Annotated in this window: 64 protein-coding genes (2 of these 64 running past the window's edge); 49 read left to right on the forward strand and 15 right to left on the reverse strand. The window is 54.2% G+C overall.

Annotation, left to right across the window (positions count from 1 at the left end):
* A protein-coding gene (locus tag GCU45_RS22315) for a phosphotransferase (RefSeq protein ID WP_167527192.1) crosses the window boundary here: on the forward strand, positions 1-240 show its 3' end. The gene continues 729 nt to the left of window position 1, outside the view; 240 of the gene's 969 nt are visible here — the last part of the coding sequence; its start codon lies beyond the left edge, outside the window; the stop codon is at positions 238-240.
* A gap of 60 nt (positions 241-300) precedes the next feature.
* Here the strand turns inward: GCU45_RS22315 and GCU45_RS22320 are convergent, their stop codons facing one another.
* Entirely contained in the window at positions 301-882 is a 582-nt protein-coding gene (locus GCU45_RS22320; protein ID WP_145160449.1) for a TetR/AcrR family transcriptional regulator, read from the reverse strand.
* 357 nt (positions 883-1,239) lie between these two features.
* On the opposite strand from GCU45_RS22320, the gene GCU45_RS22325 reads away from it, so the two are divergent.
* Entirely contained in the window at positions 1,240-2,421 is a 1,182-nt protein-coding gene (locus GCU45_RS22325) for an MFS transporter (protein ID WP_244364653.1), read from the forward strand.
* Positions 2,422-2,432: 11 nt separating this feature from the next.
* Here GCU45_RS22325 and GCU45_RS22330 read toward each other — a convergent pair whose 3' ends face one another.
* From GCU45_RS22330 to GCU45_RS22340, 3 genes are all read right to left on the reverse strand, one after another.
* Positions 2,433-3,239, reverse strand: a complete 807-nt coding sequence (locus GCU45_RS22330) for a hypothetical protein (protein ID WP_152400632.1) — start codon at positions 3,237-3,239, stop codon at positions 2,433-2,435.
* 76 nt (positions 3,240-3,315) lie between these two features.
* On the reverse strand, positions 3,316-4,062 hold the full coding sequence (locus GCU45_RS22335) for a DUF2730 family protein (RefSeq protein WP_167527193.1): 747 nt from the start codon (positions 4,060-4,062) through the stop codon (positions 3,316-3,318).
* Positions 4,063-4,093: 31 nt separating this feature from the next.
* Entirely contained in the window at positions 4,094-5,401 is a 1,308-nt protein-coding gene (locus tag GCU45_RS22340) for an SPFH domain-containing protein (RefSeq protein WP_152400636.1), read from the reverse strand.
* Positions 5,402-5,601: 200 nt separating this feature from the next.
* Here GCU45_RS22340 and GCU45_RS22345 point away from each other — a divergent pair, with 200 nt between their 5' ends.
* Positions 5,602-6,096, forward strand: a complete 495-nt coding sequence (locus tag GCU45_RS22345) for a cysteine hydrolase family protein (protein WP_152400638.1) — start codon at positions 5,602-5,604, stop codon at positions 6,094-6,096.
* An 81-nt stretch (positions 6,097-6,177) separates the two neighbouring features.
* Here GCU45_RS22345 and GCU45_RS22350 read toward each other — a convergent pair whose 3' ends face one another.
* The gene (locus GCU45_RS22350) at positions 6,178-7,425 is read right to left on the reverse strand and encodes an MFS transporter (protein WP_167527194.1); all 1,248 of its coding nucleotides are present in this window, start codon (positions 7,423-7,425) and stop codon (positions 6,178-6,180) included.
* Positions 7,426-7,522: 97 nt separating this feature from the next.
* Here GCU45_RS22350 and GCU45_RS22355 point away from each other — a divergent pair, with 97 nt between their 5' ends.
* Entirely contained in the window at positions 7,523-8,950 is a 1,428-nt protein-coding gene (locus tag GCU45_RS22355; RefSeq protein ID WP_152400642.1) for a MocR-like pyridoxine biosynthesis transcription factor PdxR, read from the forward strand.
* Positions 8,951-9,033: 83 nt separating this feature from the next.
* Here GCU45_RS22355 and GCU45_RS22360 read toward each other — a convergent pair whose 3' ends face one another.
* Together GCU45_RS22360 and GCU45_RS22365 are read right to left on the reverse strand one after the other, a co-directional pair.
* A complete protein-coding gene (locus GCU45_RS22360) occupies positions 9,034-9,693 on the reverse strand; it encodes a peroxiredoxin-like family protein (RefSeq protein ID WP_152400644.1) in 660 nt (219 codons plus the stop codon).
* Between the two features lie 109 nt (positions 9,694-9,802).
* Positions 9,803-10,771 (reverse strand): helix-turn-helix transcriptional regulator, encoded by a 969-nt coding sequence (locus GCU45_RS22365; RefSeq protein WP_152400647.1) that lies wholly within the window; start codon positions 10,769-10,771, stop codon positions 9,803-9,805.
* A 128-nt stretch (positions 10,772-10,899) separates the two neighbouring features.
* Between GCU45_RS22365 and GCU45_RS22370 the strand changes: the two genes are divergently transcribed.
* On the forward strand, positions 10,900-11,820 hold the full coding sequence (locus GCU45_RS22370) for an aminoglycoside phosphotransferase family protein (protein ID WP_152400649.1): 921 nt from the start codon (positions 10,900-10,902) through the stop codon (positions 11,818-11,820).
* 76 nt (positions 11,821-11,896) lie between these two features.
* Positions 11,897-12,661, forward strand: coding sequence for an AAA family ATPase (locus tag GCU45_RS22375; protein ID WP_152400651.1), 765 nt, complete (start codon positions 11,897-11,899; stop codon positions 12,659-12,661).
* 53 nt (positions 12,662-12,714) lie between these two features.
* Here the strand turns inward: GCU45_RS22375 and GCU45_RS22380 are convergent, their stop codons facing one another.
* Positions 12,715-13,947: a cytochrome P450 gene (locus GCU45_RS22380; RefSeq protein WP_152400653.1), complete on the reverse strand. Its 1,233-nt coding sequence runs from the start codon at positions 13,945-13,947 to the stop codon at positions 12,715-12,717.
* A 226-nt stretch (positions 13,948-14,173) separates the two neighbouring features.
* Between GCU45_RS22380 and GCU45_RS22385 the strand changes: the two genes are divergently transcribed.
* Positions 14,174-14,695: a PadR family transcriptional regulator gene (locus tag GCU45_RS22385; RefSeq protein WP_152400655.1), complete on the forward strand. Its 522-nt coding sequence runs from the start codon at positions 14,174-14,176 to the stop codon at positions 14,693-14,695.
* A 102-nt stretch (positions 14,696-14,797) separates the two neighbouring features.
* A complete protein-coding gene (locus tag GCU45_RS22390) occupies positions 14,798-15,652 on the forward strand; it encodes a GNAT family N-acetyltransferase (protein WP_152400657.1) in 855 nt (284 codons plus the stop codon).
* Between the two features lie 39 nt (positions 15,653-15,691).
* Here GCU45_RS22390 and fabV read toward each other — a convergent pair whose 3' ends face one another.
* On the reverse strand, positions 15,692-16,885 hold the full coding sequence (gene fabV / locus GCU45_RS22395) for an enoyl-ACP reductase FabV (protein ID WP_152400658.1): 1,194 nt from the start codon (positions 16,883-16,885) through the stop codon (positions 15,692-15,694).
* 404 nt (positions 16,886-17,289) lie between these two features.
* Here fabV and GCU45_RS22400 point away from each other — a divergent pair, with 404 nt between their 5' ends.
* The 13 genes from GCU45_RS22400 to GCU45_RS22460 all read left to right on the forward strand — a co-directional run bounded on the left by GCU45_RS22400 (position 17,290) and on the right by GCU45_RS22460 (position 25,650).
* Positions 17,290-18,366: a M42 family metallopeptidase gene (locus tag GCU45_RS22400; RefSeq protein WP_425281213.1), complete on the forward strand. Its 1,077-nt coding sequence runs from the start codon at positions 17,290-17,292 to the stop codon at positions 18,364-18,366.
* 58 nt (positions 18,367-18,424) lie between these two features.
* Positions 18,425-19,030: a hypothetical protein gene (locus GCU45_RS22405; RefSeq protein WP_152400660.1), complete on the forward strand. Its 606-nt coding sequence runs from the start codon at positions 18,425-18,427 to the stop codon at positions 19,028-19,030.
* A gap of 197 nt (positions 19,031-19,227) precedes the next feature.
* Positions 19,228-19,782: a hypothetical protein gene (locus GCU45_RS22410; RefSeq protein WP_152400662.1), complete on the forward strand. Its 555-nt coding sequence runs from the start codon at positions 19,228-19,230 to the stop codon at positions 19,780-19,782.
* Between the two features lie 3 nt (positions 19,783-19,785).
* The gene (locus tag GCU45_RS22415; protein WP_145160423.1) at positions 19,786-19,998 is read left to right on the forward strand and encodes a helix-hairpin-helix domain-containing protein; all 213 of its coding nucleotides are present in this window, start codon (positions 19,786-19,788) and stop codon (positions 19,996-19,998) included.
* Positions 19,999-20,041: 43 nt separating this feature from the next.
* Entirely contained in the window at positions 20,042-20,560 is a 519-nt protein-coding gene (locus GCU45_RS22420) for a GrpB family protein (RefSeq protein ID WP_167527195.1), read from the forward strand.
* 127 nt (positions 20,561-20,687) lie between these two features.
* On the forward strand, positions 20,688-21,131 hold the full coding sequence (locus tag GCU45_RS22425; RefSeq protein WP_152400666.1) for a GNAT family N-acetyltransferase: 444 nt from the start codon (positions 20,688-20,690) through the stop codon (positions 21,129-21,131).
* A complete protein-coding gene (locus GCU45_RS22430; RefSeq protein WP_152400668.1) occupies positions 21,118-21,645 on the forward strand; it encodes a YfiT family bacillithiol transferase in 528 nt (175 codons plus the stop codon). Before GCU45_RS22425 ends, GCU45_RS22430 begins: the two co-directional genes overlap by 14 nt.
* A gap of 41 nt (positions 21,646-21,686) precedes the next feature.
* Positions 21,687-22,484, forward strand: coding sequence for a GNAT family N-acetyltransferase (locus GCU45_RS22435; RefSeq protein ID WP_152400670.1), 798 nt, complete (start codon positions 21,687-21,689; stop codon positions 22,482-22,484).
* Positions 22,485-22,567: 83 nt separating this feature from the next.
* A complete protein-coding gene (locus tag GCU45_RS22440) occupies positions 22,568-23,020 on the forward strand; it encodes a hypothetical protein (RefSeq protein ID WP_152400673.1) in 453 nt (150 codons plus the stop codon).
* Entirely contained in the window at positions 23,017-23,556 is a 540-nt protein-coding gene (locus GCU45_RS22445; RefSeq protein ID WP_152400675.1) for a ribonuclease FAU-1 family protein, read from the forward strand. The genes GCU45_RS22440 and GCU45_RS22445 overlap by 4 nt, the downstream gene beginning before the upstream one ends.
* Positions 23,557-23,591: 35 nt before the next feature.
* Complete coding sequence (locus tag GCU45_RS22450) at positions 23,592-23,897, forward strand: hypothetical protein (RefSeq protein ID WP_152400677.1); 306 nt, start codon at positions 23,592-23,594, stop codon at positions 23,895-23,897.
* 40 nt (positions 23,898-23,937) lie between these two features.
* Positions 23,938-25,167, forward strand: coding sequence for an aminopeptidase (locus tag GCU45_RS22455; protein WP_152400679.1), 1,230 nt, complete (start codon positions 23,938-23,940; stop codon positions 25,165-25,167).
* Between the two features lie 3 nt (positions 25,168-25,170).
* Entirely contained in the window at positions 25,171-25,650 is a 480-nt protein-coding gene (locus GCU45_RS22460; RefSeq protein ID WP_152400681.1) for an NUDIX hydrolase, read from the forward strand.
* A 55-nt stretch (positions 25,651-25,705) separates the two neighbouring features.
* On the opposite strand, the gene GCU45_RS22465 is transcribed toward GCU45_RS22460, so the two are convergent.
* Positions 25,706-26,578, reverse strand: coding sequence for an alpha/beta fold hydrolase (locus GCU45_RS22465; protein ID WP_152400682.1), 873 nt, complete (start codon positions 26,576-26,578; stop codon positions 25,706-25,708).
* Positions 26,579-26,609: 31 nt separating this feature from the next.
* Positions 26,610-27,470, reverse strand: coding sequence for a 23S ribosomal RNA methyltransferase Erm (gene erm, locus GCU45_RS22470; protein WP_152400684.1), 861 nt, complete (start codon positions 27,468-27,470; stop codon positions 26,610-26,612).
* A 941-nt stretch (positions 27,471-28,411) separates the two neighbouring features.
* Here erm and GCU45_RS22475 point away from each other — a divergent pair.
* The 7 genes from GCU45_RS22475 (at position 28,412) to GCU45_RS22505 (ending at position 32,510) form a co-directional block, all read left to right on the forward strand.
* Positions 28,412-29,128, forward strand: a complete 717-nt coding sequence (locus tag GCU45_RS22475; RefSeq protein WP_145947306.1) for a Type 1 glutamine amidotransferase-like domain-containing protein — start codon at positions 28,412-28,414, stop codon at positions 29,126-29,128.
* 41 nt (positions 29,129-29,169) lie between these two features.
* Positions 29,170-29,844 carry an HAD family hydrolase gene (locus GCU45_RS22480; RefSeq protein WP_152400686.1) on the forward strand — a complete coding sequence of 225 codons (675 nt, stop codon included), beginning with the start codon at positions 29,170-29,172 and terminating at the stop codon, positions 29,842-29,844.
* A gap of 46 nt (positions 29,845-29,890) precedes the next feature.
* Complete coding sequence (locus GCU45_RS22485; protein WP_181909099.1) at positions 29,891-30,238, forward strand: glyoxalase superfamily protein; 348 nt, start codon at positions 29,891-29,893, stop codon at positions 30,236-30,238.
* Positions 30,235-30,813, forward strand: coding sequence for a CDP-diacylglycerol--glycerol-3-phosphate 3-phosphatidyltransferase (pgsA, locus tag GCU45_RS22490; protein ID WP_152400688.1), 579 nt, complete (start codon positions 30,235-30,237; stop codon positions 30,811-30,813). Before GCU45_RS22485 ends, pgsA begins: the two co-directional genes overlap by 4 nt.
* Positions 30,814-30,861: 48 nt before the next feature.
* Positions 30,862-31,428, forward strand: a complete 567-nt coding sequence (locus tag GCU45_RS22495; protein WP_152400690.1) for a GNAT family N-acetyltransferase — start codon at positions 30,862-30,864, stop codon at positions 31,426-31,428.
* Positions 31,418-31,900 (forward strand): DinB family protein, encoded by a 483-nt coding sequence (locus GCU45_RS22500; RefSeq protein ID WP_152400692.1) that lies wholly within the window; start codon positions 31,418-31,420, stop codon positions 31,898-31,900. The genes GCU45_RS22495 and GCU45_RS22500 overlap by 11 nt, the downstream gene beginning before the upstream one ends.
* 193 nt (positions 31,901-32,093) lie before the next feature.
* Entirely contained in the window at positions 32,094-32,510 is a 417-nt protein-coding gene (locus GCU45_RS22505) for a GNAT family N-acetyltransferase (RefSeq protein WP_152400694.1), read from the forward strand.
* Between the two features lie 83 nt (positions 32,511-32,593).
* Here the strand turns inward: GCU45_RS22505 and GCU45_RS22510 are convergent, their stop codons facing one another.
* Positions 32,594-34,057, reverse strand: coding sequence for a PAS domain-containing sensor histidine kinase (locus tag GCU45_RS22510; RefSeq protein WP_152400697.1), 1,464 nt, complete (start codon positions 34,055-34,057; stop codon positions 32,594-32,596).
* A 157-nt stretch (positions 34,058-34,214) separates the two neighbouring features.
* Between GCU45_RS22510 and GCU45_RS22515 the strand changes: the two genes are divergently transcribed.
* The 17 genes from GCU45_RS22515 to GCU45_RS22595 all read left to right on the forward strand — a co-directional run bounded on the left by GCU45_RS22515 (position 34,215) and on the right by GCU45_RS22595 (position 46,504).
* Positions 34,215-34,724, forward strand: a complete 510-nt coding sequence (locus GCU45_RS22515) for a GNAT family N-acetyltransferase (protein WP_105445886.1) — start codon at positions 34,215-34,217, stop codon at positions 34,722-34,724.
* 23 nt (positions 34,725-34,747) lie between these two features.
* Entirely contained in the window at positions 34,748-36,229 is a 1,482-nt protein-coding gene (locus GCU45_RS22520; RefSeq protein WP_152400699.1) for a serine hydrolase domain-containing protein, read from the forward strand.
* Positions 36,226-36,879, forward strand: coding sequence for an HAD family hydrolase (locus tag GCU45_RS22525; RefSeq protein ID WP_152400701.1), 654 nt, complete (start codon positions 36,226-36,228; stop codon positions 36,877-36,879). The genes GCU45_RS22520 and GCU45_RS22525 overlap by 4 nt, the downstream gene beginning before the upstream one ends.
* Positions 36,880-37,169: 290 nt before the next feature.
* Positions 37,170-38,024 carry an ABC transporter ATP-binding protein gene (locus tag GCU45_RS22530; RefSeq protein WP_152400703.1) on the forward strand — a complete coding sequence of 285 codons (855 nt, stop codon included), beginning with the start codon at positions 37,170-37,172 and terminating at the stop codon, positions 38,022-38,024.
* Between the two features lie 128 nt (positions 38,025-38,152).
* Positions 38,153-38,743: a histidine phosphatase family protein gene (locus GCU45_RS22535; protein ID WP_152400705.1), complete on the forward strand. Its 591-nt coding sequence runs from the start codon at positions 38,153-38,155 to the stop codon at positions 38,741-38,743.
* A gap of 161 nt (positions 38,744-38,904) precedes the next feature.
* Positions 38,905-39,300, forward strand: coding sequence for a VOC family protein (locus GCU45_RS22540; protein WP_152400708.1), 396 nt, complete (start codon positions 38,905-38,907; stop codon positions 39,298-39,300).
* A gap of 61 nt (positions 39,301-39,361) precedes the next feature.
* A complete protein-coding gene (locus tag GCU45_RS22545) occupies positions 39,362-40,138 on the forward strand; it encodes an aminoglycoside adenylyltransferase domain-containing protein (RefSeq protein ID WP_152400711.1) in 777 nt (258 codons plus the stop codon).
* Positions 40,139-40,316: 178 nt separating this feature from the next.
* Entirely contained in the window at positions 40,317-41,222 is a 906-nt protein-coding gene (locus tag GCU45_RS22550; protein ID WP_152400713.1) for a sugar phosphate isomerase/epimerase, read from the forward strand.
* A 33-nt stretch (positions 41,223-41,255) separates the two neighbouring features.
* Entirely contained in the window at positions 41,256-41,852 is a 597-nt protein-coding gene (locus GCU45_RS22555) for an HAD family hydrolase (RefSeq protein WP_152400715.1), read from the forward strand.
* A 16-nt stretch (positions 41,853-41,868) separates the two neighbouring features.
* Positions 41,869-42,201 carry an HIT family protein gene (locus GCU45_RS22560; protein ID WP_152400717.1) on the forward strand — a complete coding sequence of 111 codons (333 nt, stop codon included), beginning with the start codon at positions 41,869-41,871 and terminating at the stop codon, positions 42,199-42,201.
* Between the two features lie 16 nt (positions 42,202-42,217).
* A complete protein-coding gene (locus tag GCU45_RS22565; protein WP_152403267.1) occupies positions 42,218-42,412 on the forward strand; it encodes a DUF4177 domain-containing protein in 195 nt (64 codons plus the stop codon).
* A 101-nt stretch (positions 42,413-42,513) separates the two neighbouring features.
* Positions 42,514-43,320 carry an inositol monophosphatase family protein gene (locus GCU45_RS22570; RefSeq protein WP_152400719.1) on the forward strand — a complete coding sequence of 269 codons (807 nt, stop codon included), beginning with the start codon at positions 42,514-42,516 and terminating at the stop codon, positions 43,318-43,320.
* Positions 43,321-43,353: 33 nt separating this feature from the next.
* Complete coding sequence (locus GCU45_RS22575) at positions 43,354-43,704, forward strand: hypothetical protein (RefSeq protein WP_152400721.1); 351 nt, start codon at positions 43,354-43,356, stop codon at positions 43,702-43,704.
* Positions 43,705-43,709: 5 nt separating this feature from the next.
* The gene (locus tag GCU45_RS22580; protein WP_152400723.1) at positions 43,710-43,997 is read left to right on the forward strand and encodes a hypothetical protein; all 288 of its coding nucleotides are present in this window, start codon (positions 43,710-43,712) and stop codon (positions 43,995-43,997) included.
* Between the two features lie 15 nt (positions 43,998-44,012).
* Entirely contained in the window at positions 44,013-44,894 is an 882-nt protein-coding gene (locus GCU45_RS22585) for a serine/threonine-protein kinase (RefSeq protein ID WP_152400725.1), read from the forward strand.
* A gap of 173 nt (positions 44,895-45,067) precedes the next feature.
* Complete coding sequence (locus GCU45_RS22590) at positions 45,068-45,766, forward strand: YjjG family noncanonical pyrimidine nucleotidase (RefSeq protein ID WP_152400727.1); 699 nt, start codon at positions 45,068-45,070, stop codon at positions 45,764-45,766.
* Positions 45,767-45,976: 210 nt separating this feature from the next.
* Positions 45,977-46,504, forward strand: coding sequence for a hypothetical protein (locus GCU45_RS22595; protein WP_089545691.1), 528 nt, complete (start codon positions 45,977-45,979; stop codon positions 46,502-46,504).
* Between the two features lie 102 nt (positions 46,505-46,606).
* Here the strand turns inward: GCU45_RS22595 and GCU45_RS22600 are convergent, their stop codons facing one another.
* The 3 genes from GCU45_RS22600 to GCU45_RS22610 all read right to left on the reverse strand — a co-directional run bounded on the left by GCU45_RS22600 (position 46,607) and on the right by GCU45_RS22610 (position 49,361).
* Positions 46,607-47,371: an SDR family oxidoreductase gene (locus GCU45_RS22600; RefSeq protein ID WP_152400729.1), complete on the reverse strand. Its 765-nt coding sequence runs from the start codon at positions 47,369-47,371 to the stop codon at positions 46,607-46,609.
* 184 nt (positions 47,372-47,555) lie between these two features.
* Positions 47,556-48,479, reverse strand: coding sequence for a cysteine synthase A (gene cysK / locus GCU45_RS22605; protein WP_152400731.1), 924 nt, complete (start codon positions 48,477-48,479; stop codon positions 47,556-47,558).
* Positions 48,480-48,623: 144 nt separating this feature from the next.
* A complete protein-coding gene (locus GCU45_RS22610) occupies positions 48,624-49,361 on the reverse strand; it encodes a YwaF family protein (protein ID WP_152400733.1) in 738 nt (245 codons plus the stop codon).
* Between the two features lie 178 nt (positions 49,362-49,539).
* Between GCU45_RS22610 and GCU45_RS22615 the strand changes: the two genes are divergently transcribed.
* The 4 genes from GCU45_RS22615 to GCU45_RS22630 form a co-directional block, all read left to right on the forward strand.
* Positions 49,540-50,427 carry a DUF72 domain-containing protein gene (locus GCU45_RS22615; protein ID WP_145136366.1) on the forward strand — a complete coding sequence of 296 codons (888 nt, stop codon included), beginning with the start codon at positions 49,540-49,542 and terminating at the stop codon, positions 50,425-50,427.
* 249 nt (positions 50,428-50,676) lie between these two features.
* A complete protein-coding gene (locus GCU45_RS22620; RefSeq protein ID WP_152400735.1) occupies positions 50,677-53,547 on the forward strand; it encodes a 2-oxoglutarate dehydrogenase E1 component in 2,871 nt (956 codons plus the stop codon).
* A gap of 5 nt (positions 53,548-53,552) precedes the next feature.
* Complete coding sequence (gene odhB / locus GCU45_RS22625; RefSeq protein ID WP_152400737.1) at positions 53,553-54,815, forward strand: 2-oxoglutarate dehydrogenase complex dihydrolipoyllysine-residue succinyltransferase; 1,263 nt, start codon at positions 53,553-53,555, stop codon at positions 54,813-54,815.
* 120 nt (positions 54,816-54,935) lie between these two features.
* Positions 54,936-56,024, forward strand: the 5' portion of a protein-coding gene (locus GCU45_RS22630; RefSeq protein ID WP_167527196.1) for a S8 family serine peptidase. It continues 558 nt past the right edge of the window; 1,089 of the gene's 1,647 nt are visible here — the first part of the coding sequence; the start codon lies at positions 54,936-54,938; the stop codon falls past the right edge of the window.

Consider the following 56,024-nt stretch of genomic DNA (forward strand, 5'->3'; position numbering starts at 1 on the left):
ACCTATTATGTAGCTCAGTCGGCGCTGTATGGCGTGGAGTGGGACCTTGGCGATTTTATCCGCGATTACTGCCGCTTTGCGACCGTGTTTTCCATTTGGATGCTGCTCCTGATTTCAGGTGACTTGAAACGGGGAGACAGCGTCTGGCCGCAGGAACGGCTGCTGGGACAAAAGGAAGAAGCGGTAGCTGGCTTAAAAGGGTGCCTGACGAGCCTGTCGCTCGAGCGGGACTCGGCTTAATGTGCTGCTCCAAGGCTTTCCCCCTGAGCACAACACAACTGCCGGTTCCGTTCATGTATCTTATTGAATCAACGTGAGAATCACCTCAACCGAATGATCGACAAAGGAACGCTCCGGGCGGGCTTTCATCATCACTGTCAGACCGATCAAGGAGACGACCAGGGTCTGTGCCAGGGACTTGGCGTCCACACCGGTGTGCAGCTCGCCTGAACGGAGCCCGCGTTCGATCGCCTCCTGAAAAATCGCCGCCAAATACATCTCATGCTCCCGTGTCAAAATCTCAAATTTTTCATCATGTGGAGCCATCTCCACCATCGTATTAATGCAGAAGCATCCGCGGTTCTGCGGATCGGCATACGACTCCTCGACAATCCCCTCAAAATAACGTTTGAACGCTTCCTTAACGGATTCGCCGTGCAGAAGCACGGATCTGGCCTGCGCCGCATGCGCGGCGGTATATTTCCGCAGAGCCGCTTCAAACAGCTCCTTCTTATCCCCGAACGCGGAGTAAATGCTTGGGCGCTGAATGCCCATTCCCGCCGTCAGATCGCTTAAGGACGTTGCCTCATAGCCTTTACTCCAAAATATATGCATGGCGTCTTCCAGCGCCTGGTCCACATCGAATTCACGCTGCCTAACCATTTTCGGCACCTCATTTCATATCGATCGGTATGCTTAGATTGTAGAAGATTCATCCCCTCCTGTCAATTCGGTCAGCCAAGATCAGTGATCGGACTAGCCTATAAATATTTTTCGTAATCCGTTAAATTCAGGCTCGATAACAAATTTGATCCAAGTACCTCTTGACAGCACTTTGCTCGGGAAGGTAAGGTAAGCACAAATCATTGTGTACCGATTGGTATGTTATGATAATTGAAGGATCGGGAGGGGTTCGTTGTGAACAATCTGCAGGAAACCGAATCGATGGTAACCGGAGAAAGGACGGGGGAGGAAGAGGGAAAAAAGGCCGCCGTTCCAACCACCGCAACGGCTGCATCCATGCAGCCGATAACCCGCTGGACGGCGCTGCTGTTTGCCGCGGCGTGCGGTTTGGCGGTCGCCAACGTCTATTACGCCCAGCCGCTGCTGGATTCTTTGGCGGCGCAGTTCGGGATTTCGCATTCGTCGGTCGGGGTGGTCATTACCGTTACGCAGATTTGCTATGCCATAGGTTTGATTCTGCTCGTTCCGCTGGGAGATTTGTTGAACCGCCGCAGGCTGATTCCGGGCATGATGCTGATATCCGTGGCTGCACTGGTCGTCGTAGGAACGGCGGCTAACCGGGGCATCCTGCTTGGAGGGATGGCGGTCGTCGGGCTTTTGGCCGTGGTCACGCAGGTTCTCGTTGCTTATGCCGCGACGCTGGCGGCCCCCGAATCACGGGGGAGGATCGTCGGCGTAGTAACGAGTGGGGTGGTGATCGGGATTCTACTGGCCCGAACATTCGCCGGTCTGCTAACGGATGCAGCCGGCTGGCGCTCCGTCTACCTGGCGTCTGCAGGTCTGATGCTGATCTTGGCCTGCATTCTGCTTAAGGTACTGCCGGGGAAGGATCCGGAGAAGACTTCGCTGAAGTATCCTCAGCTGCTTCGGTCGGTGCTGGGCCTGTTCGTGCAGGAGCGGATCCTGCGTGTTCGCGCCATGCTGGCGCTGCTGATTTTTATGGCGTTCAGCATATTGTGGACCTCGCTGGTGCTTCCGCTCAGCAGCCCGCCGCTCTCCCTGTCGCACAGCGCCATCGGGGCGTTCGGACTCGCCGGGGCCGCCGGAGCGGTCGCAGCGGCAAGAGCCGGCCGGCTGGCCGACCGGGGGATGGGACAGCGTACCACAGGTGTCGCCTTGGCGCTGCTGCTCGTTTCATGGCTTCCGATCCGATATACGGAGCACTCGCTGCTGTCCTTGATCCTGGGCATCCTTCTGCTCGATATGGCGGTACAGGCCGTCCATGTGACGAACCAGAGCATGATTCTGAGCGTACGCCCGGAAGCACGCAGCCGATTGACTGCGGCTTACATGACGTTTTACTCGATCGGCAGCGCCACGGGTTCCATCGCCTCGACGAGCATTTATGCCCGATTCGGCTGGGACGGGGTGTGCATGCTCGGGGCAGGCGTCAGTGCGTTTGCGCTTTTATTCTGGGCATGGACCCGGCGAAGCGGGGAAAGCGTGAGGTCCTACTAAGCTCCAAGCGGTTAGGCACAAACGACATTGCCGCAGTACTCGCATTCTTTTTCCCGCTCCGTACCCAAAAACACCCTTGCACCGCAGCCGGGGCATTCGACGGTTTTCGGAGAAGAGGATTGACCCGAAACAGGGGACTGAAACCCCGAAGGCCGTCCATGACCGTTTTCATCAGAGGCAGAGTCCTCTTCATCATACTCGTCATCGTACTCATCGTCGTACTCTTCATCATTTTCTTCATCGTACTCGTCATCGTATTCTTCTTCATACTCTCCGTTGAGGTAATCCTCAAACGCCTGTTGTTGGATGTAGACGGTTCCGTTGATAACTTTGCCTTCCGGGAGGAGCCCTTCCTCAAACATAAACGTCAAATCCCGGGTGACATCGGCGGGGGACGTCTGTGAAAGGCTGCGAATCTGCTCAACGGAGGTCAGGCGCATGCTCACAACGGCTTCCTGATAGACCTGAAGCAGGGAGCCGAATTTTTTATCGAGCCTATGGCCGACCAGGAAAAAGATCAGGGTAGGAAGAAACCAATATATCGCCAGAACGATCCCTGAGGTCAAATAATCAATCTGTTCCTCTTCTCCAAACGTATCGTAGGTCAAATAGAGAATGATCATGATGGAGATATAGGAAAAGACCATAGCCCATCCCAATAGCCGTAAGTTTCTGCCTTTGGCTTTGTTATGATGGTGGGTCGATGCCAAGCGGATGAAGGCGAGCAGTCCGCCGACGGGAAATACGAGCAGGGTGAGGATTATAATCCACGTGTCAAATGTCGAAAATCTAACTTTATATGGAACCGGGATCTCCATATGATGGTCTCCTTTATGCATGATGTTATTTATGTATATAGAATGAACTAAAGAAATGGTTAAACTTTAGTTCATTTTATGTAGAACCAGCTTTTGCTTGAAGTAACTGTGAATTTCTTTCTAATGCTGTACGCTCGATATCTTGGATCAGGAGTAAAGCTTCATTGGCTAATTGTTCACGCTGGTCCGGCACAGCGGTAGCGATCAGGCTCACCTGATCCTCCAGCAGCGATATTTTCTGGAGAAGCAGCTGCTCCACTTCGTATAAGGCCGGAACCGAATTGGGGTCGCTGTACCGGAGCGTATCCTCCAGGCCGCGGATTTGCTCTTGAACATGACCGAGCCGGCTCTGCTCCGGCAGCGATTGAAGCTTCTGACGGATGGTTTCCAGCCGATTTGCCGTATCCCGCCCCTTGCTCCAGCTGCGGTGATCCCGCCGCTCCTGCCTGGCAGCATAGGTTCCGGACAGTTCCACCGTCCCCGTGAGGATGATGAATCCGATCAAGGTGAGAATCTGGCTCCATACATAGGAGGTAACGGAGAGTGTGGTCCAAAGACTGAACAACAACATCTCCAGCAGCACAGCCCCGGCGTACAGTCCAGCTGCGATACCGGAGCCAATGTAAAAGGGAGCAGACATGCCTGGACCCTGACGGCGGTTCAGCAGGCGATATACAAACCGAAGAACGGCTGCTGCCGCGCAGCCCGCGCCGGCACCGGAAATCCAGGACCGGCTCTCGGCCCAGCCGCCGCTCCACCCAAACCCAAAGACAACAATCAAGGGAATAAGGATGACAGCGGTAAAAAACCAGCTTTTATGCATCAGTGTGGTTCCCCTTCCTTTGGCCTCGTTATCAGGTTTGGGCATGGCCGCATTCCATGCAGAATTTCTGTCCTTGCTGTACCTCCGCCTGACAGTTCGAGCATTTTAGAATACTGCTGGTTCCGCAGCCCGGGCAGAAGCGGGCCTTCGGGTCCATCCATTCCCCGCACTCCCGGCACAGCTTCGGCAGCAGGGTTCCGCAGCTGCTGCAGTTCACCGATCCGATCTTGAAGTCATAGCCGCACGCAGGGCAGGCGTTGTACGGATCGCCGCAGTTCAGGCAAAACTTGGCGTTCGGCGGAAGCGGTTGTCCGCAATCGCTGCACACGATTTTTTTCGCGGGGATGCCGGCTGCGCCTAACGTCAAACTCTGGCCGCAGGCAGAGCAAAATTTCGAATCGGCGGCGTTCAGCTGCCCGCATGTCACACAGGCTTTTTGCTTAACGTCCATATCGCTAGTAGTTTGAACCTTCACATTTCCGGCCATTTGCTGGACGGCGTCGTACATCGAGCCTGCCATGCCCAACCCCATGCCGAGTCCGCTGCCGACGATGCCGGCGGTGCTGCCCGGATTTTTGGCGGCGCTTTCGAGCGTATCGTAGGAACGTTCTTGCTGATAGGTGAAGCCGATAATGTCCATTTCCGCTTTTTTGGCCAGTGCTTCCTTAATGCGCTGCGTAGACGGATCATTTTCCGGAAAATTAATCGAATCGATAAAGAAATTCACAAGGGATATGCCCATTTCCTCAAAAGACGGTGCGATCGTGTCCCGGACATGCTTGGAAATTTCGGCGGCGTAGGCGTTAATTTCAACCACGCTGATTTTTTTATGGATAATGTAAGAGGAAATCATTTCGTTAATGTTCGAGGTCAGAACCCCGCGGTAATATTTCACGAGTGTTTCTTGATCGAACGATGGAAGCGTGCCGACCAATTTCAGCAGAAACTTGCGTGCATCTTCAATCTCCACCCCGAATTGGCCGAAGGCTCTGAGCGATACAATAATGTTAAACTTCGGATCCTGCAGTTGGATGGGAGATGCGGTTCCCCACTTCACATCCAGCGACCGGAGCTTATTCACAAACCATACCTCTGCGGTAAACGGCGATTTGCCGCCGAATGGCAAATTAATGAGGTTGGAGAGGATCGGAATATTCGCCGTGCTCAAGGTGTGGCGTCCTGCCACGAAGGAATCGAGAGCCCTGCCGCCTTTAAATAATATGGCTTCCTGCGTTTCATGAACGATCAACTGGGTCCAGGTCCCGAGCTCCTGGTTCGGGTAGCGCCAGGCGAACACCCCTGGTGGTCCTTCGTATTCCACTACTTCAATGATAGCCATTTGCTGCACTCCTTTACTGACACGGTTCGCCTTCATCCCATAACATTCCATGGAAAAAGGTACTAATTGACTACTATTGTATACGATATTAGCCCTATTTGGGGGTCAAAATTTGGAAAAAACATGTTCGAACAAGGAAATTTTGCATAGAAATTCGAATTGTATTTTATATGAGGTAAACAAGTTGAGGAGGAATCCATTTGAAACTGGGTCTGCTGGTCATCGATATGCAGAAGCATCTGCTGAACGGGTACGTGGAGCAACAAACGATTGACGGGGCCTGCGAGTATATCAATTATACCGCCGGTCTGCTGCGCTCGAAGGGTCATCCGGTCATCCATATAAAAGATGTGGAGGGCACGGAGGACGTGAATGACGACGGAATCGGATTTATCCCGGGTATTCAGATTGAGCCTGGCGATACGGTGGTTCATAAAACCTTCTCCAATGCGTTCTGGAAAACGGAACTGGAATCTATCCTTGCGGAAAAGGGCGTCGATCTGCTGGTGGTGTCCGGTTTTGCCGCGGAATACTGCGTCCTGTTCACCTATAACGGTGCGCTGGAAAGAGGGTTCAAGGCAGCCATTCTGCAAAGGGGGATTGTGAGCACGAAGCAGGGCGCGGTGCAGGACATTTACCGTGACCGGCATCTCATTTCGTATCCTGTCATCGAGGCATTGGTGGAACTGGGCTAGGTCGGGAAAAATAAAACGAAGACCCGCATGGAGGGAGGCGATCCCCGCTGCGGGTCTTTTGGTTTCCATTCAGGTGGTTTCCTATTCGGATAGATCCACCTTCTTTGCAGGAGGGGCTGCCTTGGAAGCGGCCATTTTCTGTGCTTGAAAAGGAGCCACGAACCATTGAACGACGATGAGCGCCACCGTTACTACCATCAAGCCGTAAATGGCAAACGAAAACGGACCTGCGGCATCATGGATGAGGCCGATGAGAAAAGGTCCGGCGGCCCCGATCAAATAACCGGCGGATTGCGTCATGGCGGCCCATGATGCGGCTTCGTGGCTGGTTGCGGCTGCGTCCATCGGGAGGAGCAGGCCCAGCGCAAATAAAGTTCCGCTGGCCAGGCCGATCACGGCCGCGGCCAGCCAGGGCAGAGGCGAGAACAGCAGGATCAGACCGGCCAGCTGCGTAATCGATGATACCCATAGCCACAGCAGGCGGGAAGGGTAGCGCCGCAGCAGCCGCTGCAGGATCGTACCGGCCGGAATCTGCGCGATAGCAAAGATGGTGAGCATGACGGCTGCTTCCGACGTAGTGTACCCCAGGCTTTGCATCACGGGCGGCAGCCAGGCGAGGAGGGAATAGAAGCAGGCGGCCATAAGGCCGAAGTGCAGGGTGAGCAGCCATGCTTTGGGATTCCGCCAAGGCAGGCTGGCGGTTGGGCCTTCGCTAACCTTTCGCGGACCGGAACGGCTCCCCCGGTGCAGAGTCCACCAGACGGCAGCTCCGGCCGCCCCGAGTGCCGACCATACGGCTAAGGCGGCTTGCCACGAATTGGAGTCCGTCTGCAAGGGGAGGGACAAGCTCGAAGCGAGCGCAGCCCCAAGAGACAAGCCGGCCGAGTAGACGGCGATCATCGCAGGGACGCTGTTGGGAAAATGCTGCTTAATAAATCCGGACAGCAGGGGACCCATGGCTGCAATGCCAAGCCCGGCAATCAGGGCGGTCAGCAGCAATACGCCGGCCGAGTGCACGAACAGCCGCAGAATCGTTCCGAATCCGATAAGGACGAGTGACCAGCGAATCACGGGTTCAGTCCCCACCCGCCCGGCCAGCTTGGCCGATACGGGGGATAACAATCCCATGCACAGCACAGGGATGGACGTCAGCAGGCTTGCCGCTGCGGACGTCATGCCCAGGTCGTCCCGGATGAGCGCGAGCAGCGGGGATACCGAGCTGATGGCAGGGCGCAAGTTCAAAGCGGCCAGAAAGAGAGCGGCGGTCATGAGGCCGCCATGGGTTGGTTTTGGAGACCGATACATAGGCGTCACCTTCCTTCCATTCATTGCAAAATCCATCCTACCATGCTAGATTGGCTGTAATAAGCACCACTCTGAGGCGATTTTGATCATACCAATTTGAAAAGGAAGGGAGTGAGGTGTATTGGCACAGGACCCTACAGGGGTGCAGGCAGCAGACACCAAAACGAGGCAAATCTACTCCTTGCTCAGAGAGCGGATCTTCCAGGGACAATATTTCGCGGGTATGCGCCTGCCGTCGAGCCGGGAGCTGGCACAGGAACTCGGCGTGTCACGCACGCTGGTCGTCAGCGTATATGAGCAGCTGGTAGCGGAGGGGTATTTGGAAGGGCGTCTCGGATCGGGGACGTATGTGGTCGATTTGGAGAACAGGAAGCCTGCAAGATTCGAGAAGGCGGATCAGAGCTTTCATTTCTCCCGGGAACAGCCTGATGACGGTTATGGTTTCGACGGAGTCGATTTCCGGCCGAGCTTTCCGTCGATGGAGCATGTTCCGCGCAAAAAGTGGCGCGAGGTCGCCTATAAGGTATACGACCAGCTGGACGACCGGGAATACGGATATGCCGGTCCCGCGGGGCACTGGGGGCTGCGCCTGCAAATATGCGACATGCTGCTGAATACGAAGGGCATCCTATGCGGTCCCGAGCAGGTGGTCGTTACGGCCGGTGCGACGCAGGCGATCACGCTGGTGTGCAAGCTGCTGCTGCAGCCGGGAGAGACGGTCATCTCGGAGGACCCGACGTCTACGTTCATCCATGGGATTTTTCAGACGGCCGGCGCGGACATCGTGCCGGTTCCGGTGGATGCCCAAGGGCTGCGGGTTCAGGATATTCCCGGCCAGGCCAGGCCCCGCCTTGTTTTTGTCACGCCGTCGCATCAGTTTCCGTTCGGCAGCATCTTATCCATCGGGCGGCGAATGGAGCTGCTGGAGTATGCGCGTAATACCGGCTGCTACATTATTGAGGATGATTATGACAGCGAGTTTCGGTATGCGGGTATGCCAGTCCATGCGTTAAGGGAGCTGGATGCGGAGCGGGTGATTTACATCGGCACCTTCAGCAAAAATCTGTTCCCGGCGCTACGCATCGGCTATATGGTTCTGCCCCGGGATTTGGTAGCGCCTATGGAAGGGATCAAACGTCTTATGGATATGCATACGCCTACGCTGGATCAGGCCATCCTGGCGCGGTTTATCGCGGATCAGCATTTGCAGCGTCATGTCACCCGCATGAAGCGGGTATACAGCCGGAGAAGGAAGCTGCTGATCCGCAGTCTGAGCGAAACGTTCGGGAACCGGGTTCAGGTGAGCGGCGATGCCGCGGGCCTTCATTTGATCGCAGAATTTTCAGGGCATATTTTTGACGAGGAACGGGTCCGAGCATTAGCGGAAAAGGGCGTCCGGATTTATCCGGCCGAAAAGTATGCCATCGTGAAGGGGAGGTTCGGATTCGAGGACAAGCTGATTATGGGATTCGGCGATGTAGCCGAGCCGCAGATTCCAGAGGGGGTCCGGCGAATTGCAGGGGTGCTGAGGGAACTGGGAGAACAATGAAAAAGCCCGGGAATGACCATAAGGTCGTTCCGGGCTATTTTTGTAAGGCGTGAGCGTTTCTAATCTCGCTGGAAAAGCTCCCGTTAGATGCTCTCCGCGAATTGCACCACTTCCTCCGGCTCAGCCCGCGTCCGATAATCCGGATCTACGCTGGCATAACGGATCACGCCCTGCGGATCGATGACGTAAGTGGCGGGAACGGGAAGCTCCCACGAATCGTCACCGTTGAATTGGTCCAGGGGAAAACCGAGTGACCGGTACACCTGCTGCACGTCTTCTGCCAGAGGGAAGGTCAACCGGTACTTCTCCGCCACCTTGTTGTGCAGGTCGCTCAGGACATGATAACCGAGCCCGTTCTTCTCCTGCATGGACAAGGAGTGATCCGGTGTTTGGGGACTAATGGCCAGCAGCCGGGCTCCTGCGTCATGAATGCGGTCCAGGAGCCGCTGGTAGGCCCTTAATTCCAAATTGCAGAACGGGCACCATTCTCCGCGGTAAAAGGTCAGAATGACCGGACCGTGCGCGAATTCTTCAGATAACGTAACGGGGTCGCCTGTCTGATTGCTTAACGTAAAATCGGGTGCGTCATCTCCAACCATCAGGCCGCGTGCGGCACCGGATGTGCGTAAGTCCTCGACGGAGCGCTCGAACGCTTCGGTCACGGCTGCGGGCAGCACTTCCAGGCCATGCCGGGTTGTGGCCGCCAGTTCGTCATTCAGCTTCAATTGGGATGAATCGGACATATCTTCACTCTCCCTTGTCGGATATGCGCTCATCATATCGTGGCAGGGGAATGAAGCACTACCAGTAGAAGGAGCCGGATGCTGGTTGGCGGGATTTTTTTGTGAGGCGTTACGATTTCCTGATCAGCGTACCCGGGTTCATGCCGTACTTCCCGCGGAACGCCTCGGCAAAATAACTGGGATTGGAATAACCGACCGACACGGATACGTTGATGACGCTGGCATCAGGCTCTTGAAGCAGGCGGTATGCTGTTTCCAGCCGAGCCTCCCTCAAATATCCGAACACGGTGCTGCCGTACCGGTCCTTAAAGCCGGTCTTCAGCTTGAATTCGTTCAGGCCGATGAGGCGGGAGAGCTCCGATAAGGATGGCGGGAGGCTCATTCGATCCAGTAGGATTTCCCTCGCCCGTTCCAGCTTGGACAGATCCGTTCTGGACAGGCCGGAGGGCCTCTTTTCCCTGCCCAAAAGCATCGAACGGAATGCATGGGACAGCAGCTCCAAAATTCGGCACTCCATTTCTAAGCTCAGCGAATCCGGCCGCGCAGAAGCTTCCATCATCTGCTGCAGGAGGTAGGCCGAAGCAGGATCATAGGCTTCCTGGAACACCCGATATGGCAGCGTTCCGATAATCTGATGAAAATCCAAGGCCCGGGCGCCCTCGCCATTTTCCATGAAATGATGGAAGGCGGTGACGGGAATGGCGATGCTCATCATTTGAAACGGCTGACTTTTGGAAAAAGGCATGCGGGCTTCCGCCGGGTTGGCAAACTGGAGGCTCCAGCTGCCCGGCTTCATCTCGAACTCCCTGCCGGACACCTCAACTCTCCGGTAGCCTTGAACACAGCAGCTCAGCTCGACCATCGGCACCCTTGTGTGCAGGGATACAGTATAGTCATCGTTCAAACGAAAATCGACTGCCGCCATCCCTAAATCCTGCCGGGGAGCCAGGCGCTGCACCGTTCCTTCTCCCATCCATGAATGAAGGTTCATGCGTTCGTACCGGCGCCCTGATGAACCATGCATCTGCAATCCGTCAAAGAACTGCCTAAAATTGTGGTGAACGTCAGGCAATGCCATTTCCTTTGCACCCATTTCCTGTATATTTGTGATACCATTATACGGCTATAGCGTTGGGATCTCTATATGGTGGATGGTGCGGAGAAGAGGAGAACAACGTGAGAACGGATGGACGGAGGGGGAGAGGAATGGAACCGATCGAGGAGCGGATTCGGAAGTTACTCGCCGAAATCAGGGAGCAAGTTGGGTATGACCGGGCTGAGCCACTTGAGAAGGGATTTTCGGACGCGCGGAAATTTGTGTTGTATCAGGCGGATACCCCGGTGTACCTGCTGCGGATACATGAAGGAAGCACGTATGCCAGACAGCGGATGGAGTTCGAGCTGCTCCGAAAGCACGAAGCGAATCAGGTCCGCTGCTCCAAGCCGCTGGTGTCGGAGCTGGCCGGGCATCTTGACCTCTGCTATTTGCTGCTGTCCTACATCCCTGGCGTTAGCGGGGATGAAGTTTTGCCCGGATTAGCGCCGGAAGCTCAACTTCAGCAGGGGACGGCGGCCGGAAGAGAATTAAGAAAGATCCATCAGGTCACCCCTGAGGTCCCTATAAACTGGGCGGCGCGGCGTGCAGAAAAATACAAGCAGAAAAGGGAGAAGGTGCGGGAAATAGGCCTTCGTTTTCATCGGCAGAACGAATTGGAGAGCTACATAGGCAACCAACTGGAGCTGCTTGAAAAGAGTCCGATAACCTTCCAGCATGACGATTTTCACCCTTCCAACCTGATCTTTCAACATGGGTGCCTTGCCGGTGTGATCGACTTTGGCCGGTTTGACTGGGGAGACCCGTGGGAGGAATTTTTCAAACTGCCGAAGTATACCTGCCAGGTCAGCCCGTATTTTGCCAAGGGCCAGGTCCACGGATATTTCCAAGATGGCATTCCGGATGACTTTTGGCCGAAATACAACCTGTTTGTGGCGCTGAACCAGCACGCGACCTTGATCGGGGGCATCCAACATGATAGAGTTCAGGAAACGCTGAAAAAGATCGAGCGGACGATCAACACGCATGACTTTCAAAACGGGGGGCCGCCGGCGTGGTACCGCCTGCAATAAGGAGGACGGGGCGGGCCTCTACGTCGAGGAAGGATTTAAACATATGATTTTCTGATGGAAAGGAGCAGATCGATTCATGCTGGATGCACGTTCATTATATTTGCGGAGCGTGATGCTGAGGAGAGAGGAAGTGCCGTCCTTTCGCGCGTATCCCTTCAGCCTGCCGGCTGTCCATGACTTTCACAGCTTGTCGTTTCAGCAGCCGGTGACGTTTATCGTCGGCGAAAACGGATCGGGCAAATCCACCCTGCTGGAAGGGATGGCGGTCGCCTGGGGATTTAATCCCGAAGGAGGCACGATTAATTTTTCCTTTGAGACGATGTCCTCCCACTCGGATCTGCACCGGTACATGCGGCTCGTGCGCGGCGTCGTCCGACCGAAGGACGGTTTTTTCTTCCGGGCGGAAAGCTATTATAACGTGGCGACGAATATCGACCAGTTGGATGCGGAGATGAGCTATGGTCCTCCGATCCGGGATTCCTATGGAGGCAAGTCGCTGCATGAGCAGTCCCATGGGGAGAGCTTCTTTGCGACGTTTATGAATCGGTTTGGAGGAAGGGGCCTGTACCTGATGGACGAGCCGGAGGCCGCACTTTCTCCCTTGAAGCAGCTGTCCATGCTGTCGCGGATTCATCAGTTGGTGAAAAAGCGGTCGCAATTCATTATCGCCACGCATTCGCCGATCCTGATGTCATACCCCCATGCGGAAATTTGGCTGCTCGACGATCAAGGCATGCGTCCGGTGAAGCTGGAGGATACGGACCATTACATGATCACCCGAAAAATGATGGAGAGCCCAGGGCAGATGCTGGACATTTTGCTGGAGGAGGATCCGGAATAGAAGATAACAAAAGCCGCCCCCGATTACCGGAAGCGGCTTTTCATATACCAATCTTAAGCCCGCTTGACCCGTACAGGAAGGCTTACCAGCCCTTGGCCGGCGGCGGAAGGTGTCAAATTCTCTTCCAGCTGGAAGCCGGGAACCGGCTCGATCATCTCAAAGTAATCCATAAACAGCTCCAGCCCGATATTCGCCTCGAGGCGTGCCAGCGGCGCGCCCATGCAGAAATGCGGACCATTCCCGAAGGTCAGATGCCTTTTGGCGTTCGGACGGTGGATGTTCACGGTGAAGGGGTCTTCAAACACCTGTTCATCCATGTTGGCGGCGCTCATCCAGGCGACGACGACATCGCCCTTTTTCAAATCGACGCCGAGCACGTTGTTATCCTGCTTGACGGTACGGTCCATTTTGGAAATATTGAAGCGGTAACGCAGCATTTCCTCCACGGTGTTTGGAACCAGCTCCCGGTTCGCCCGGACTTCCCCGTAGATCTGATCGTTATCGTACAGGAACGAATAGAACGAGTTGGCGAGCAGATGGCTTGTGGTTTCTACGCCAGCGCCCAGCAGGAACATCGTGGTGCGGACGATCTCGTCATCCGTGAACCGTTCTCCTTCCACATCGGCCTGGATCAGATCGGAAATAATGTCATCGCCGAGCTGGGATCTTTTCTGAACAATATAAGGAAAAAGGTAAGTATAGTACTCTGTGGCTGCCTTGCGCTTCAATTCGCCGATTTCGGCTGCCTTGTCTTTGTTATACGGAAGAAACAAGGTGTCTACCCACTCTTTGAACAGCAGGCGGTCTTTGGAGGGCACCCCGAGCAGATCCGCCATCACAATGACGGGCAATGCGCCGGTAAAATCCTTGACCACGTCGATGACCGGAGCATCTCCCATCTCATCTAGCAGCTGGCGGACGACTTCGTGAATCCGCGGCTCCCACAGCTTCAGGCTTCGCGGCGTAAAAGCGGCGGACAGCAGGGAACGGCGTTTCCGGTGCTCCGGCGGATCGGCATTGATCGTGTTGATTTTGTCGTTTCCCTGGCCTTCGTCATTGTCGGCGCCGACGCTGATCGTCGTCCGCGTTCTCACACTGGAGAAATACTCATAGTCGCTGAGCACCCGTTTGACATCATCGTAGCGGAATACGTTCCAGGTATTCGTGGCTTCATTGTAACTGATCGGCTCGTTCTGCAGCTTGTCCCGGTACCAATCGTACGGGTTGAATTCTTCGGATCGTGATCGGAACTGGGTGATATCGGCCAAAGCAATGATTTCTTGCATTCCATTCCCTCCCGTGTTGAAGAATAGTAGGTGACTTCATGCTTAAAATATCATATGTTAATTTAACATATCGGTCGAAGGGGAGCCACTGCCCAACGCCCCATGACTTTGGGTGCATAGGAAATGCGGAGTTTGTCGGAATTCGTTGAAGTACCATAACCGAATTGGTATGCTATTAAATACATAAACCCGGACAGCGGTCAAATCAGACGAGAGGGCAGGATCTATGTATATCGACTTACTCATTTTAATCCAGATTGAAAAATCCCCCAAACACGGGTACGAAATCAAAAAAGAGATCCAAAAAGACCTCGGCTATTTGATGGATGTGAATCATAACCTGCTATACCCGGCGCTGCGCCGATTTACGTCGGAAGGGGCCATTATCCGAAAGCGTAATGAGCAGGAAGGCCGGCCCAGCCAGTACGTGTACGAAATTACCGATGTGGGCAGAGCGAAAATCTCCGAGCTGATCAACGCTTTTACCGAAAAGGACGCCAAGCATGAAATTGAGTTCATGATCCGGGTATCCCTGTTTGACCGGATTTCCCGTGAGAATCGGCTTAGAATTCTGGATATGCGCAAACATGATCTCGAATCCCTCTTGGCCGGCATTCAGCAGCGCCAGGAAGGCAGCGTGGCTAATGACATGTTCCTGAATGAGGTTCTTCAGCAAACGATATCGCGGGTTGTAGGGGAGATCCGCTGGATCGACGAGCTGATTCGTAAGACGATGAGTGATGAATGAAAAAATTATAGGACATACCTTCGGGAAGATCAGAGGCCACAATTGGGGCAGGGCAGATATCCTGATAACTTTAGATTATTTGGTAAAAAAGGGTGGGGGCGTGTGAATACCGAAACCATAGCGGACATTCTCGGGTTGATTGCCTATATCTCGCCACAAGCAAGGGATTATGTGGAGCTGGCTGTCCGGAATGAAAAGCTTGATGTTATCTATCATAAAGCAACAGAGCAGGAACATGGTGTTTTTTGTATCGTCGAGGATGATCAATGTGTTATTGCATATTTTTCATTCATACAGGAAACGGATTCTGATGCCCTCCTTGATCTCATTGCGAATACCATTACTCCTTACCTTCAGCAGACCGGCACCAAGGAGCTGTGTTTCAATTTATTCGGAGAGAACGTCCGGGCGATCCATTTCGTCCGTCAATTGGGTTTTCAAACGGATATGGAGGGCTATCATTTGTATTATGACGGGCCTCATGAACCTGATCTATCCAATACGGATCTCATTGTAAATACATATGAAGCGAGTATGCTGACTCCTATGGCCGACTTATTTGACAGGGCATACGCCGCATTGAATGCAGAAAACGGCTGGCCACTGGACGAACACCGCAAGAATATAGGTTTGTTTCATGAGAGGTTGGAGGATAAGGTCCGAAATGATGAGTTCCGTTCGTTTTGGAAAGAGGGAACTCTGATTGGGGCTTATATTATTTCTGGTGGATATATCCAGGACATCGTTGTAGCACCGGATCAGCAAAACCGCGGATATGGCAGTGCCATCCTTACTCACTGCATACGGCATATGCTGGGTAAGCAGATCCCCAAAATTTATTTGCGCATCGCGAAATCCAATCAGGGTGCCAAAAGGCTGTATGAGAGGCATCAATTTAAAGTAGTGTCTAGCTTTGCGGAACATACCTGGAGAGTAACAAAAAAGGATAGCGTATAAAAACCAAAGGCAGCCGGATTCACCGGCTGCCTTTTTTTCTTATCTTACGTTTAATAGGGATACGTCCGGATTCGTGTCCTTGCCGTAGTCGATGTCGTCCGTCTCAAATCCGAACAGCTGGAAAAACTCGCGGCGGTACTCTTTCAGATCCGTCAGCTCATATACATTATTCGTTGTGACCTGATCCCAGATCCGGGCCACTTCTTGCTGGACATCCGGACGCAGTTCCCAATCGTCGATGCGGATTCGGCCCGCCTCGTCTACAGGCGTTCCACCCTCGTGGTACAGCTTGTCGGCAAACAGGCGGTACGACTGCTGGATCGTATTTTCGTGAATGCCCTTTTCCTTCATTACTTTGTAGAGTGCGGCAATGTACAGAGGGAAGACCGGAACGGCAGCAGCGGACTGGGTGACCAGGGCTTTGCTGACGACGACGAAAGCTTTTCCGTCTAAAGCGGACAGCTCACGGGTCAGCCGCTGCGCGGTTGCCTCCAGATCCTCCTTGGCTTTGCCGATGGTGCCTTCCCGGTAGATGGCCCGGGTAAGCTCCGAGCCGATATAGGAGTAGGCAATGGTCATCGCTCCGTCGGCCAAGAGGTTCGCCTGCCGAAGTCGGTCGATCCAGCGCTGCCAATCGGCTCCACCCATCACGGCAATCGTCTGGGCGATGTCGTCACCTTCCGCCGGTTCAGTCGTGACTTCGTCGGTCACTTCGCCGGTATGAAAGTTCACGGCTTTGCCGGTGAAGGGAGCTCCGATCGGCTTCAGGACCGAGTTGTACGTCTTGTCGCTGTCCGGGTCGGTACGCCGGGACGAAGCTACGCTGTACACGACGAGGTCCACTTGGCCGAACTCCTTGGCAATCGTGTCCATGACGCGGTCTTTCGTCTCATCCGCAAAGGCATCGCCTGTAATGCTGACGGATGTCAAGCCGGCTTCGGCGGCCCGCCGCTCAAACGCAGCCGAATTGTACCAGCCCGCCGATGCGGTCCGCTTGTCCCGTGCGGAGCTGGGCCGGAAGACGCCGATGGTGGCGGCTCCCGCCCCAAAAGCGGCGGTGATCCGGGCCGACAGGCCGTACCCTGTGGAGGCTCCGATAACCAAGACCCGTTTCGGGCCATTCAATTTAGGCTGCTGCTGTATGTAATCGATCTGCTCCTGCACCTGCTTGGCGCAGCCTTCCGGATGCGCCGTCGTGCAGATGAAACCGCGTGTTCTGGGTGTAATGATCATAGGGAGTGCGTCCTTTCTTTGCGAAGATAAGGCTTATATAAGTTGAACTATTGAAATGGATGATAGCGGCAAGTACGTAAAAAGTTCCTACGATCGCTCTTGTTTTCGTATTTCTTGATTTTATGCATCCTACACAAGGCAGAAATCCGAAAGCCAAATGCGAACGCTTCGCTTCTTCGGAATCGTTTTACTCCCTTGCTCTGCATCCTATTCTTTTATTCAACAATATTGTACCTCTCTTGTTTTGAAAAGAAAAACGGGTGTCATCCAGTATGTCCAAAAGGCAATTTCCCACGCCAAGGGAGGTAATTGGCTGGTGAGGGCGAAGCAATATACGAAGAAACATGGATAAGTTCGTCCGATGTCTATACTTTTTAAAACGCAGATTTGGAGGTTGAATAACCATGATGGATGAAATGACGCAGCGAATGAAGGTATTGACCGAGTGCCATGGGGTGCCCGGACACGAAGGCGCCGTCCGCGCCCAAATGAAAAGCTATCTTGAACCGCTCAGCGAAGAGCTCGTTATGGACCGGCTCGGGAGCGTGTTTGGGGTGAAAACCGGCCTTGCCGGGGGACCTAAAGTCATGCTTGCCGGCCATCTGGACGAGATCGGGTTTATGGTCACCCAGATTACGCCGAAGGGATTTCTGCGTTTTAACCAACTGGGCGGCTGGTGGGCGCATAACGTTCTGTCCCACCGGGTGAAAGTAAAGACGCGCAAAGGCGAATACATCGGCATCATCGGCTCCAAGCCGCCCCATGTGCTGGAGGCCGAGGAGCGGACCAAGGTCATGAAGCTGAAGGATTTGTATATCGATATCGGGGCCAGAGATGAAGCGGACGCCAAAGAAATGGGGGTTCGCCCCGGCGACTGGGTCGTACCGGTGAGCGAATTCTTTACGATGCGCGATGGCGAGCTGTGGGCAGGCAAAGCGCTCGACAACCGCTCCGGCTGCTCGCTGGCGGTCGAAATCCTTTCACGTCTGCAGAATGAACAGCATCCGAACGTCATTTATGCGGGAGCGACGGTGCAGGAGGAAGTAGGTCTCCGCGGTGCGGGAACGGCCGCCAATCTCATCCAGCCGGACGTGGCCTTTGCGCTGGACGTCGGTATCGCGCATGACACACCGGGCAGCGAGTCGAACCCGATGAAATGCAATATGGGCGACGGACCGCTGGTGCTCATTTTTGACGCTTCGATGATTCCGAATACCGCCCTGCGGGACCTTGTAATCGACACGGCGGAGGAACTGGGCATTTCCGTGCAGTTTGAGGCCCTCACCGGCGGCACGACCGACGGCGGCCGGATTCATACGAGCGGCATCGGCTGCCCGACGCTGACCGTGGGATTCGCCACGCGTTACATCCACAGCCATAACTCCGTGATGTCCAAATCCGATTTCAGCCAGGCAGCCGACCTGCTGACGGCGGTGATCAAGAAGCTGGACCGCGAAACGGTGGATAAGCTGATCGGGTAGGGCGGTGGAACGCGTTATATACTATTATTTTCAAGGGTGGCTGAAAAGAGCCCTTTTAATGAGCACAGAAAGAAAACGGACAGTAGTGATCATTGCGGTGATCATCGTCATTGTGGGCGGATACCGGATCTATGCATTGAACTATTCGGATGAAGGCATTATGGATCATGTCATCGGCCATAAGGGATACGCCGTAAATCTCGTAAAGGAGCAGGTACCCGTCAAAATTTTTGTCAAATCGGAATGGATCGCATTCGGGCAGGACGAACGGAAAGAATTAAAAGTCGAAGTCCTTGAGATGAATCATACGCGTATCCTGCTTAACGATGTGTTGAACCGGGGCAATGACATTTATTTCAGTTTTGAGGCGTTCCCCGGGTGGGAACATCGATCGGGTGAATTTATGTATAACGGGGAGGTTAATCCGGACGGTTCCGTCTCTCTACAAGGCCCACACCTGAGGTTAACCGGCATGAACGGACATGAAATCCCCGTTGGGCAATGTGGAGAAGGCCCCGGGATTTCGTTTTCCTTTGGAATAAACCAGGAAGACTACCATTTGATCCGTGAAGGATTTTATGTGGAGTACAGCGATTTTAATGTGTATCGTTATGCGAAGAAAATCAACGAAGAGTGGCTGGGCTATAATTCAATCTTCCAATGAGGGATTATCGTGTTTCAAAGCGCCTTTCCGGCGGAGGAATCCTTTTAAACTAAAAACAACAGTTTTCGTTGAGAAGGATGTTCCTTTTGACTAAAATGGAATAAAACGTAAAGCGTCAGACATCATCGGTATGTTCTGATGCTTTATTTTTTGAGTGGGGCTAAAGTGCAACAAAGCTGCCGGAAGGGGCGATGGCCATGACGCTGGTGTTGTATCACTACTATGAAGCAGCACGGGGTCCTTTTCGAAACCTGTCGTGTCTGCCGCTGGAAGAAGCCTGTGAGATTTTAGGGCAGATCGCCCAGGAAGGAAAAACGTTTGCCAGTAAAAGGGCAGGCGATTATATGGATATCAGGCTCAAACTGGAGGGCCGGGCCAGAGAGGCGTTTATAGCCAAAGGCGGCCAGCCCGCAAATCTGTATCCGCATTATATGACCCTCGGACCTTGCGATTGGCTGTGTTCTTGGTATATGGAACCAAACGTGGTTCAAATCGATTGGGATGAATTCGATGATCGTTCGGTCAGTTTTACGTACGGCGATCTGTTTCCGACAATGCGGTATGAAGATGGCAAGCCCTATCGTAAGCAGGTGTATACGAAGGATGAAATCCGGGAAGTCATTGCCAGGTATGGGCTCCCGCAGGAATGGAACAAGCACGGGGACCGGGGGCCAGAGCGATACATTGAAGCACAGATTTGGGATGAAAACGTGATTGAAAGGTATTATCCATCTATTTATGGAGGTTTATAAGCCATGCCTAAGGATAAGCAGGATCTGACGGAAAGCGGTTTGCCCAAGCTGGCCCAGCCGGCGGTACGCGCGCTCCGGAATGCGGGTATTACCCGGCTAGAAGAGGTCGCGAAACTCACCGAACCGGAGCTGAAGCAGCTTCACGGTATCGGCCCCACAGCGGTAGAACAGCTTCGGCGGGCAATGGCCGACAAGGGACTGGATTTTTCCAAATAAGGAACTGTCCAAAAAAGGAGCAATGATCGGATCGGAGGAACTGATGGGTATTGATGAAATCATTGAGCTGTCATCTTATCAGGATGAATGGAAGGACATCTACGAGCAAGAGAAGAAGAAGCTGGAGCCAGTGTTTGCGGAACAAGCGGTGGAGTTTGCCCATATCGGTAGCACGTCTATCGAGGGAATGACGGCCAAACCGATTGTCGATATCCTGATCGGCCTCAAGGAGCTTCATATTGACGAGTGTACAGACCGGCAGCTGGTTGCTTTACAGTATGAGAGCATGGGTGAGGCGGGAGTGCCGGGGCGGATACATTATCGCAAACGCATCGGGCAGAAGATCAATCTGCAAATTACCGAGTGGGACTCCGCCATTTGGCGGGATAACCTGCTGTTCAGGGATTATTTGCGTACCCATCCGGAGCAGGCGAATGCCTATGCACAGGCCAAACGGAACACGTTGGCCAGCGGCATCAACACGCTGCTGAAATACTCGGATGAAAAGTCCGGAACGATTGCTGAGCTATTAGAAAAAGCGCGGGCGTGGGCAAAAGGCTGATTTTCGTGGCTTCAGCTTGAATTCAAGTCCATGGATGAAATCGAACAGCTGCCGATCAGTTCCGTTCAGCGGCCTGTTTTTGAGGATTTAATGCAAAAGAAAATTTCTATATTAAGGAGCTGGAATTATGAGTCCAATCACTGTACGGACGTATCAGGAGAAAAATATCCCTGCCGATCAAGTGAAACAGCTGTATGATCACCTGGGCTGGTGGCCGGAAAGAACGTTGGCCGATATCGAATCCATGCTCGGCTCATCCATTGCTGTGGGCGCCTGGGATGAGGACAGGCTGGTCGGGTTTGCGAGAGCGGTCTCGGACGGCTTGTTCCGTGCCTATATCGAGGATATGGGCGTGCATGAAGATTACAGAAAACGCGGCTTGGGGCGGGAGATCGTCGACCGCATCACAGCCGAATTGGGAGATATCCACGTAGTCAGCTTATTTTGCGAGAGCGGCCTGGTAGATTTTTATCAACAGACCGGCTACAAGCCGACCCGGCAGGTCGTCATGCACAAGAGTCACGAGGCAGCGAAGGTGACAAAAGGGGAAAAGAACGATGAGCGCGCTTGATGCTTTGCGATTTCCGATAGGTTCTTTTGAGCAGGTGAAAGACCCCTCCCGTCAGCAGCGCGAAGATTGGATCGGGCAAATTCCGGAATTGAGCGGCAAGCTGCAAAGCGTTCTAAACCATTTTCAGAAGGAGCAGCTCGATGTTCCTTACCGCCCTGAAGGCTGGACGGTCCGGCAGATCGTTCATCATTTGGCGGATAATGATATGAATGCGTATATTCGTTTTAAAAGAGCCCTGACCGAGCAGGAGCCTCTGGCAAGTTCATACCGGGAAGACCTGTGGGCCGAGCTGCCGGATTATATGGATCTGACCATCGAGCATTCAGTGTCGCTGATGGAGCTTTTGCATCAACGCTTTTATAGACTGCTGCTAAACCTGACTCCGATGGACTATCGTAGAACGATGCGAACTGAGGTGCTCGGAACGATCACACTGGACACGGCCCTGCAAAGGTTCATCTGGCATCATCGTCATCATACCTCCCAGGTTGCCGCTTTTGCCGAGAGAATATAGAGATCAATCAACGACGATCAAGCCCGAAAGGACGTCATAATATGTACATAAGCAAAGAACTGGCCGATCTGATGGAGCAATCCGAAATCGATTACATGATCGACCGAATGAAGGCGATTCAGGAGCGGCCCGGCAATCCGATGGGGATCGACATTCAAACTTTTGGCGGTGCTGCCGCGTTCTATAGTCAAGCGATGCCGTGGCCGCAGTTTAATACGGTGAAGGGAATTGGAGAGCAAGAGGCTGAGCGCCTGGATGAAATTCTGGCATTTTATCGGAAGCGGCAGGGCCGATGCCAATTTGAGGTGGTTCCTTCCAAATCTCATCCTAAGCTGATGAAGGCTCTCTTTGATCAGGGCTATTACCAGACCGGGTATCATGCGACTTTATACGGCGAACCGCGCTCTTGTGAGATAGTAAAAGAGCATATTACGATCCGGGAACTCACCACAGACGAAATGGACTTGTATGCCGAAATTCACTGCTTGGGCACCGGTCTGCCGATATCCGGCAAACACCACATCGCCGACAACAACATCGTTCTTTATGACAGGGATGGATGGAAGTTCTATACGGCATGGGTCAACGGCAGACCGGCCGGCGTAGGCGTGATGTATATCCAGGATGACACGGCTTCGCTGACGTTTGCCACTACACTTGCGGAATACCGCAACCAGGGGGTTCAGCAGGCGCTGTTGGAAAAAAGGATCACCGAAGCGCATCAAAGCGGCTGCCGGATCGTGGTCGGCCAGGCGGCCTACGCCTCGACCAGCCACCGCAACATGGAGCGGGCAGGTCTGAAGCTGGGCTATACCCGGGGAACATGGGTTCAGGCATAAGCTGGCGGCTGACGGTCGTTGTGTAAAAAGTCACGGATTCGCGTTTTTGCTGATGGCTATTTTTTTCGGAGGAGGAATGTCATTTGAAAAGAGTGCTGCCTCTATTCCTTGGTTTCATCCTTCTTTTTCCGCTATCTATTGCCTCGGCAAGCTGGGCTTATCCATTTGTCGTATACTCCGGCCATATCTACCAGGTCACGGAACAAGCCGTTCAGCCCGAGGACGTCGGCCAAAAAATTGGCAAAGTCACGAAGTACTCGGACCGGGAAGGGACGTATCGGGGGAATTTCTCCAATATGTATCTCAAAGGAACAGGTTACTACGCCATTCAAGGGCGGAGCAGCCAGGAGGCCATCGCGGTTCGAACCAGTGACAATTCGTACATTTTGGCGATTCAGCAGGGGACTTATTCTGGAGGGCCGGAGATGCGAACGATATGGTGGTTGTACGCGGGGATCGGCATCGTCTCAGTCGCTTGCTTAGCGGTGGCGGCCAGAGTTATGCAGAAGCGGGGAGCTCGGGAGGGGAGCAAGTGAAGCGAAAATATGCCGACCGTCAGGATTGGCGGCGGGTGCTGGAAAGAGACTTTGCCTGCCGGCGGCTCCAATCCGAAGAATTTAATGGGCATGTGACACTCATCTCGATTCATCAAATCAGCGAACCTCTTGTGGTACAGGTGCAGAGCCGGGACTTGCGCCTGGCTGATCAGGGATACGTTTGGATGCAGCACTTTCCGGAAGAGGAGCACTACGCGGTTACCACCATGTTTAATGCGGAGCGTGAGATCGTCCAGTGGTACGTAGATATAACGAAACGGAACGGCCTGAGCGGGGAGGGCATTCCTTACTGGGATGACCTGTATCTGGACTTGGTCGTCTTTCCTGACGGCAGCTATGTGATCCAAGATGAAGACGAGTTGAGCGAAGCGCTTCGCAGTTCGGCTATTACGGAGGAGGACTTCGTGCTCGCGCACCGAACCCTGAATGGGCTGCTGCCCCAGATCGAGACGGGGACCCATTGGATATGGAACCATAGTAAGAAACACCTGGATTGGATGCTGGAAAGGAATTAGCGAAGCGGAGCAGATTCCGAGGGAGGTGATTACGCGTGAAAAAGGGCATACCCTATTTCCTGATGATTCTGGCCGCGCTGGTCCTTTTGGTGCAAAATCATCAGGATGTATCCGTGGGGGACATGATATTCTCAAGCCTTGGCCTGAATCCGTGGACAGGGGGGGCAACCGGGTATCATTTGCCGGTCATCGCCGGTTTGGCATTGCTCGTGGCGGGCATATTTGGTACCGTGAGACTGTACCGCGCCAAGTATCCGCGGATTCTCAGCTGGATTTTGCTGGCCTGCATCGGGATCATTTATGCCTTTCCTCTGATCACGAGGGCAATCGGTTCGTTATGAAGATCATACAATTTATAAATAGATAAGGCAGGGGATGTTATTGACAGATTTTCAGAAGCAAATGGAAAAATACGCGGAGCTGCTCGTCCAAGTGGGCGTGAATGTGCAGCCGGATCAAGTGCTTTATGTGGAGTCACCTATAGAGTCGGCTGATTTTGCGCGGCTGGTTACGGCCAAAGCCTATCAGGCAGGGGCCAAATATGTTCAGTTGAACTGGCGTGACGAGACCGTGGTGCGCATGCGCTATGACCTGGCGGGGCCGGAGTCATTTGCGTTCTATCCCCCTTGGACGGCGCACATGATGGAGAGCATCGCGGAGTCAGGGGGAGCGGTTCTCCTGCTGGACGGGGAGAATCCGAATTTGTATGAGGGCGTGGATCCGGCGAAAATATCGGCTTCCCGGAAAGCCGCTGCCGCCGCCCGCCGGAACTATCTCGGATACGTGCGCACCAATCGGATCAGCTGGTGCATCGTCAACGTGCCGAGCCAGGCGTGGGCGGATCAAGTGTTTGCCGACCGCCCGCAGGAAGAGCGGGTGAACGCATTATGGGAATCGATTTTCCTTATGAACCATATCGATGAAGAGGATCCGGTGGCTGCCTGGCAGAGGCATACGCAGCATTTACGAGCCGTCACCGATAAGCTGAACGCGAAGCAGTACCGCAGGCTGCATTACAAGGCACCCGGCACCGATCTGACGGTAGAACTCGCTCCCGGCCATATCTGGCTTGGTGGCGGCCAGGTTAATCAGAGCGGGATTCCGTTCGTGGCGAATATGCCGACCGAGGAAGTGTATACGATGCCGCACCGCGCCGGGACAAACGGAACGGTATCGAGCACCCGGCCGTTTGTGCTAAACGGGCAGCTGGTGGACCACTTTTCCCTGACGTTTCGTGAGGGGCGTGTGGTGGATTTTGCGGCAGAGACCGGATATGAGGCGCTGAAGCAGTATTTGGATGCCGATGAGGGGACACGGTACTTGGGCGAAGTAGCGATCGTACCCCATGATTCTCCGATCTCCCGTCTGAACCGGATCTACTATAACGTGGGCATTGATGAGAACGCGTCCTGCCATTTTGCGCTCGGGAACGCGTATCCGACCAATTTGCAGGGCGGGGCGGGACTCAGCGATGAGGAGCTGCTTGTCCGCGGAGCCAACGTCAGTATGCAGCACGAAGATTTTATGGTCGGGTCGGAGGAACTGAGCATCGATGCGGAGCATGAGGACGGTACGATCGAGCCGCTGCTGCGGAACGGAAGCTGGGTGTGAGCGATGATTAGCTTTTCGGAAGGGCAGAACAAATTTAATTTCCGGGTTGCGGGAATCGCCGTTCACCGCCATCGGATATTGATGCACACGACGCTGCAGGACGACTTTTGGAACCTGCCTGGCGGGCGGGTAGAGTTTCAGGAATCGACGGACCAGGCCCTCATCCGGGAGATCCGGGAGGAGCTGGGTATCGATATACAGATTGACAAGCTGTTGTATGTCAATGAGGATTTTTTCGAATACGCCCGAATGAAATACCATGAAATCGGATTTTATTACACGTTTTCTTTTCCGGAGGGCCATGAAATTCTGGATCGGGAGGGCGAGTTCCCAGGCATTGAGGATGGCGGCAGACTGATCTTCAAATGGTTTACAATTGAGGAATTACAGGGCTTGTCGGTATATCCGGTTGAGTTGAAAACAGACATCATGTCAGTGATTGACGGCAGCGCTGACTTGAAGCATCGGATTCATCAACCGTAGTGTTACTACATACAGACAGCGGGCAGGGAAAGATCCCTGCCCGCTGTTTTGCTAATTACTTAACTGATCTCGATTCGCTCTTCTGGACGCCATCGGTATGCCGGATAATCGCATCCAGAATGGCATCCCAATCGTCCTCATGCAGCTCATGGCCGGTCCCTTCCAGGGTCAGCAGCCGGGCGCCCGGGATCTCCCGGGCCAACGACTCACCGTGGGCATAAGGGATGATCGGATCCTCCGTGCCATGGATGACGAGGGCCGGCACCCGGATGTCCGGTACCCCAGCAATCAGATCCTCTCCGCCGGCCAGCAGGCCATGATTGAACATGCTCGCCGCCCAATTGCGGGTCCGCTGCAGCTCCCGTGCGGCCAGCCGGCGGACTTTATCCTCGTCCGGAGCGTGCTTGGACCCGCGGAGCAGGTTCCATTTTTGAACGCTAAAGTCCAGGATCGCCTGTTCATTCTCCCAATTGACCTGATCGGCTGAAGCAAAAAAGGCAGCTACCTTTTCTTCCATTTCCGGCAGACTCGGGTCACGGAACGAAGAGGTCATGATCAGCGTATCGCTCAGCACCCGATCGGGATACTTGACCGTAGCCATCAGCGTCAGCAGGCCGCCGAGCGACATGCCTGCCACATGGGCCCGGCTAATTCCGTAGGCGTCCAGAACGCGGATGGCGTCATCGGCCATGTCCTCTAAGCCGTACTGCGGGTTGCCGGGCTCATCATTCATCGATTGGCCGACGTCGCGGTTATCGTAACGGATGACAAACCGTCCCGCATCAGCAAGTCGCTGGCAAAATTCGTCCTCCCACCAGATCATCGAGGCGGTGGCGCCCATAATGAGCAGGATTGCCGGATCTTCCTTTCGTCCAAAGCTTTCGGTGCACAGTTCAATACCATCCACTTTAATGAGTTGTTCTGTCATTTATGTTTCCTCCTTAGATTTCAATTCACGTCTACCTGGCGCTCTTTTTCTTCGTTGGTGCTTTCGGCCAGCGATAAGAGGGGACCTTCTCCCGCATCGTATCAAATACGGCTGCCCAATCCCGCTCGCGCAGCAAGCATACCGGCGTATTCCGTTCTATCCGGATGTGCTGCAGCAGGTGCCTGATTTGCACCGGTGTAAAAATCCCCGCGAGCGCCTCGCACACCGGCAGTGCCGGATCGTTCAGCGCGTATTCGGCCAATCCGCCGAACGCATGATGATGCCGCGTCTGCACCCAAGGTGTCTTCCGTCTCCGAATGCGGAGTACGGCTGCGTCCACCTGAGGTGGGGGTGAAAAATGCCGCCGGGGCACCACCTTCACCAGCTCGAAGTCAAACCACATCCTCCACTTGAGCAGACGCGGGCTGCGAATCTGCCTTGCCGTAAATCCCTTGGCTGCTCCGTGCTGCACAATCAGCACCGCCCCCTGGAACGCAGACCCCGGCGGGTCGAGCAGCTTCTCGAGAATGAATGTCGTCATAAAAAATGGAATGTTGGCTACAACATGAAACGGCTCCTTCGGAAGATAAGCCTCGCGAATGTCCCTCTCAATAACGGCTACATTGGAGCCGGGAACCGCCTTTTGCCGAAGGGCGGCGGCGAATGCGGCGTCGTTCTCAATGGCCAGCACTCTGCCTGCCTTCTTCGCAAGCGGGAACGTGATGGCTCCCCGTCCGGCACCCAGATCGAGCACGGTGTCGGCGTTTGTGACGCCGGCCATTCCGATCATGTCGTGAATGACCGGCTCGTGGTGCAGTAGGTGCTGTCCTTTTGCTGCGGGTTTCTCTATGTTCAAGTACGTCTTAATATGACGTTGTCGATGTTTATGCATCCATGAATCCCTCCGTAACCAGCGATGGTTTCTTGCCCATCGGCTGTGCTGTGAAGTGGAGAGACTCAGGATAAGACCGCGGGATCCGGCGGATTTCACCGAATGAAAGGCACCCGCGCGGGCCGGACGTACTGCATGAACGAGCAGTTCATCGGCATATAAGCCCGGCATTGAAGCGGCGGGTGGCGGCACATTATGCATCGACCAAGCGATATTTTTTCCTGAGCAGAAAGGAGGTAACTGGCAAAAAAAGGCAGACCTATCCTGAGTTTCTCTGTACACAGCAAAGCCAACGGCTTTTTTTCTTAGCAGCTGTACACCATGCGAACCCGGATAAACTGATCTACCACACGTAACCCTCCTCACCAGAATCATCGTTAATCTAAAAATAAGCACAAAAAAACACAGGCTGTCTGCCTGTGTCAGCGTTTCGCGAAAGGACCGACCTGTCCAAGGAACAACCGTTCCTCGGCCGCAGGATATGAGGTCTTACATGAAAGCCGGAAGCGGCCCAAGGGCAGGGAGAGACTATCCTTCCTATCCCTTGAGGGTACGATCCCGCAAATGCGTTCATGTGAGATGAATTTTTAAAGGCAGGCTGGACATGATCATGCGTGTTCCTGCAGACGATGCTTCAGCCATAGTCGTTATAAAACCTGGGTTACCTTTAAAAAATGGCAGACCAATCCTGAGTCCTCCGCGTACAAGCAGAGAATTTTGCAATATGTTAGTTGCAAAACGTGCGAACCCGGATAAACTGATCTACCACACGTAACCCTCCGTTCTTCGTAAATTACTAACAGGCTACCATATCGATCCATTTTTAGCAAGTACCCGGCGAAGAAAGGGTATGGCGTTTTCCCGTCGAATAGGTAAATTAACATCGCTTGCGGCAGTTTTACTTGGAATTTATGACACGTTACGGAAAGGAGGGCGTCAGCATCAAACAAATTATCGCTATGGGTGGCGGAGGATTCTCAATGGAACCGGATAACCCCTTGCTGGATCTGTACATTCTTCGGCAGGCAGGCACCGGCCGCCCCAAGATTTGCTTTGTACCAACGGCGAGCAGTGACGCGCAAGGGTATATTGATCGTTTTTATGATGCGTTTCAGCGTCTGGAATGCACTCCCTCTCATCTTCCCCTAGTCCAACCACCAACCGTCGATCTGGAGGATTTTATTTTGGACAAAGATATCATTTATGTCGGGGGCGGCAATACGAAATCGATGCTTGCGGTATGGAAGGAACGGAGTGTGGATCGATACTTAAAGACGGCCTGGGAAAATGGGGTGATTCTATCCGGGCTAAGCGCCGGTTCCATTTGCTGGTTTGAGGAAGGCGTGACGGATTCCATCCCTGGCGATCTGACCCGGCTGGAGGGCCTCGGCCTGCTTTCAGGAAGCCACTGTCCCCACTATGACGGGGAAGCGGACCGAAGGCCCAGTTATCACCGGCTGATCCAAAGCGGACAAATCGGTGGGGGAATAGCCGCAGATGACGGGGCGGCACTGCATTATGTAGATGGTGTTTTTCATCGGGCGGTAAGCTCTCGTCCTGAGGCCAAAGCCTACGAGGTGCGAGCCGTGGAAGGGCATGTGGTGGAAACGGTCATTCCAACCGTATATTTGGGGGAAGCGGGACGGGCTATGATATAACCGGAATCCCGAATACCGAATACCGATAAGGAGGATGCCGCTTGGGCACGAAAGCCGTTTTGTTCGATTTGTTCGAGACCTTGATCACCGAATATGCGGATGGCCGGCGGATATCGGGGCGTCGCTACGATTACCCGGGTCTGCTTGGTCTGAGCCAGGAAGAGTTCAAGCTGGAATGGAGAAGCCGGGTGGAGCGGCGGATGCGCGGGGAGCTGGCAAGTTTTCCGGACGTCATCCGGGATATTTGCCGAAGCAGGGGCTTGGATGCGGACGAACAGTCCGTTCAGTCACTCTACCAGGCTAGGATCCAGGAGAAGCGGATTCCTTTTGAAGCCGTTCGCCCTGACATTTTGGAAATGCTCGAAAATCTCCGTACCCATGGCTGGAAGCTGGGACTGATCAGCAACTGTTCGGAGGAAGAAGTCCGGGGCTGGGAAGATTCCCCGCTGGCCGGGTATTTTGATGACGTTATTTTTTCATACGAGGTACAATGCTGTAAGCCCGACCCTGCTATCTATGAACTCGCATGCCGACGGCTGCAGGCGCTTCCGGAGGATTGCGTGTTTGTAGGTGACGGAGGCTCCGGAGAGCTGGATGGGGCGCATCAAGCAGGGATGAAGGTCATCCATGCGGTCTGGTTCAATCCCTATGTGGAGAGCCGGTACGCTCAACTGTCGGCACCTATGCAGCTTGACGCCGCATTGCCTATACGATAGCCGGGCCGGGCATAAGTTTGGATTACCTTTTAGAGGAGGATAAGTGATGAAGAAGATAACACCGATCTTTCGGATTTTCGATGAGGACAAGGCCAAGGAGTTTTACGTGGATTTCCTGGAATTCCGGATTGACTGGGAGCACCGCTATGAAGACGATCTTCCCTTATACATGCAGGTGTCCAGCGGGGATTGCGAGATCCATTTGAGCGGGCATCACGGCGACTGCACCCCCGGCTCGGCGATCCGTGTGGAAGTCGAAGACATCCAGAGCCTCCATGCCAAACTGATAGCGAAGAAGTACAAGCATGCGCGCCCTGGGCTTGAGGATATGGAGGTGAGCGTGATCGATCCTTTCGGTAACCGGATCACGTTTTTTGAGAGGAAGGATGCATGAACCCGGCGAACAAGCTGACGCTGGCCAGAATCATGCTGATCCCCGTGTTTATCGTTTTTTTCGCAGAGTACCCCGTACGGCTGGCGGATTCCAACGCGTTCATTCAATTTCTGAATCAGTACGGAACTTATATGGCGGTGGGCGTATTCATTCTTGCTTCCGCTACGGACAAGCTGGACGGGTATATTGCCCGCAAATACCACCTGGTTACCAATCTCGGTAAGCTATTGGACCCGCTTGCGGATAAGCTGCTTGTTTCCGTGGCGTTGATCATGATGGTCGAAGCCGGGATGGTTCCGGCCTGGATGGCTTTCGTGATGATTGGCCGTGAATTCATGATTACAGCTTTGCGAATGGCGGCGTCGGCCCAAGGGATCGCTCTGGCGGCAGACCGGTACGGCAAGTGGAAAATGGTGTCCCAGGTCGTCGCCATTACGGCCGTGCTGCTGAATAACTATCCTTTTCAATGGCTGACCAGCCTTCGCGTCGATTCCTTCTTGATGGTGATCGCTGTGATGATGACCGTCATGTCAGGGTACCACTACGTGGTCAAAAACGTTAAGTTTTTCATATAAAAAGGCTCAAACGCTTCGTGCTTGAGTTATGAGGGAGGAGGCGTAATATTGATTCTTTGGAGCAAGCAGGGGGTCAGCGTAAGGAGACTGGAGGCGGGCGATGCGAACCATTTGGTCCGTTGGCTCAGCGATCCGCGCGTCCTCGAATATTATGAAGGCCGGGACCGTCCGCATGATATGGCCATGGTGCAGGAGCACTTTTACCGAGATGATCAAATCGAAGCCTGCATCATTCAACTGGACAACCGCGATATCGGGTATATTCAATATTATCCGGTCGATCCGGAGGAACGCGAGGTATATGGCTATGGCGAAGGGGACGGACGAATTTTCGGCATGGATCAGTTTATAGGGGAGCCCGACTGCTGGAACCGGGGAATCGGCACAAGGCTGATTCAAGGCATGGTTTCTTATCTAACCAACACGCTTCAAGCCGATAAAATTGTCATGGACCCGCAAACCTGGAACGCCAGAGCCCTGCGCGTATACGAAAAATGCGGCTTCCGCAAGATCAGGCTGCTGGAAAAACGCGAATGGCATGAAGGAGAGTACCGCGATTGCTGGCTGATCGAATACAGTGCAGCCAATGGAGAGGAGAAGCAGGATGAATCATAGTTATAGTCAAACCTTGAACCGTTTAGTCGGATATTTTGAGAGCGAACTGAAAGCTGTGCCCGAAGAGGTGTTCAGACACAAGCCAGGACCCGCCAAGTGGTCGAAGCAGGAGATCGTAGGCCACTTATGCGATTCGGCGGCGAACAACCATCTTCGTTTTGTCCAAATAAAACTGTCGGCGCATCCGGTATCCCTTGAGGGATACGATCAGGACCGGTGGGTGGACCTGCACGGGTATCAGGAGCAATACAACCTGACGGATATCATTACGCTGTGGGTTATGCTGAACAGGCAAATTGTCCATGTTCTCGAGCGTTTGACCGCAGAGGATTACGGCAAAACCTGCATTCTTCCCGGCGGCGCTGAAGCGACGCTGGATTGGCTGGTGAACGATTACCTGGAGCATATGCGGCACCACTTTAGACAGATTCTCGGTCCGGAGTCGGTCGAGCGGGCGGATGCCGGGACATAGTCCTGGCGCGGCTTGCTTCATTGAATATAATACGTCGATATGCGTTTGTTCTTAAGATATAGGAAAAGAATAAGCTTCGGAGATTCGAGCTTCGATATATCGCAAGAAAAAGCCCCGCTAAATGCGGTCTGGCTTCATTGAATATACATCGATATACGTTTGTTCTTATCAATGACTGGAGGAAACTAACATCATGGAAACACTGCGAGAGCTGTTAATTGAGGATTACGAACAATGCATGGAGCTGTGGGGCAATACGGAAGGGATGGCGCTGAGCGACGCCGATTCGAAAGAATCGATACACCGGTACCTGGTTCGGAACCCGGGCATGAGCTTTGTCGCCACCGAGGATGATCGGGTGATCGGCACCATTCTGTGCGGCCATGACGGCCGAAGGGGGTATATCTACCACGTTGCGGTCGATCCGGCCTGCAGGGGCCGCGCCATCGGGCAAAAACTGGCGAAAGCCGGGCTGGATAAGCTCCGGGAAGAGGGCATCGCCAAGTGCCACATCATGGTGATCGAGGAGAATGAGATCGGCAATTATTTTTGGGCCAAATCGGGCTGGAGCCGGAGGGACGGTATTCTGCTGTATTCCTCCAATACTTAGGAACATAACGCGGTAGTACCGTCCTTTTTTTGGTCCCAGGATGTGAAACTTAAAATTACCGGCTGATCACCGGATTAGGCTTGTTATGATGAGGCTGCCTCCGGTTCGGAAATAACGGGGAGCGTCACGGTAAACGTAGTGCCTTCCTGGAGAGCGCTCTGGACCGATATGTTCCCGCCGTGATTATGGATGATGTTGTGTGTGATCATAAACCCAAGGCCGGTGCCTGATTCCTTGGTCGTGAAAAAGGGCTTGCCCAGCGCCTGGATCTGCTCCGCAGTCATGCCGCAGCCTTCGTCCTGAACGCTGATGAAGGCCTCGTTGTTCCGGGAGAGGGCGTGGATCCGGATGATGCCGCCTTCCGGCATGGCTTCCATCGCATTTTTGAGCAGGTTAATGAAGACCTGTTTCAGCTGGTTGGCCTCGCCGGCAATCCAGATGGAAGGTTCGGAGAAGGCGGAAACGATCTCGATATTTTTTAATGCGGCCTGGCCGTTCATCAGCGTGATTACCTGGTCCAGCAGCGGCAGAATGTCCATTGGCTTGCTCGCATGCGAAACCTGGGGTTTGGACAGCACCAGCAGCTCATTGACGATAAATTCGATCCGTTTCAGCTCGGATTCCATGATCGCAAAGTACTGGTCGTTGTTTTGGCTGGAGGTGCGGAGGAGCTTCAAAAAGCCGAAAATGGCAGTCAGCGGATTGCGGATTTCGTGAGCGATGCCTGCGGCAAGCTGCCCTGCCGTCGATAGCTTCTCGGACTGCATGAGCCGGTCTTCCTCAAGCTTCTGGTCGGAGATATCTTTAAAGATCCCGATGACGCACCGCTTTTTTTGATAGGTAATCTTCAGTGAAAATCCTTCCACATGCCTCAGCTGTCCATTGAGACAGCGGATGCGGTAGCGCACTGAGCCGATGGGCCTGTTGTTGTAGTGCCGCTGCTTGCGCTCGGCCAGAATTTCGTGGTCGGCGGCGTCGACCAAATCGTCCGTTGACATGCCAATTACGGCTTCAAGGCTGTCTGCTTGAATGAGCCTGAGTCCGGCAGGATTGGCATACTGAATCTGGCCGTGGTTCGTAATCAGCACGGAAAGGGGGAGGCCATCCAGCAGCTGCATGAAGGAATCCTCCCGCTCGTGCAGATGGGTTTCGGTATAATGCAGCCTGGTTTCCATTTGCATCATCTGGGTCCTGTTCTCGAATTGGGTGAAGTAAATCTCAGGTTTCCCGGCCTCATTTCGAATCAAGGAGATGCGGATATCAAGGGATAACCGTTGTCCTGAAGGATGATAGTAATGTTGGTCGATCCGGTGCTGATCCCGTTTCATGGACTGCAGCCACTCCCCGCACTTAACGATGTCGCGGGACAGTTCCTGAATCGCGGGAAGAAGAAGATCCGGCAAAGTGAAATGGTCAGGTGTATAACCGAGGAGGGTGCATAAAGCGGGGTTGACCTTTAGGAAGGCTCCGTCAGGCGCGATAAGGGCCATGCCGATCGCGGCCTGCCTAAAGGCAAAGTCGTAATTATGGACTTCAGCGGATCGCATGGCAGTTCCCCTCTCTACTTTCAAGCCGTGGCATATTTATACATATTATAATCGCGAATCTCTTTAATCATCAATGCTAAAGTAAGTGAACATTAACTTTTAAAAGAGAGCCGCGGAACATGGGGACAAAAATATATTCGATATGGAGGTGCTGTAAATGAAAATCACGCTTACTTTGCTCACTTCAGAGGAATTAAAGCAGCAGTGGAAGCAGGCTTTTACCGAACAGGACATCTTCCGCCCTGATGAGTACTACGACAAATGTCTCGCTGAAAACGCAGCGGGTGTCCGTGAAACGATCATCGCCTATGCAGATGACCAGGTCGCCGGGGTATGTCACCTGAAATACGAATCGGACTACCCCCCTTTCCAAGAGCAGGGCATTCCGGAAGTGAATGATCTCAATGTGTTCCCTGTCTTCCAGCGCCAAGGAATCGGCAACCGGATCCTGGAGGAGTTTGAATCGATCGTAAGCCGCAAGGGCAAGCGGATCGGCATCGGTGTGGGCTTGTTCAAGGACTACGGCAAGGCACAGCGCATTTACTGCCGCAGAGGTTACATTCCCGATGGCAACGGCATCGTGTATAAGAACCAGCCGGTCGTGCCGGGCGAGATGGTCCGGGTGGACGATGATCTGAATCTCTTTTTTATTAAGGAACTTCAATAAAAAGGAACGTTGGAGGTGCACGATTGGGATTGGAACTGGAAACCGCACAGCCGGAAAGCCACGGCCTGTCGTCCGGCGATGTACTTCGGTTCTTGGAACGGATTGAGGAACTGGAGCTTCAGGTCAACCGTTTGATGCTGCTTCAGAATGGAGAAGTTACGGCCCGTTTCAACCGTCAGCCGTATCGGGAAGAGGCACCCACGTTATTATTTTCGCTTAGCAAAAGCTTCACTTCCATTGCGGCGGGAATTGCCAGGGACGAAGGATATATCCGGCTGACGGATCCGGTCGTTTCGTATTTTCCCGATAAGCTTGCCGATGACGTCCCGCCCTACTTATCCCAGATGACCATCCACCATCTGCTTTCGATGAATACAGGGCATCATGACAACATCTACGGTCGGGTGATGGAATCCGGGTCAGACTGGGCCCAAACGTTCTTATCCTTGGCGCCGGAGCATCCGCCGGGAAGCCATTACGTGTACAACACGCATGCGACCTATATGGTTGCCGCCATTTTGGAAAGAGCGACCGGGATGAGCCTCGTCGAATATGTAAAACCGAGATTGTTCGAGCCGCTTGGAATTGGCTTGGTGGATTGGGAGACCTGCCCGATGGGAGTGGCCGCAGGCGGCATGGGGCTGAGCATTCCCATCGACGGCGTGGCGAAGTTCGGTCAGATGCTGCTGAACGAGGGCGTGTATGGCGGCCGGAGAATCGTATCGGCGGAATACATCCGGTTAGCCACCGCGGAGCAGAGCGATAACCGCCGCAATGAGACGAGGGCCGATTTTTCGGAAGGATATGGCTACCAATTTTTTCGGTGCCGGCAGGGGTGTTATATGGGAAACGGCGGGTTCGGGCAGCTCTGCTTTGTTGCTCCGAAGCACGGCATTGTCATTGCAGCCTCTTCCGGCATGAGCCATATGAAAAAGCAGCTGCCGCTGCTGCTGGACCTCATCTATGAGCATATCGTGGACCGGGTAGACCGATCGCAACAAGTCAGCTCCGAAGCGTACCCGCTGCTTCTGCGGCGGATCGCGCGAATACAGGAAGACGCTGAGCACCGGGTACCTTCTGCTTTGTCTCCCATGCCGGATGATTGGGCAGGGCAATACCGTGTCCAGGCTCCAGAGCCAGGCGGCGTTGCCGAGATTACGGTGTGCAGCCTAGATGAGCGGTCCGAGCTTCGGATCCGTTATGCCGATGGCAGCCGGCGCGAACTTCCCTTTGATTTGACGAAGAGGGTAAGCACCAAGGACATCTTCCGGAAGGATCTGGCCATGCATCGGCAGGAAGCCGTCATTTCGGCCCGATTTACCGGGGATCTGCAGCTCGAGCTAACCGTGGTGTACATCGAGACACCCTATAGGGTCACGCTCACCCTAACGTTCGCGGAGGGGCAGGTTGAGCTCGCGGAGGAGGTCAACGTCTCTTTTGACAAGAAGACGACCCGGGTCACGGCTGTAAAGCAGGAACAGCTGGCGGAAAGGAGCGGAGCATGATCAAGGGCGTGCTGTTTGACCTGGACGGTACACTGCTGGACCGGGATACCTCGCTGCTGCGCTTTACGGAGGATCAATATGAACGGTTTCCGGAGCTTCAACGCGTGGACCGGGATCAATATATCCGCCGTTTTGTAGAGCTGGACGCACGGGGGTATGTCTGGAAGGACAAAGTTTATGAACAGCTTGTGCGGGAAATGGACTTGGAGTTGTCCTGGGAGCGCCTTCTGAAGGACTATATCGCCGGTTTTCGCCTTCACTGCATAGGTTATCCGCATCTTCGGGAAATGCTGACTGCTCTCAAGCGCCTTGGAATGAAGCTCGGGATCATTTCCAACGGCTTCGGCGAGTTTCAATGGGGCAGCATTCAAGGGCTCGGCATTGCTGATGATTTTGACGCCATTCTCATTTCCGAGCTGGAAGGGCTCCGCAAGCCGGACCCGGCTATTTTCCGTAGGGCTTTGGACAGGCTGGAGCTCCAGCCGGAGGAGGCTGTGTTTGTCGGGGATCATCCCGTTAACGATGTCGAGGCGAGCCGGAAGGTCGGGATGATGGCGGTATGGATGAAGGCGGCTGCCGGAAACACGAGCTGTGAGACGGATTATTCGATCACCGACTTAATGGAACTGAAGGACATTTTGAGTAATTAAGCCATATGCAATATTTGGACAATGGGACCATGAGTTCCATTGTCCTTTTTTCGTGAGATAAGACGGAGAAAAGGGAAAAAACTCTTTACAATGAAATTGAGAATCATTATCATAATAAGTGTGTATACATACACATAAATTGAACTTTTCCACGCATAATGTGTCAACAAAGGCAATCATGCGTTAGACGATACGGCATTTTCGACAACGTTGAACATAGCATAAGGCACCCTGCATGCGGAGCGGCGAACCCGCCGCGAAATACAATCCCTAAAAAAGGATGATACGGTATGGTACAAAACACATTGGCTTGGCCGGAGCAAGAGATTGCCACGGAGGATAAACCGCAGCTCCAGTCGAGGCTCGGCACCGAGCAGCTGAACATCGGATACGCCGATACGCTCATTGTCAACAATTTGAACCTGAGCATTCCGGCGGGTAAAATTACGGCTTTGGTCGGCTCCAACGGCTCCGGCAAATCGACGATTCTCAAAACGATGGCCCGCTTGATGAAGCCATCCTCCGGAGCGGTGCTGCTCGACGGCAAATCGATTCACAGCCAGCCGACCAAGGATGTGGCGAAGCAGCTCGCGATCCTGCCGCAAACCCCCACGGCCCCGGATGGGCTGACCGTAACCGAGCTGATCGGCTTCGGCCGTTCGCCGCATCAGCGGGGATTTGGCAGCATCAGCGCACAGGACCGTGAGGTTATCGAGTGGGCCATTGACGTTACGGGGCTTGGGGCTTTTAGGGACCGGGCGATCGACCAGTTGTCAGGCGGCCAGCGCCAACGGGCATGGATCGCCATGGCGCTGGCTCAGCAGACGGATATTCTGTTCCTCGACGAGCCTACGACCTTCCTGGATATGGCGCATCAGCTGGAAGTGCTGCAGCTGCTTCAGAAGCTGAATGAGGAAGAGGGCCGCACGATCGTCATGGTCGTTCACGACCTGAACCATGCCACACGGTATGCGCAGCATATGGTGGCGATCAAATCAGGCACAGTCGTGGCAGAAGGAACACCCGGCGAAGTCATGACCCGGGAAGTGCTGCGGGAGGTCTTCGCTATTGAAGCCGACATCCTCGTCGACCCCCGAACCGGAGTCCCGCTGTGTCTGCCTTACGAACTGGCGAGAAGAGCTTAAACCGTTATTATCTTCATATAAGCACCCGTGAAACTTTCAGATATGTCAGCGGCAGGATCGCTGGTATGATGGAGCTGAAGCGGGTGCTTTTCTCTTTTAACCCAATAAAATGGAAAGGTTGCTGGTTCATGACTGCTAATTCAGTACATCACTTGAAGCGGAACACGATTCTTTATTTTGTCCGGCATGCCGAATCGCTTTATGAGGAAGGCAGGGAACGAACACGGGGGCTGTCCCGTCAGGGGCCGGCAGACGCGCTTGCGGTCAAGGACAGACTGCTGGGTGAAGGCATTGACTTGTACATTTCCAGTCCCTACGAGCGAGCCGTGCGAACGATTCGGGATGCCGCCGACTCTGCGGGCAGGGAAATCATCATAGAAGAAGATTTGAGGGAACGGGAAATCGGGCAGATCGGGCGCCTATCGTTTCAAGAAGCGAAGCAAAAAGTATACGGCGATGCCGCTTTTGCTTTTCCGGGGGGAGAGTCGAGCATGGAGGCGCGGCAAAGAGCGGCCCAGGTAGTCCGGAAACTGCTTGATGAGCATGCCGGAAAGCGGATTGTCATTGGGACTCACGGTGATATTATGACGTTGATGCTGGGCGAATTTGACCCGCGGTTCGATTACGCCTTCTGGGAATCCACTTCCATGCCGGATATTTACAAGACGGAGTGGGAGGGAGAGAACCTGCGGCAGGTGACGAGGATGTGGCGGGAGTAGGAAATCATATGTATCATTGTTAAAATTTATGATAGACTGAAAGCGCTGTATCTGCCAGTTTCATAGGGCAACCCTTCGAGCTCGTCCATTGGCCTTGAGGCCAATCCAGGAAGAGGCTGAGCGAACGAAGGAGAATCGACCATTCGGAGGATGATGTTCATTTGAGTAAAGTTCACTTTTCGGTTCAGGTCCGATTGGTTTCGGATTTAGAGAGGTCCAAGCGCTATTATGCGGATGTGCTCGGCTGTGACGTGTCGGACGTTTGGGCGGTAAGGGATGATTTTGCCCTCGGCTTCAAATTGATTCAGGCGGCAAAGGCGGAAGATGTCCGTCCCAACCCCTCCGGGGACAACAAGATGGTTCCATGGGACACTTACGCATATGTCGAAACGCATGAAGAGCTGGATCAATTGTACGAGCATTTCAAAGCTGGAGGAGCGCAGTTCATTCAGGAGCCGGTGCTGGAACATCAGGAATGGGGGGACTGGAAAGACTTCGTGCTGATCGATCCGGATCGGTATGCGATTGCTTTCGGATCAGGCAAAAAGGGGTCATAGTGCCGAAATGACAGCTGTTCCCGGTAAGGGGGCAGCCATTTTTCTATATTGGAGGAAAGTGATGAATACGCAGCAGGTGCTGGACCGTTTGACAAAACTTTTTATTACCGAGCTCGGAGCACCGTTGACCGGCTTATATCTGCACGGTTCGCTGGCGATGGGGTGTTACCGTGAAGACCGGAGCGATATCGATCTCCTGGCGGTCATTGAAGAGAAGCTCGACCCCGAGGTTTGGACTCGGCTCGCCCGAGGCCTTATTGAGCTTCACGGGCTGATGCCGGGGCACCGCGGGATGGAAGTCAGCGTCATCCTCAGGCAGTACGCCGGGGAGCCGCTGCACCCAACACCGTTTGAATTCCATTATTCGGAGGCTCACCGGGAGCGGTATGAATCTGATGCGCAATATGTATGCGGCGGTTATGAAGACCCTGATCTTGCGGCCCATATGATGGTCATTTACCATCGTGGGATAACGCTGTATGGGGAGCCCGCACAGTCCGTGTTCAGGCCGGAGAAAGAGATGTACATCCGGTCGATCTGGTCCGATGTCGAGCATGCCGAAAAGAAGATCGCCGAGGCGCCGGTATATTACACGCTTAATCTGTGCAGAATTTTGCGGTTTTTGCGGGAAGGCGAAGTTTCCTCCAAAAAGGAAGGCGGCGAATGGGGGCTCGCGGCCCTTCTGCCTGCGTATGAGCCGCTCCTGCGCCAGTGTCTTCTTCAGTATGAAGGAAAGACGGATGAAGTGAGCGTTGAACCTCGGATGATTCAGGCTTTTGCCCGGGATATGCTGAACGCGATTAAGCAGCGGATGACGGAGGAGGGGATTCGTCCCTGATCATCCGATCGTGGGCACACACATGTTACGCACTTGCTTCCATCATCCATTTCAATTCGTTATTGATAGATTCATAGGCTTTTGTGCAGGCCGGGTTCAATGAATACTGGACGGAACGTGGAAGTAATGGTTAAATTTTCATATGAATGGTTCACACCCCGCTGCCGGAGGAATGACGATGAAGCGATTTTTGATCGGGCAATACGGCTCGTTTGACGAGCAAAAGATGGAGCGCGATTACAGAGACAGCTTTTACGGAATCGAGGCCTGTCTGTTTGAAAATGAAGCGGACACGCAGAAACTCTTGAGCGCCTCCAGAGTGCGGGACTTCCGGATCGGCGTACATTTTCCCCTTCGTGCGGGGAGGTCACTGCTTCGGGACGCCCTGTTTCTGGATGTGGACAAACATGTCCGTGATGAAGCGCTCCGGCTGATCCGGAACGAGCTCGACTATTTAAGGAACGTACGGCCGGATTACGTGTTGTTCCATTATCCGAAGCCCGTCATCCTGGATGACCGGGTGAACTGGGACAAATGGCATTTTTCCGACAGAACGGAGTATGTCTATGATAGCGATTATTCGCTTGAATTGTTTGCGGAACGCAGCGATCAGCTTTTTGCCTGGCTTAGCGCCGCTTCCCGAGATTACGGCTTCACGCCGGTTTTGGAATTCGATGCGCTGAATTCTTATATTTATGAGCATGACGTGCTGGAAACACTGCTGAAGAAGTACCCGGACATCCGGCTGTGCCTGGATACGGGAAGGCTGTTTTTGCAGCAGAACGTAGACCCTTCCTTTCAGGCCCTGCCGGTCATCCGCAAATATGCGAAGTATGCGGAGGTTATCCACCTGTGGAATCTTCAGTACACGAAATCGTCCGTCAAGCTGCGCTACCCAGTGCTGCCGGAACAGCGCCCGGAGGACGGATGGGCCCCGATTGGAGATTATTTAACCGTTATCCGCGAGGAAAACCCGCAAGTCAAAATTCAGTTCGAGCACCGCTCCGACCTGGTCAGCCATGAGGATCTGCAGCGCTGTTATGAATGGGTAGACGAATGTCTGCGCAGCACCAATCCCAGCTGATGATGACTGGAAGCTTGGAAGGGGGAGGAGCCGATGAACAGACCCCAGCTTATTTTGGATGTCGCCGGTGTCATTGCAACGAACCTCTCGCCTGGATTTTGGGAAGAGGCTGCTGCCATGGCGGGAAGCACGACCTATCGTCAGTTAAAAGGCAGCTTCAGCCGGGAAGTTCGCGAGTCGTTCTGGACAGGCGGCATCACCATTGAGCAGTTTAGGGACTGGCTTGCCGGGCATGGACCAGATCTGAGCATGGAACGGCTTAGCGCGCTGGCGATGAGGTATTTGCAACCCCTCCCCGCTTTGGGGCGTATTGCCACATGGAGCAGGGACGCGGATATTCACCTGCTGAGCAATCACCGGGAGGAATGGCTGAGCGGGCTGCTGGCACCCGTCAAGGAGCAGGTGAAGAGCCTTACCATATCCAGCAGAGCAGGGTATTGCAAGCCGGATCCCCGCATTTATCAGCTCGTATGCGAGCAGCTTGGCGATGGGGGAGGACCCTGCATTTATGTGGACGATCAGGAGAAAAATTTGATCCCTGCCAGGGCATTGGGCTGGCATACGGTGATCGCGGATCCCGAAGGCCGCTGGATGGAGGAAGTTTCGCAGCTGCTGAAGCAGCTGCGATAAGGAAAGGGTGAGCGGCGTGTCGAACGATTTTTATTGCGACGAGGTGCTAAACGGCAAAACGCAGGTCAACCGCGTGTATGAGACAGATCGGGTGCTCGCTTATCATCATACGCGCCCTTATTATGAGCATCATGTTGTGGTGATCCCGAAGATTCATGTAGGATCGCTGATATCCGGAGAAGCGGAGAATACCGAACAGCTGCTGATCGAGGTTTTAAGGGTAATTAAGAAGGTCGCCTCGGACATGGTGCGGCAGACGGGAGCAGCCAAGGTCGTCACTAACTTAGGAGACTACCAGGAATCCAAACATATGCATTGGCATGTCGTGAGCGGCCAAACGATACGATGAAAGGAAGCGTAAAATGATGGAACAATGGTCTTACAAGACGGTGAAGTATAAAACAGGCGGCTTTTTGGGCGGCAAGGTGGACGAGGAGGAATTTGAGGATTTGCTGAACAGCTACGGCTACGAGGGCTGGGAGCTGGTATCGTGCTTTGACACGAGCGTATCCCAGGGACAGTCGCGGGACGTCGTCGCCATTTTCAAACGGAAAGTATAATGATTGACATTAAACCCTGACGCGCAGGGTTTTTTCTTTCTTGAAGGAGCGAAGGCGGGCGCAGCAATATGAACACTAGGCAAAAGGAGTGGATAGTACATATGGATCAACGGATCATTGAAGAGGCGAAGCAGCTGGCGGTCGCCGCAGCCAAGGAAGCGGGAGCCATCGCGAAGGCGTATTTTGACAAGCTGGAAAAGGTTGACCAAAAAGGGGATAACGGCGACCTCGTCACGGTGGTGGACCATTTGGCCGAGGAACGGATTCTCGAGCATATCCGCAGCACATTTCCGGATCACCGGATCCGGGCCGAGGAATCGGGAGATCATGGCCAGTACAGCGACTGGCTGTGGCTGGTGGACCCTTTGGACGGAACGAACAACTATGCGATCGGCCTGCCTGCGTTCTCCTGCTCGATTACGCTGATGCATCAAGGGCAGCCGGTCGTGGCCGTGGTTTATGAACCGATGATTGACCGGCTGTTCGTGTCCACCCGTAACGGTGGAACTACCTGCAATGGGCAGCCCGTAACGAACGGGCCTGCACCGGCGTTCAATAAAGCAACGGTCGCCTGGATTCAGGGACATGTGGTAGGCAGCGATGACCGCGCCACCCGGCTTAGAAACCATATCGACCTGCATACGAAGCGAATGATGCGGCTGTGGGCGCCGACCTTGCAGTGGTGCATGCTGGCGAGAGGGAATATCGATGCCATCATTCTGTATAACTCCGAAGGGGAGGACCTCTATTCCGGCGTTCTGATCGCGAAGGAAGCGGGGATGCTGGTCATGGACTTTGAAGGCAAACCATTTGACGCCATGACGGAAGAGCCTTACCTGATCGCTTGTCATCCGGAGAACCGAGATTACTTTTTGAATATGGTATTGGAAGGATTGGGCGCCCGATAGAAGCTTGCCGCAGCGGCAGTTAGCAGCCCCTAGGTGACGCATACTGAACCGGCGGCAGAAGGGAAGTGGGCAATGGTTTATTTTATCATGGGAATCGTCGTGTTTCTTGCCGGGGGGCTGATCGCAACCTGGGTGTTTGGCCCCTGGGGGACCGTTCTGGCCCTTCTGGTTATGGTCGGCCTGCTGAGCTATTTGTACGGCATGGTGGAAGACTTGAGGGCAAGGGTGAGCTTTTTGGAAAGGAAGCTGGGCGTGTCGGAAGAGGATGATTACCAGATGAGCGACGAGGACATTGAAGCGGAGCTCGAGCGGGAGCTGGATGCGGAACCCGGCAGTGCGGAAGAAGCGGAAAAGGGGCGCAATCCTACCCAGAGGGAGGAATAACGGGCATGCGATTGATGGGAATAATGCTTCTCGGAGCAGGATTGCTGCTTGTCGGACTCGGCGGTTTTGAAAAAGTATTGATTTATGCAGCGCGGACCCAAAATATTAACGATGTGTATACACTAAAGGATTTAACGCCGGATTATATTTGGAATATCACCAATATTACGCTGGTTGGCGGTATCGTGATTGCCGTCCTGGGCTTGTTCCTGTTTTTGTATAAACGAATTGCCTCAGACATTCAGCAGCAAAATCGGGAATTTGAAGATAGAATAAGCCGAGACCAACCATAAAAAGGAGTTGAACGGATGGATCAACCGGTTACAATCAACATCGACGACGTAACATTTCAATTGAAACAGCCGCATCCGCTGGAATGGCTGCCCGCCTGGGGCAAAGTGTTTGCGGTGTTTGAAAAGCAGGACTCCGGCAACCTTTCATTTGGCGTGGAAAAGGACGGGGTCAGACGGTTCATCAAGTACGCCGGAGCGGCTACTACGGAGTTTGAGGGTGAACCGGCGGAAGCCATCCTGCGTTTGAAGCAGGCTGTTCAAGTTTACGAAGATTTGGATCATCCGAGCTTGGTGCGGCTGCTGAGCCATTTTGAAGCCGGAACCGGCTACGCCGCCGTGTTTGAATGGTTTGACGGGGAGTCGCTGCATCCTCATTGGGCATTTCCGCCTCCGGCCAAATATGAAGACCCGAGGTCCCCATTTTATCGTTACCGCCGGCTGCCGCTGGAGAAACGGCTGGCATCCTACAGAGCTATTCTTGATTTTCATGTCCACGTCGAGGAAAAAGGGTACATAGCAGTTGATTTCTATGACGGAAGCGTTCTTTACGATTTTGCTGCCGACACGACGAAAATCTGCGATATCGACCTTTACCAGAAAGGCTCTTTTGAGAACCGGATGGGCAGGCTGTGGGGATCGTCCCGCTTTATGTCCCCCGAGGAGTTTGAATACGGCGCTGCGATTGACGGCGTGACTAATGTGTATAATATGGGGGCGACAGCCTTTTTCATCTTTGGCGGGGAGATGGACCGCTCCTATGACCAATGGGATGCCGGCAGGTCTCTGTATGACATTGCGCTGAAGGCGGTTCATGCCGACCGGGCCGGGCGGTATGCTTCTGTGGCCGACTTCGCGTCTGCCTGGGGTAAGGCTCTCCAAGAGCCAGATGGCAGATGAGTCCCGGGGAATCGCCCATTCATTTGGATTTGGGCCACGGACGTAGAAGCAAGCAGGCATTTTTGGCGGCATGGTACAATAGAAACGCACAAACCAACCGGATGATGCCTTGCATGACTTTGATTGAGGCACGCTGACGCCGTTTTATCACTTTACTGAAAGAAGGGTACATCTTGTCGTACGAATGGATTTTGTTTGATGCGGATGAAACGCTGTTCGATTTTAAAATGTCGGAGAGCCACGCGCTGAACCAGCTGCTCACCAGCTGCAGCCTGGACGCGAATGATACGGAAATAACGGCCTGCTATAAAAGGATCAATGAGGAGCTTTGGCGTGAATTTGAGCAGGGTCTGATCAGCTCGGCGGAGCTGCGGGTCGAGCGCTTTCGCCGATTCGGCCGCGAGCAGGGGCTGAGCGACGACGCCGAGGAATTGAGCAGACGTTACCTGGGATCGCTCGCCGAAGGCGCGTTTATTTTGGCGGGTGCGCTGGATATCTGTCTCTATCTTAAGGAGCACGGTTACAAAATGGCCATCATCACGAACGGCATTAAAGAGGTACAGTTCGGACGGATCGGCCGCTCCGACCTGAAGGACTTTTTCGAGGCGGTCATCGTCTCCGAGGATACGGGGTTCCAGAAGCCGCAGGCGGGTATTTTCGAGCATGCCTTCCGGGTGATTCAGGAGGAACGCAAGGATAAAATGCTGATGGTCGGCGATTCTCTCACCTCGGACATTCAGGGAGGCAACAATATCGGCATCGACACGTGCTGGTACAACCCGAATCGCCTGCCCAACGAAACCGCCATCGTCCCGACTTATGAGATCCACGATCTGGCGGAGATCAAGGACATTTTGGAGAAGAAGGATTGACCGGGCTTGCCGGCTCCTTCATTCACGAAAGCGCTTGAAGAATTTACAACAATTTGACTCGGCTGTAACGAATTTGTGACGATTTGGGTCCCGGCTGTGGCTTACAATAAAGTTACATCACAGAGCCCTCTCGCAGCGTTTGAAAACAATCCCGCAGGGTAATGGTTGATATGGATAGAAATCATGATTCCATAAAGGAGATATTTTCAAATGAAAAAAAAGATGACCGTATTCGCTTCCCTGATGATCGTTTTTCTGCTGGGGCTGGTAGTGACTTCAACGAGTGCAGTCGGGTCTGATAACGAATATAAGCCGGTTCCGCAAACCGAGGACACGGTGACGGCGATGCTGTCCACCATCGGGAACAAGAACGGCCACCTCTACGTGACGGTGGATCCGATCGAATGGTATGAGGGCGCGGCGGCAGACAAGAAGTTCCTTGAGCGGGAGCCGGATGCCGAAGAGCTGGGCGGCGCTCCTGACGGGTATTACATCGTCAACGACGATGAGACGCTGGAGACGTACGAAATCGCTCCGGATGCTGAAGTGCTGATGCAGCTGTATGATCATGACGGAACCTATGAAGGAATGAACATTCAGTGGAACGAACCGGTCAGCCTGAACAAGTTTTTGGCGATTTACCATAACGACAAGCTGCTGGACATTCGCTCTTTTCCGTTTCATTTGACGGTGAAGGACGGCAAAGTCGTCAAAGTGGTGCAGCAGTATATTCCATAAATCTCGGGTAAAAAGAAAATCCAGTGCCGCCGAGGGCACTGGATTTTTTGCTTTTTAAGGGCAGTCTGCATGGCAGCCGGGCGCGAGGCGCGGCAAGCTCCGTTACAGATGCGTTCCGCCGCTGGCGTCCAATAGCTGGCCCGTGATCCAGCGGCTGTCGTCCGAAGCCAGAAAGGCGGCGATATCGGCGACATCTTCAGGCTGTCCCCACCGCTTAAAGATCGAGAAGTTCGCGCCAAACTCGCGGCCTTCCGGCGTCTGCAGCGTCTCGGCATTCATCTCGGTCTCCACGAATCCCGGCATGATCGCGTTGATCGTAATGCCGCGGGAGCCAAGCTGAGTCGAGAGGTTCAGGGTCAGCGTATTGATCGCCCCTTTGGACATGCTGTAGGCGGGAATCACCGGCAGCGAGATCCGGGTCGTCGCGGAGGAGATGTTGATGATCCGCCCGCCGTCCCGCAGCCGCGGCAATGCTTGCTGAATGACGAAAAACGGTGCTTTAACGTTCACGTTCATCACCTCATCGAAGGATTCCTCCGTTGTCGCCTCAATGGGAAGGGAAAGTCCGATGCCCGCATTGTTCACAAGAATGTCCAGGCCGGGGCGGCCTGTTTGATTCTGCAAAAGGCCATCCAAGGTTTCATACATCTCCGGGATGCCGCGAACGGATCTGAAGTCCGCCGCGAGGAGCAGCGCCGTTCCGCCCTGCTGTTCGATCTCGCGGGCGACCGCCTCGGCGGCGGAGCGGTTTTGTCCATAATGGAGAACCACCAGCGCCCCTTCGGCGGCCAGGCGCAGCGCAATGGCCCTGCCGATGCCGCGGCTCGCTCCGGTAACCAGTGCTGTTTTTCCAGTCAATCTATTCATGTATTGTCAACTCCTCATCGGTTTAACAGGCAGTGGCCTGCTTGAGTCATTTATAGCATGAGAAGGATTTTGAGATGTTGCTCTCCCATTCGGGCATATGCCCGTCTGTCTCAACCGATGAACACAAAAAAGGCATCAGCCGGGTATACAAACCGGTTGATGCCTTTCGATGATTTGCGCACGACTAAAAAATGCCCATGCTCAGATACCGTTCTCCGGTATCCGGCGCAATGCACAGTACCCGTTTGCCGGGTCCCAGACGCCGGGCTATCTGCAGCGCGGTCCAGACGGAAGCGCCTGAGGAGGGGCCGACCAGGATGCCTTCTTCGGCGGCAAGCCTGCGCGTCGTTCCGATGGCGTCTTCGTCACTGACCTGAAAAATTTCGTCGTAGACGTCCGTGTTCAGGATCGGCGGGATGAAACCGGGGCTGGTGCCCACCAGCTTATGCGCTCCCGGCTGGCCGCCGGATAGCACGGGCGAGCCTTTCGGCTCGGCGACATAGATGCCGATGCCGGGGAGTCTCTCCCTCAGCACTTCGCCCGTGCCGGTAATGGTCCCGCCGGTGCCCGCCGTAGCGACGAAGGCATCCAGCCGCCCTTCCATCTGCTCTATAATTTCCAGCGCCGTCGTGCGGCGGTGGATATCCGGGTTAGCCCGGTTCTCGAACTGCTGAGGAATGAAGCTGCCTTCAATTTCCCGTTGCAGCTCCTGCGCCTTGCGGATAGCACCAGGCATCCGCTCCGCTGCCGGCGTCAGCACCACTTCAGCTCCATACGCCTTCAGCAGATTGATCCGCTCCTTGGTCATGTTGTCGGGCATCACCATAATGGCGCGGTATCCTTTGGCCGCCGCGTTCATCGCCAGCCCGATGCCGGTGTTGCCGCTCGTCGGCTCGATAATAGTCGAGCCCGGCTTCAGCAGGCCGTCCTGCTCCGCCTGCGCGATCAAATTATAAGCGGCCCGGTCCTTGACGCTTCCGCTAGGGTTGAAGTATTCGAGCTTCACGTACACGTCGGCATCCTGTTCTCCCGCCAAACGGCGGAGCTTGACCGCCGGGGTATCGCCGATGAGCTCGGTTATATTTTGCACAACTTTCGGTTCAGTCATGGGGTCCATCTCCTTGTCAGTTCATCAGCCGGTTCACAGCTTCTAAGCTTTCCGTTCATTATAGAACTTCGGCAGGGAGATCACAACGTAGAGGCAGCGGAAGGAGATACCGGCGAGGGCAGCGTGAAAGGCTTTATGGCCGGCTTAAAGAACGCTTTTGTCCCTGGCTTTAGCTGCCGCGGACGCTTTGGATATTTTCGCGGGCAGGACAAAGAACAGCAGCTGCATCAATGCGAAAATCAGCAGGGCGATTCCTTCCTCCGCCAGCAAATATAAGGGGTGTGGACCGAGAAAGTCCAGAATCGAAGCGGTCGGCGGCTTGTGCATCAGAAACATGTAGTTGGACCCCAGCATCCAGTTGATGACGCCAACTCCAAGTGCAAGAACGTTCAGAAAAATCATTGTCCAGCCGATAGATCTCCAGGTGGGCTGAAGCTTTTCGACCCAGGTCATGTACAGGGATGCCAGAATGATGAGCATATGAGCCGCGAAGAATTGAAAGAACCGGAAATGAGGGTAGGCAAAATCCAGGCTTGGGGTGATGAGGGCCTGAAGGGCGCCGCCGATCCCGGCGAAGAACAGGATTTGATAGAGGAAGCGGCTGCGGACGGCCAGCATGACTACCGAGAGCAGCAGCGTAATGCTGCACAGCTCGAGCGGCAGCGTGGACTTGATGTTCCAGTAGCCTTCTGTTATGTTCCATATGTCGAGTGCGATTTCGGAGGCGATCAGACAGGCGATGATCAAGTAACGGACCGCCTGCCTGGCCGACATGCTGTCCTGAAGGCGGATTCTGCCCAGGAACATCAGGATGCAGGCGAGCACGAAGACCGTCAGCGCAGCAAGGTGCGGGCCGGAAAACATGACGAACGAATGGCTCATACATTCATGCTCCTTTGCTACTAAAGATCGTAAAGCCGACGCATATCTCTTATCATATCCACTTTCTGGAATATCGCAAGATCTGAAGGACGCCTCCTTCAATCGGGTATAGGTATGGTAAGCGGATTTATACTTGGAAAATTATTGTTGGTCAATACTATGGATGGAGTCGATGGCTATGGATGAGACGATAACCCCCGCCGAGCGGGTTCGAATCGGACTTTCCGGCTGGGGGGATCATGACGACATTTACGAAAAGGGAACCAAGGCGGGGGAGAAGCTGGGGATGTACGGCAACGTGTTCCCCATCGTGGAGATGGACAACTCCTTCTATGCGACCCCCTCGCCAGAGCGTATGGAGAAATGGGCTGCCCAAACGCCGGATTCCTTCGGTTTTGTGGTGAAAGCCTATCAGGGAATGACTGGACACGCCCGGGGTAAAAGCCCTTATCCTGATTCCAGGACGATGTTTCAAGCGTTCCGGGAGTCTGCGGAAGTGCTGCGCCAGGCCGGCAAGCTGAGCGCCGTGCTGTTTCAGTATCCGCCGTGGTTTGACTGTGAGCGCAAGCATGTGGACATTCTGCGCCGGACCCGCGAGTGGATGGACGGATTTCCACTGGCGTTAGAATTCCGCCATCAGAGCTGGTTTGCCGGGGAGATGAGGGAGAAGACGCTGGCCTTTATGAAGGAAGAAGGATGGATTCATACCGTCTGCGACGAGCCTCAGGCCGGAGAGGGATCGGTGCCGCTCGTTCTGGAAGCGACCCGTGAAGACGTGTCGCTTGTGCGGCTGCATGGCCGCAATGCGGCGGGATGGCATTCCAGCGGTCAGCCCAATTGGCGGGAGGTCCGGTATTTGTACAGGTACAGCGACAAGGAGCTTGAGGAATGGAAGGAGCATATCGGGAAGCTGCTGGAGAAAACCCGGGAATGCTGGGTCATTTTTAACAACAATTCGGGCGGGGATGCGGCGGACAATGCAATTCAGCTGATGGACAAGCTCGGCATGAAGACCCCGGAGAAGCCTCCGGGACAGCTGTCGCTTTTTGGCGAAGGGGAGCTGTAAATATTGTCATATACGAGAATGGGTGACAAACTTAATCCATCTGTTTTTTAGATGATAACTATATTAAATGGTTATTTCAGGTCTGGCTCCGATTTGTTTATAATAGAAATTGAGCCGCTTACATTATCGTGAAATGGCTTACATTGCATTGATTGTTCAGATTTCCGTCCAAATATAGATTGAACAATGAAGCGGTTTATTCATTCTATATGACTATTAAAAAATCAAGGCGGAGGTATCACGTTAACGATGATAACCAATAAGAGAGACGAGCAAGCGCAGGGGGCTTGGGAATCGTATTACGGGCCCAATCTGGGGTACGTCCAGGAACAGTACGAACGTTATGTAAATGATCCGGAATCGGTGGACGAAACGTACCGTAAAGTGTTCCAGCTGTGGGGAGCGCCGCCGATGGCGTCTGCCGAGCTGGAACCGGCTGCGGCACCGAAATCCGTCGCTTTGGATGGCAACCTGCTGAAGAAGGGCGTTGACGCAGGCAAGCTGGTGTGGAACATCCGCACTTATGGACACTTGGCGGCAGACATTGATCCGCTGGGCATTCTCCCCAAAGCCGACACACGGGTTCTTGAGCCTGAGCAGTACGGGCTGAGCCAATCCGACCTGGAAGCATTTCCGGCTTCATTGATCTGGGACGGAGCTCCCGATAACGTGAGAACTGGCTGGGAAGCCATCCAGAAACTGCGTCAAACATATACAGGCACAATTGCTTATGAATTCAGTCACGTCCATGAAGTGGAGGAGCGCGTATGGCTTAACCGCCAGGTCGAGAACCAGTCCGTGGCTCCTTTGAACGCAGAGCAGAAAAAGGCGCTGCTTGAAAGACTGGTGGAAGTAGATCAATTCGAAGAGTTCCTTCACAAAACTTTTGTCGGGCAAAAGCGCTTCTCCATCGAAGGAACCGACACGATGGTTCCGATGCTGGATGAGCTTGTCCACCACATGGTGGACGAAGGCGCGGAGCATATTTTGATGGGCATGGCCCACAGGGGCCGTCTGAACGTGCTGGCTCACGTGCTCGGCAAGCCTTACGATAAAATTTTCGCGGAATTCCATCACTCCCCGAACAAGAAGATGTTCCCTTCAGAAGGATCGATGGGCATCAATTTCGGCTGGACCGGAGACGTGAAATACCATCTTGGCGCGAACCGTACCGTTGAGGGAGCGAGCGACGTCAAAGCGAAGATCACGCTCGCGAACAACCCGAGCCATCTGGAGTACGTTAATCCGGTGGTCGAGGGCTTTGCCCGCGCCGCCCAGGAGGACCGCACCGAGCCGGGATATCCGCAGCAGGACGTAAACAAAGCCGCGACGGTGATCATTCATGGGGATTCCGCATTCCCTGGCGAAGGCATCGTGGCCGAGACCTTGAACTTCAACAAGCTGCCGGGCTTCCAGAACGGCGGAACGATTCATATTATTGCGAACAACAACATCGGCTTTACGACGGAGAGTAAAGACTCCCGTTCGACGCATTACGCAAGCGACCTGGCGAAAGGTTATGAAATTCCGATCGTTCACGTGAACGCCGACGATCCCGAAGCGTGCGTCAACGCGATGCGCCTGGCCAGCGAATACCGCAACAAGTTCAAGAAGGACTTCCTGATTGACTTGGTCGGCTACCGCCGTTACGGCCACAACGAAACGGACGATCCGGATACGACCCAGCCGCTCGTATACCAGAAAGTGAAGGCTCATCCGCGGGTTGCCGCCATTTATGCGGATATCCTGATCAAGGAAGGCGTGATCAGCAAGGAAGAATCCGCGCAGATCATCCAGCAGGTTCAGGAGCGCTTGAAGGCGGCATACGACCGGATTAAGGACAAGGAACAGGATCCGGCCAACTCGCATCACCAGACGCCAGCCGAAGAGCGGATCGCTAAGATCAAGACAGCCGTGCCGATTGGCAAGCTGCGCAAGATCAATAAGGATCTGCTGAGCCGTCCGGATGACTTCAACGTCTATCCTAAGCTGCAGCGTATTCTGGAGCGCCGGGAAACCGCGCTGAACGAAGGGGAAAAGGTGGATTGGGGTCTTGCAGAGACGCTGGCTTTCGCCTCGATCGTCGCGGACGGTAAGCCGATCCGGCTGACCGGTCAGGACGCCGAGCGGGCCACTTTTGCACACCGCAACTTGGTGCTGCATGATACGAAGAACGGCTCGACTTACTGCCCGATTCATCATCTGCCGGACGCCAAGGCATCCTTTGCCATTTACAACAGCCCGCTGTCCGAAGCAGCGGTGCTCGGATTCGAATACGGCTACAACGTGTACTCGCCGGAGACCTTCGTCATTTGGGAAGCCCAGTACGGTGACTTCTCCAACGTGGCACAGGTGATCACCGACCAGTTCATTTCGGCCGGCCGCTCTAAATGGGGACAGAAATCGAGCCTTGTGATGCTCCTGCCTCACGGCTACGAAGGCGCCGGACCGGAGCACTCCAGTGCCCGTCTGGAACGGTTCCTGCAGCTCGGCGGGGAAGAGAACTTTACGGTAGCGAACGTTACGACGGCAGCCCAGTACTTCCACTTGCTGCGCCGTCAAGCGGCACTGACCGAAAGCGAAGATGCGCGTCCGCTGATCTTGATGTCGCCGAAGAGCCTGATCCGGAATGCCCGCGTGGCTTCCAGCCCGGCCGAATTCGCCGAAGGCTCCTTCAAGCCTGTGCTGGAACAGCCAGGTCTGGGCGGACGTCCGGAGCGCGTTGAGCGCATCGTCCTGTGCAGCGGCAAGATTGCCGTTGAGCTGGAGGAGGCGATGGAGAAGAGCGGCGAGGCGAACGAATGGCTGCACATCCTTCGTGTGGAGCAGCTGTATCCGTTCCCTGAGAAGGAAGTCGCCGGCATTCTGGCCCGCTTTACGAACGTGAAGGAAATTTTGTGGGTACAGGAAGAGCCTGAGAACATGGGAGCATGGCGCTACATCGAGTCCAAGCTCCGCAAGGTGGCGCCGAAGGATACGCCGGTGAACTACAACGGCCGTCCGGAACGCTCCAGTACGGCGAGCGGCTTCCAACAAGTACACGCCTTCGAGCAGCAGCAAATCGTTGCGGCAGCATTGAATCAAAAATCCATTAAGCATAACATCACTCTGGGGAGGTAGCGGCAGTGAGCGATATTACAGTACCGGCAATGGGAGAATCCATCACAGAAGGAACGATTTTTAAATGGCATGTGGAGGAAGGCCAGGCAGTCAGCCAAGGCGACGTCCTCCTCGAACTTGAAACGGATAAGGTCAATTTGGAAATCAGTGCCGAAGAAGACGGCGTGGTGGAGAAGATTCTGAGAAAAGACGGGGATACGGTTCAAATCGGTGAAGTGATCGGACGTATGGGCACCGGCGGCGACGCCAAACCGGCATCCGCACCGGCAGCGAAGGAAGAGACGCCGCAGGCTCAGCAGCCTTCTGCACCGGCAGCGGCACCAGCCCAACCGGCAGCAGCCGAGCCTGCACGTTCCGGCGAGGGCGAAGGTTACCTCGCCGCGTCGCCGGCGGCACGCAAGCTGGCCCGCGAGCAGGGCATCGATCTGGATCAGGTATCGAGCCGGGATCCGAAAGGCCGCATTTATCCGGACAACGTGAAGAACCATACAGAAGCTCCGGCAGCGCCTAAGGCTGCTGCACCGGCGCCGCAGGCAGCCGCTCCAGCAGCAGTATCCCAGCCGGGCAAACCGGCGGAACGCACACGCATGTCCCGCCGCCGCGCGACGATCGCCAAACGCCTGGTGGAAGCACAAAGAACGGCCGCCATGCTGACGACCTTCAACGAGGTGGACATGACAGCGATCATGGACATTCGCAAGCGCCGCAAAGATGCTTTCAAAGAGAAGCATGAGATTGGCCTCGGCTTCATGTCCTTCTTCACCAAAGCGGTGGTGGGTGCGCTGAAGAAGTTCCCTCACCTGAACGCGGAGATCGACGGGGAAGACATTATCGTGAAGAAATACTACGATATCGGTATCGCCGTATCGGCCAAGGAAGGCCTCGTCGTACCTGTCGTACGTGATGCCGACCGCCTCAGCTTTGCCGACATCGAAAGAGAGATCGCCACGCTGGCCGGCAAGGCGCGCAGCAATACGCTGGCGCTGTCCGAGCTCCAGGGCGGAACGTTCACGATCACGAACGGCGGAACTTTCGGTTCCCTGCTGTCCACGCCGATCCTGAACGCACCACAGGTTGGTATCCTGGGCATGCACAACATCCAGCTTCGCCCTGTTGCCATCGACGCCGAGCGGATGGAGAACCGTCCAATGATGTATATCGCCCTGTCCTATGACCACCGGATCGTCGACGGCGCTGATGCCGTACGCTTCCTGGTGACGATCAAAGAGATGCTGGAAGATCCGGAATCTCTGCTGCTCGAAGGTTAATAACATATTTTACCTGAACGTATACAACGAAACGGACTGCCTGCAGGCAGTCCGTTTTTTCGTGCGTGTGAGGAGAGACAGCAGTAAGCATTTCATTCCAAAATGAGGGAGGAAATTAGCATGTGGCCATCGATTCGATCATTTCTGGCTATTCCAGACCATTTAACGGGGAAGAACGTCAATATCGCCGTCATTGACGGCATTTTCCAGCACCATCCTGACATTGCATCAAACAAACGGCGGGACACATATCTGGTCCGCACATCAGACTCTCAGGCACTGCCTGAACTTCTAGCTGCTGACCAAGGGCCTTGGGATCGAGGGCATCACGGATTAATGAGCGCAGCCGCTGCTGCCGGATCCGGGGAGCTTTCGGAAGGAGAGTACGCTGGGGCAGCGCCTAAAGCCCATTTATTTTTGCTCGAAGCAGGACCGCTCCACACTCCCAATGATCTTGAAGAGAAAATTGGAGGGGCACTCCTCTGGTTAAAAGTGAACTGGCGCAAATACCGCATTCGCGGAGCTGTTTTGACCGTGAGCGCTTCAAGAGACACCGGGCTGCTGCCTTGGCAGGCTGATCCCGTTCGCAGATTATGCGAGGAGCTGGCCGGCGAAGGGCTGCTGTTGGTCTCGGCCTGCGGGAATACCCGTGAGCTGATTAGCAACGCACCCGCAGCTGCCCCGTCGGTTTTGTCGGTAGGCGGTGTGATCATTCCGAAAGATGGGAAGGCGGAGCATGCGCTCCCGTATCCCAATAGCAGAGGCGTGACGTTTGAAAATAAGTGGACTCCGGAAATTTTGGCCCCTGCTGCTAATATCGTGCTGCCCACTCCGTTCCAGTCCAAAGAGGAATTTCTGAATCATTTCACTGCCAAATCCGATTCTTTGCCTTGGGGCTATGCCAGGACAGAAGGAACCTCCTTTGCGGCCCCGATGATCTTGGGAGCTGCCGCTTGCATCTGGGAGGCTAGACCAAACTGGTCTTCCCGGCAGGTGAAGTCTGCTCTACTGGCGACCAGCCGAGCTTCGCTCCCGATATGGAACGAACTGAAGGCAGGTGTTGTTGATGTCTATGCAGCTGTGAACTTTGATCATGGAATCGAGCAAATACAGGGGGAGGGGGCTTACGCATGTTGGCAAAGGTGGAGAAGAAAAGGATTGGCCGACAGGCTGCAAGCGTTGCAGAGTGGTGATACAGATATAGTGATG

Source organism: Paenibacillus cellulositrophicus, from assembly GCF_009363095.1.
GTDB lineage: Bacteria > Bacillota > Bacilli > Paenibacillales > Paenibacillaceae > Paenibacillus_AQ > Paenibacillus_AQ favisporus.

What these genes read in the sequence shown, in the direction of transcription:
- GCU45_RS22320 (WP_145160449.1), bottom strand. Translation starts at nt 882, where the DNA reads ATGGTTAGGCAGCGTGAATTCGATGTGGACCAGGCGCTGGAAGACGCC.
- GCU45_RS22325 (WP_244364653.1), top strand. Translation starts at nt 1,240, where the DNA reads ATGCAGCCGATAACCCGCTGGACGGCGCTGCTGTTTGCCGCGGCGTGC.
- GCU45_RS22330 (WP_152400632.1), bottom strand. Translation starts at nt 3,239, where the DNA reads ATGGAGATCCCGGTTCCATATAAAGTTAGATTTTCGACATTTGACACG.
- GCU45_RS22335 (WP_167527193.1), bottom strand. Translation starts at nt 4,062, where the DNA reads ATGCATAAAAGCTGGTTTTTTACCGCTGTCATCCTTATTCCCTTGATT.
- GCU45_RS22340 (WP_152400636.1), bottom strand. Translation starts at nt 5,401, where the DNA reads ATGGCTATCATTGAAGTAGTGGAATACGAAGGACCACCAGGGGTGTTC.
- GCU45_RS22350 (WP_167527194.1), bottom strand. Translation starts at nt 7,425, where the DNA reads ATGAATGGAAGGAAGGTGACGCCTATGTATCGGTCTCCAAAACCAACC.
- GCU45_RS22360 (WP_152400644.1), bottom strand. Translation starts at nt 9,693, where the DNA reads ATGTCCGATTCATCCCAATTGAAGCTGAATGACGAACTGGCGGCCACA.
- GCU45_RS22365 (WP_152400647.1), bottom strand. Translation starts at nt 10,771, where the DNA reads ATGGCATTGCCTGACGTTCACCACAATTTTAGGCAGTTCTTTGACGGA.
- GCU45_RS22370 (WP_152400649.1), top strand. Translation starts at nt 10,900, where the DNA reads ATGGAACCGATCGAGGAGCGGATTCGGAAGTTACTCGCCGAAATCAGG.
- GCU45_RS22375 (WP_152400651.1), top strand. Translation starts at nt 11,897, where the DNA reads ATGCTGGATGCACGTTCATTATATTTGCGGAGCGTGATGCTGAGGAGA.
- GCU45_RS22380 (WP_152400653.1), bottom strand. Translation starts at nt 13,947, where the DNA reads ATGCAAGAAATCATTGCTTTGGCCGATATCACCCAGTTCCGATCACGA.
- GCU45_RS22385 (WP_152400655.1), top strand. Translation starts at nt 14,174, where the DNA reads ATGTATATCGACTTACTCATTTTAATCCAGATTGAAAAATCCCCCAAA.
- fabV (WP_152400658.1), bottom strand. Translation starts at nt 16,885, where the DNA reads ATGATCATTACACCCAGAACACGCGGTTTCATCTGCACGACGGCGCAT.
- GCU45_RS22400 (WP_425281213.1), top strand. Translation starts at nt 17,290, where the DNA reads ATGATGGATGAAATGACGCAGCGAATGAAGGTATTGACCGAGTGCCAT.
- GCU45_RS22405 (WP_152400660.1), top strand. Translation starts at nt 18,425, where the DNA reads ATGAGCACAGAAAGAAAACGGACAGTAGTGATCATTGCGGTGATCATC.
- GCU45_RS22410 (WP_152400662.1), top strand. Translation starts at nt 19,228, where the DNA reads ATGACGCTGGTGTTGTATCACTACTATGAAGCAGCACGGGGTCCTTTT.
- GCU45_RS22415 (WP_145160423.1), top strand. Translation starts at nt 19,786, where the DNA reads ATGCCTAAGGATAAGCAGGATCTGACGGAAAGCGGTTTGCCCAAGCTG.
- GCU45_RS22420 (WP_167527195.1), top strand. Translation starts at nt 20,042, where the DNA reads ATGGGTATTGATGAAATCATTGAGCTGTCATCTTATCAGGATGAATGG.
- GCU45_RS22425 (WP_152400666.1), top strand. Translation starts at nt 20,688, where the DNA reads ATGAGTCCAATCACTGTACGGACGTATCAGGAGAAAAATATCCCTGCC.
- GCU45_RS22430 (WP_152400668.1), top strand. Translation starts at nt 21,118, where the DNA reads ATGAGCGCGCTTGATGCTTTGCGATTTCCGATAGGTTCTTTTGAGCAG.
- GCU45_RS22435 (WP_152400670.1), top strand. Translation starts at nt 21,687, where the DNA reads ATGTACATAAGCAAAGAACTGGCCGATCTGATGGAGCAATCCGAAATC.
- GCU45_RS22460 (WP_152400681.1), top strand. Translation starts at nt 25,171, where the DNA reads ATGATTAGCTTTTCGGAAGGGCAGAACAAATTTAATTTCCGGGTTGCG.
- GCU45_RS22465 (WP_152400682.1), bottom strand. Translation starts at nt 26,578, where the DNA reads ATGACAGAACAACTCATTAAAGTGGATGGTATTGAACTGTGCACCGAA.
- erm (WP_152400684.1), bottom strand. Translation starts at nt 27,470, where the DNA reads ATGCATAAACATCGACAACGTCATATTAAGACGTACTTGAACATAGAG.
- GCU45_RS22485 (WP_181909099.1), top strand. Translation starts at nt 29,891, where the DNA reads ATGAAGAAGATAACACCGATCTTTCGGATTTTCGATGAGGACAAGGCC.
- pgsA (WP_152400688.1), top strand. Translation starts at nt 30,235, where the DNA reads ATGAACCCGGCGAACAAGCTGACGCTGGCCAGAATCATGCTGATCCCC.
- GCU45_RS22500 (WP_152400692.1), top strand. Translation starts at nt 31,418, where the DNA reads ATGAATCATAGTTATAGTCAAACCTTGAACCGTTTAGTCGGATATTTT.
- GCU45_RS22505 (WP_152400694.1), top strand. Translation starts at nt 32,094, where the DNA reads ATGGAAACACTGCGAGAGCTGTTAATTGAGGATTACGAACAATGCATG.
- GCU45_RS22510 (WP_152400697.1), bottom strand. Translation starts at nt 34,057, where the DNA reads ATGCGATCCGCTGAAGTCCATAATTACGACTTTGCCTTTAGGCAGGCC.
- GCU45_RS22515 (WP_105445886.1), top strand. Translation starts at nt 34,215, where the DNA reads ATGAAAATCACGCTTACTTTGCTCACTTCAGAGGAATTAAAGCAGCAG.
- GCU45_RS22525 (WP_152400701.1), top strand. Translation starts at nt 36,226, where the DNA reads ATGATCAAGGGCGTGCTGTTTGACCTGGACGGTACACTGCTGGACCGG.
- GCU45_RS22530 (WP_152400703.1), top strand. Translation starts at nt 37,170, where the DNA reads ATGGTACAAAACACATTGGCTTGGCCGGAGCAAGAGATTGCCACGGAG.
- GCU45_RS22535 (WP_152400705.1), top strand. Translation starts at nt 38,153, where the DNA reads ATGACTGCTAATTCAGTACATCACTTGAAGCGGAACACGATTCTTTAT.
- GCU45_RS22545 (WP_152400711.1), top strand. Translation starts at nt 39,362, where the DNA reads ATGAATACGCAGCAGGTGCTGGACCGTTTGACAAAACTTTTTATTACC.
- GCU45_RS22550 (WP_152400713.1), top strand. Translation starts at nt 40,317, where the DNA reads ATGAAGCGATTTTTGATCGGGCAATACGGCTCGTTTGACGAGCAAAAG.
- GCU45_RS22555 (WP_152400715.1), top strand. Translation starts at nt 41,256, where the DNA reads ATGAACAGACCCCAGCTTATTTTGGATGTCGCCGGTGTCATTGCAACG.
- GCU45_RS22565 (WP_152403267.1), top strand. Translation starts at nt 42,218, where the DNA reads ATGGAACAATGGTCTTACAAGACGGTGAAGTATAAAACAGGCGGCTTT.
- GCU45_RS22570 (WP_152400719.1), top strand. Translation starts at nt 42,514, where the DNA reads ATGGATCAACGGATCATTGAAGAGGCGAAGCAGCTGGCGGTCGCCGCA.
- GCU45_RS22580 (WP_152400723.1), top strand. Translation starts at nt 43,710, where the DNA reads ATGCGATTGATGGGAATAATGCTTCTCGGAGCAGGATTGCTGCTTGTC.
- GCU45_RS22585 (WP_152400725.1), top strand. Translation starts at nt 44,013, where the DNA reads ATGGATCAACCGGTTACAATCAACATCGACGACGTAACATTTCAATTG.
- GCU45_RS22595 (WP_089545691.1), top strand. Translation starts at nt 45,977, where the DNA reads ATGAAAAAAAAGATGACCGTATTCGCTTCCCTGATGATCGTTTTTCTG.
- GCU45_RS22600 (WP_152400729.1), bottom strand. Translation starts at nt 47,371, where the DNA reads ATGAATAGATTGACTGGAAAAACAGCACTGGTTACCGGAGCGAGCCGC.
- cysK (WP_152400731.1), bottom strand. Translation starts at nt 48,479, where the DNA reads ATGACTGAACCGAAAGTTGTGCAAAATATAACCGAGCTCATCGGCGAT.
- GCU45_RS22610 (WP_152400733.1), bottom strand. Translation starts at nt 49,361, where the DNA reads ATGAGCCATTCGTTCGTCATGTTTTCCGGCCCGCACCTTGCTGCGCTG.
- GCU45_RS22615 (WP_145136366.1), top strand. Translation starts at nt 49,540, where the DNA reads ATGGATGAGACGATAACCCCCGCCGAGCGGGTTCGAATCGGACTTTCC.
- GCU45_RS22620 (WP_152400735.1), top strand. Translation starts at nt 50,677, where the DNA reads ATGATAACCAATAAGAGAGACGAGCAAGCGCAGGGGGCTTGGGAATCG.